Origin of the sequence: Streptomyces sp. NPDC006552, assembly GCF_040611655.1 — a bacterium.
GTDB lineage: Bacteria > Actinomycetota > Actinomycetes > Streptomycetales > Streptomycetaceae > Streptomyces.
The window spans coordinates 1-55334 of sequence record NZ_JBEXOS010000022.1; the positions used below are offsets into that span (position 1 = coordinate 1).

Genomic DNA, 55334 nt, shown 5'->3' on the forward strand with positions numbered 1-55334 from the left:
CGACGTGCGCCGGTTCTTCGACGGGCTCGACCTGATAGAGCCCGGCATCTGCTGCTGTCACCGCTGGCGCCCCGCCGACCCCGCCGACGCCGAGGCACGACCAGCCCCGACAACCGGTCGTTCTGGCTCAGGACGCGGACGAAGCAGCCCCTGAGCAACTTCCTCGGCTTCCCGATCGACAAGAACATCCCGCGCTACACGGGCATCCTCGACGCCGAGGAGTTCGCCGGCATCACCGTCTACCAGGGCCGCGGCGTCGGCGGCGGCTCGCTGGTCAACGGCGGCATGGCCGTCACGCCGAAGCGGGAGAACTTCGGTGCCGTCCTGCCCACGGTCGACGCCGGCGAGATGTACGGCACGTACTACCCGCGGGCCAACGCCGGACTCGGCGTCGCCACCGTCGACCCGGACTGGTTCGAGAGCGCCGAGTGCTACCAGTACGCGCGCGTCGGCCGCAAGCACGCGCAGCGCTCCGGCTTCCCCTTCGTGTTCGTGCCGGACGTGTACGACTGGGACTACATGGAGCAGGAGCTGGCGGGCACGGTCCCGAGGTCCGCGCTGGCGGGGGAGATCCTTTACGGCAACAACCACGGCAAGAAGTCGCTGCAGAAGACCTATCTGCCCCGGGCCCGGGCCACCGGCCGGGTCGCCGTCTCGCCCCTGCACAAGGTGACCTCGGTCGCCCCGGCCGCCGGCGGCGGCTACACCGTCCGCATCGACCAGCTCTCCACCACGGGCGCCGTCACGGCCACCAAGGAGATCACCGCGGATCGCGTCTTCTTCGCCGCGGGCAGCGTCGGCACGAGCAAGCTGCTCACCACGCTGAAGGCCACCGGCGCGCTGCCCGCGCTCAACGGCGAGATCGGCAAGGGCTGGGGCGACAACGGCAACGTCATGTGCGGCCGCGCCAACCACCTGTGGGACCCGACCGGTCCGCTCCAGGCGTCCATCCCGACCGGCGGCATCGACAACTGGGCCGCGGGCGGCGCCTTCGCCGAGGTCGCCCCGCTGCCGACCGGCATCGAGACGTTCGCCTCGTTCTACCTCTCCATCACCAAGAACCCCCACCGCGCCCGGTTCACCTACAACCCGGCGACGGGCGGCGTCGACCTGGACTGGCAGACCGCGTGGAAGCAGCCGGGGATCGACGCGGCCAGGACCATCTTCGACAAGATCAACGCCAAGGAGGGCACGATCTACCGCACCGATCTCTTCGGCACGTACAAGATCTGGGGCGACCACCTCACGTACCACCCGCTGGGCGGCGCCGTCCTCGGCAAGGCGACCGACAACTACGGGCGGCTGCACGGCTATCCGGGCCTCTATGTCATCGACGGCGCACTGATCCCGGGCAACACCAGCGTCAACCCGTTCGTGACCATCACCGCGCTCGCGGAGCGCAACATCGAGAAGATCGTCGCCACCGACCTGTGACGGCCGCGCCCGGCCCGGGCCGCGACCGCCACCGGGCGGTTCAGGGCCCGGGCAGGGCGCACACCGCGTCCAGCCCCAGCACGTGGTTGAGCCGGCCGAAGGCCAGCCACGAGCCGATGGCCATGCTCAGCTCCACGATCTCGGCCTGGCTGTAGTGGGCGGACATCCGCTCCCAGAACGCCTCGTCGAGCCCGTGGTGGTCGAGCGTGTAGCGCTCCGCGTACTCGGCGGCCAGCCGGGTCCGCTCGTCGAACGCGGCGGTGGACCGCCAGTCCTGCACCGCGTCCGCGAACGACTCCTCGACCCGCTCGCCGTCCCGCTCGGTGCGCCAGTCCAGGCAGAACAGACAGCCGTTGATCTGCGCCACCCGCAGCCGCGCCGCCTCGAACTCCCGCAGGCCGAGGGAGGAACGGTCGTACACCGCCATCGAGAACTGCGCCGCCACCGGCCCGATCCCGGGCACCATCTCGCCCCACACGTACGGGATCGGCTCCTCGCCGTCCGGTATGTCGATCCTCATGACCGCTTCCTCCCGAGTCGGCCGGTGGCGGGGAGCACGGGCACGTCGAGGGCGTCGTAGAGCCCGGGCGGGGCCGACAGCAGCCAGTCGATCGCGCCGACGAGCCGGCCCACGGCGGTCGCGTTGCCGCCCGCCGCGTGGTTGACGCCCTCGTCGGTCGCCTGCACGGTGACCTCGATGCGCGGCCTGCCCTCCACAATGACGCGGTGCGCACCGGCCCCGCCGCCGGGCGGGAGGGGCCAGTCGGGCGCGCACGAGGGGTGGATCCGGGTCACGTGCTCGACGACGATCCGGACCTCGCCGGCCACGACGCCCTGCACCTCGAAGCGGACCGCGCCCTGGGTGCCCGCCGCGAAGTCGCCCATGGCGGCCGTCGTCACATCGCTCTGAAGGGGGCGGCGCTCCAACACCTCGCGTATGTCGTCGAGTTCGACGCCGAGCGCGCGGGCCATCAGCCGCACCTGCCCGCCCCACACCATCGTGGGCACGGACGTGGCCAGCATCAGGGGCTCGTACGCCATGGGGTGCCCCATGCCGACGAGGTCGCGGACCGAATCCTCCTGGTCGTACGCCGAGTAGTCGAAGATCTCCTGGCAGCGCAGGACGTCCACGCGGGTGCCGAGACCGCTGACCAGCAGGGGCAGCACGTCGTTGGCCCAGCCCGGGTCGACGCCGGAGACGAACAGCCGCCCGCCGCCCGCCGCGACCGCCGCGCGCACCGGGTCGGTGAACTCCGGGGGGGCGCCGCGGTGGTCGTAGAGGGTATACAGCGCCGGGCTGACGACGACCGCGCCGGTGCGCAGGGCGCGGCAGATGTCGGCGAGGGCCTCGTCGGGGCGCAGGTCGCCGGAGGCGGCGTAGAAGAGGGCGCCCGGCCGGGCCGCGAGCACCGCGTCGACGTCCGTCGTCGCGGTGACACCGAGGGCGTGGTCGAGACCGGCCAGGGCGCCCGCGTCGCGGCCGTCCTTGGCGGGATCGTGCACGAGCACGCCGCAGAGTTCGAGCCCGGGGTGGGCGTCGACGGCTCGGATCGCCGCGCGGCCCACGTTCCCTGTGCCCCAGACCACCGTGGAAGTCATGCGCCGGAGGGTAACCTGACGCGCCGTCAGTTCATAGGGCTACCGCGCGAGTTGGCCGCGGGCGGCGGCCAGGGCCTGCTCGGCGTAGCCGCGGCCGAACAGCACCGTGTGCACCAGCAGCGGGAACAGCTGGTGCAGCGGGACGCGGCCCTGCCAGCCGTCCGCGAGCGGGTGCGCCTCCTGGTAGCCGTCGAGGATGTGGTTCAGGTGCGGGGCGCCGAAGAGGTGCAGCATCGCGAGATCCGTCTCACGGTGGCCGCCGTGGGCGGCCGGGTCGATCAGCCACGCGTCGCCGTCCTGGCCCCACAGCACGTTGCCGTTCCACAGGTCGCCGTGGAGCCGGGCGGGCGGCTCGGCCGGGCCGGCCAGGGCGGGCAGGAGGCCGGCGACCTTCTCCAGGGTCGCGGCCTCGGCGGCACGCAGGGTGCCGCTGTCCACGGCGAGCCGGACGTAGGGCAGCATCCGGTGCTCCGCGTACCAGCGCGGCCAGTCGCCGCCCGGCTCGTTGCGCATCGGTGCGCGGCCGATGAACGCGTCGGCCGGGCCGCCCGGTGGGGGCGCCCCGAACTCCGGCGCGCCCGTGGCGTGCAGCACGGCCAGCTCCCGGCCGAACCGCGTCGCGCCCGCGGCGCTCGCCCGCCCCTCGCTCACCCGGTCCGTCACCAGCCACGCGGCGTCGTGCCCGTGCACGGTGGGGACGGCGACGGCCCCCGCGGCGGCCAGCCAGCGCAGCCCGGCCGCCTCCGCCGCGAGCGCCTCGGGGGCGTCGGCGTGCTTGACCATCACCACCCGCCCGTCGTCGAGCACGGCCTCGGTCAGCCCGGAGGAACGGCGACGCGCCTCGACGACCCGACGCCCGGTGTGCCGCGCGGCGGCGACGGAAGGGTGGGACATGCGGGTCAGGGTAGCGGGGGTGCGGGTGGAAGGCGGGGTGTCCGGGTGCGGCCGGGTGGTTCCTGAGGGCTGGTCCGGTCCGGGGAGGTGCTGGGTCCGGGCAGCTCGGGTGGCTCGGGCGGTTGGTCCGGCGGGTTGGCGAGGCCGGGATGCGCGGCGGAGGCGGCACTCCCTTGCTGCCGACGCGGCACCCTCGCGCTGCCGACGTGCACTCCCGCGCTGCCGACGCGGCACCCTCGCGCTGCCGACGCACCCCCCTCGCGCTGCCGACGCGCACCCCTGTGCCGCCGACGTGCACCCTCGTGCCGAGGACGCGGCATCCTCGCGCTGCCGACGCACCCGCCCGCGCTGCCGACGCGGCATCCCTGCTCCGCCGACGCGCACCCTCGTGCCGAGGACGCGGCACCCTCGCGCTGCCGACGCACCCGCCCGCGCTGCCGACGCGGCGTCCCCGCTCCGCCGACGCGCACCCCCTCGTCGCCGACACGCGCCCGTACGCGGTCCGCGCAGGTCTGCCGGGCCCCGGAGGCAAGCCGGGGCCTCGTCCGGCGGGTCCGGATGGCGCAACCGCGAGGCGCGCCGGATGAAACACCGGTGCGGTCGCGAGGCGCGCCGGATGAAACACCCCCGCATCGCCCAGGGCGGCGCCCTACGCCCCGGTCCGCACCGGCGTGCCCGGCTCCGATGCGGGGCGGAGCCGCTTCCCGTGGCGGCCCAGGGTCGTCAGCGTGCTCGTGAGGGCGCCCGCGAGCAGGCCCCAGAAGGCCGGGCCGATGCCGAGCAGGGTCACGCCGGACGCCGTGGCGAGAAAGGTGACGGCCGCCGCCTCGCGGGAGCGCGGATCGCTCAGCGCCGAGGCCAGCGACGCCTCGATGGTGGCGAGCAGGCCGACCCCGGCGACGGCGAGCACCAGCGCGTGCGGCATCGCGACCAGCAGGGTGGCCACGGTCGCGCCGAGCAGTCCCACGCACAGGTAGAAGAACCCCGCCCAGACGGCCGCGAGGAAGCGCCGCTCGCGGTCCGGGTGGGCCTCCTCGCCGGTGCAGATCGCGGCGGTGATCGCCGCCAGGTTGATGCCGAACGCGCCGAACGGGGCCAGCGCCGCCTGGACCGCGCCGGTCCACGTCAGCAGCGGCGAGACGGGCACCTCGTACCCCGAGCCGCGCAGCACGGCCACACCCGGCAGGTTCTGCGAGGCCATCGTCACCACGAAGAGCGGCACGCCGACGCTGACGAGCACCTTCCAGTCGAACTGGGGGGCCGTGAACACGGGGTGCGCCAGGGAGAGTTGTACCCGCTCCAGGTGCCAGCCGCCGGTCAGGACGGAAGCCGCGACCCCGCCGCCCAGGGCGAGCAGCACCGCGTACCGCGGCAGGAACCGGCGCCCCAGCAGGTAGAGGACGAACATCGGGAACGCGAGGGCGAAGCTGCCGTCCATCTCGGCGAAGAGCCCGGTGCCGAACCGGAGCAGCACCCCGGCGAGGAGCGCCGCCGCGAGCGGCACCGGGATGCGGTCCATGACCCGGGCGAACCAGCCGGTCAGCCCGCTCAGCAGGATCAGTACGGCGCTGAAGACGAACGCCCCGACCGCCTGGCCCATCGACACGCCGCTGAGCCCGGTGGCCAGCAGCGCCGCGCCCGGCGTCGACCAGGCGGTGACCACCGGCGCCCGGAAGCGCAGCGAGAGCCCCGCGGACGTCACGGCGAGGCCGATGCCGAGGGCGAGCATCCACGACGAGATCTCCCGCGCGTCCGCCCCGGCGGCCTTCGCCGCGGTGAAGACCAGGGCGGCCGAACTGGTCACGCCGACCGTGACGGCGATGAGCCCGGCCACCACGGCCGAGGGGGGTGCGAGGACGCGGACGCGGGTGAAGGGAGACATGGCAGGTCACTTCCGGGGGCGGCAGGGGCGGACGTGTTCCATATACGGAACGTTCCGTATATGGAACACTAGGGACCGAGGCGGTGAACCGTCAACCAGCGCATGCCAGCGCACACCGGACGCGGACAGGAGCAGGGCCATGAGCCTCAACGACGAGGTGGGACGCAGGCTCAAAGGGCTGCGCGCGGAGCGCGGACTCTCCCTCTCGGAGCTGGCCCGCCGCTCAGGCGTCGGCAAGGGGACCCTCTCGGAGCTGGAGAGCGGCCTGCGCAACCCGACCCTGGAGACGCTCTACGCGCTGACCACCACCCTCGGCAGCCCCCTGAGCGCGGTCCTGGACGACCCGCCCGCCGCCGTCCGCGCCGGGGCGGGCGGGGTCTCCGGCAGCGCCGTCACCGCCGTACTCCTGGAGCGGTACGAGGACGCGGACGGTGCCACGGACGTCTTCCGCGTCACCATCGCCGACGGCGCCACCCAGGACTCGGCCGCGCACGCCCCGCGCACCACGGAGAGCCTCATGGTGCTCTCCGGTACCGCGGTCGTCGGCCTCCCCGAGGCGCCGCAGACGATCCGGCCCGGCGGCCACGCCCACTGGCGGGCCGACGCCCCGCACCGCTACGCCGCGCCGCACGGCGAGGTCCACGGGATCCTCTTCGTGCGGTACCCCGCGTAGCGCGGCCCGGCGCGGGGCGAGGTCAGTCGACCGCGCCGCACACCCGCAGGCCGACCGGCGTTCCGCACGGCAGATGACCGTGTGTGGCGACCACGCCCTTGCCCGTGCCGTTGTCGAGGGCGTACGCGAGGAAGCTGGACGCCAGGGAATCCGCGGGCGGGCGGCCGTACGTGTAGGCGTACTCGATCTCCCGGTACGGATACCCGCTGGATTCCAGCCGGTCCAGGTCGGGCGCGTGGCCGTCGAGGGTGACGCGGTGCAGTCCGCGCGGCGCCTCCGGCGGCGACGCGGCCCGCAGCTCGCTGTATCCGATGGCGCCCGGGGTCCGCGCGACCGTGTCGAGGACCTGCTCGGTCGAGTCGAGCTCGCACCGCAGTACGGGCGCGCCGCCGGGCGTGCGGTTGACGCAGTCGTCCGACGAGGCGGGCGGCTCGCCGGCGCCGCCGAGGACCCGGGCGCCGAGCGCGGAGCGGGTGCCGGAGCCCGAGGTGCGGCTGACGAGGACGACCGGCAGGTCGGGGCCGCCGATCCGCGACCAGTTGCGGACCTCGCCGCGGTAGAGACGGCGCACGTCGGCCACGGACAGGTCCGTGAGGCGGGTGTCGTCGTGGACGACCAGGGCGAACAGCGAGACGGCGACGCGGCTCTCGGCGAGCCGGTTGTAGCTCGCCGGGCGCGGCCCGTCCGAGAACGCGACGACGGCCGTGTCCTGCCCCGGATCGCCGCCGGTCAGGGCGAGTTCCCTGACCCCCGTGCGGCTGCCGTGCGCCGCGACCGTGATGTCGGGCCCGCCGCCGCAGTGGGCGCGGTACTTCTGCGCCAGCTCGGTCATGACCGGCGCGAACGCCGTCGAGCCGGTCAGCCGCAGCGAACCCGTCTCGCACTCCGGCGGCAACGGCCCCGGCAGGGCCGCCGGCAGCGTCGCCGCGGCGATCAGCGCCAGACCGAGGACGACCGTGGTCCAGCGGGCGTGCTTGCTGAAGACGGGCGGCTTCTCGTCCGGCGTGAGGCTGTGGTTCTCGTGGAGCGTGCCGTCCTTGAGGTCGCCGGTGACGGTGACCCGGTCGCCCTCCCGGCCGCCCGTGAGCAACACCAGGATCTTGTAGTGCGCGCCCGGCTTCAGCGGGACGCGGGGGATGCGCAGCGTACTCGGACCGGCCACGAGCAGCCCGGGCTGGTCGTCGAAGTAGCCCATCAGGTTGGCGTGTTCGTCCGGCAGCGTGACGTCCTGGGCCTCGATGCGCCGGCCCGGGAACTCGGCGGTGAGCCCGTACTGCGTCGACGGATCGATGTAGTCGGACTCCTCGACGTGCCGCGAACCGTCGTTCTCGATCCGCAGCAGGACCAGGGTGGCGTCGCGCATCGCGGGCAGGTCGTTGAAGAGACCGAGCCGCGGATCGTCCGCACTGGCCTGCCCGTTGTGCCCTATGGCGATGTCCATCTGCTTACGGAAGCCGATGCGCCTGCTGCGCCGGGCGCGCCGGTCCGCGACGAACGGCGTGACGACGGAGACGGCACCGAGCAGCAGGCCGGCGGCCGTCAAGGTGATCTCGAGCCAGCTCATGGGCCGACGGTACGGACCGGGCCGGCCGGGTGTCCGGCCCGGGTACGGAGCTTCGCCCGCCGTTCGTCAGGTGTTCAACCCCGCAGTGGACGCCGACGCCGTCACTCTCCGGTCGTGGAACCGGGACGAATGATCATCAGGACGGTGACCGTGGCCCAGAGGAGGTTGAACACGCCGGTGAGAGCGGCGAGTCGGCCCGCCGTGCGGGGGGAAGGCGGGGTGCCGGACCCCCGCACTGCGTCGAGCGCTGTCTCCTGCGCGGGCAGGATGAACACGGCCAGTACGGCGGCGGCAGCGGCGGTCAGCAGGATCGAGACGATGAGCCAGCCGCTGCCGAGGACTCCGAGGCTGCTCGCCGTCGCGAACCCGAACAGGGGCACGGAGACGCCGATGACCGCGTAGGCGCGGCAGATGCGGTGCAGGATGCCCAGGGTCGACGCCGGGGACTCCAGAGCCGGGGCCCCGGCCCCGGTGGTCGGTCCCGCGTCGGCGACGACGGGTGAACTGTTCGCCTGGCGCAGGTACTTGGGGAACATGCTCGCGGCGACGGTGACCGGCCCCACGGTCAGGACGGCGGCCAGGACATGCAGAATGAGCAGGAACTTCGTCATCGTCAGCGACCCGTCCCGGTGCCCGTACCGGTGGCTGTGGGGCGGCGTCTGCCGTGGACCTTGGAGGCGGGCAGGCGCCCGGCGCGGGAGGTGCCGTGCAGGGTGTCCCCGTCGGCCGTCACGTCGAACGACAGGTTCAGCCGCAGGGGCCGGGTGACGGACTGCTTCCAGGTGAGCCGGTCGCCCGCCAACACGACGTCCCTGAGGGGTACTTCCTCACCCGCGCCGTGCGCGACGCCGGAGTGGCCGGCGCCGTCCCGGCGGAGTTCGACGACGGCCTCGACCGTGCCGATGGGGGTGGCGACGGTCAGGTCCCAGATGCCTTCGACGGACATACGGTGGTTCTTCTCTCTCTTTTCGGAAGGGGGGCAGGGGGAGGGTCCTCGGGGTCAGAACGCGGTCGGCGCCGGGCCGACGGGGCGCCAGACCGTGCCGCGCCTCTCGTAGGCGAACATCCCCTCGACCGCGTGGGCGACTTGCGGCCCCACCTCGCGCTCCAGCAGGTACAGACCCAGGTCGAGACCCGAGGTGACACCGGCGCCGGTGACGAGGTCGCCGTCGTCGACGACCCGGGCGCGCACCGCGCGGGCACCGGTGGCGTCGAGCAGATCGAGTCCCAGGTGGTGGGTGGTGGCGGGCCGCCCTTCGAGCAACCCGGCCAGGGCCAGGACGAGCGAGCCGCCACAGACACAGGCGACGGTCGTCCCGGCGTCGGCCATCGCCGCCGCGAGCAGCGCGGGCAGCTTTGTGCTCAACGTGCGGCCCAGCAGAACGGGAATGGTGGCTTCCCCCTCCACCCCAGCGCCGGCCGCGCCCTCGCCCACACCGTTCGCCCCCGCCGTCTCCGGCGCCGCGCCGCCCTCGCCGGCCGCCGGCGTCTCGGGCGCCCTGCCGTCCACGCCGACCACCGCCGCCACACCCGGCGCCGCGCCGTCCTCGTCGGCTGCCTCCGCCGTACTCGGCGCCGCGCCGCCCACACCAACCGCCTCCGCCGCGCTCTCCGCCCCGACCGGCCCCGACGCCCCCGGGACCACGACGAGACCTCCGCGCGCCGGGTCGAGCGCGGCCGTGGCCCGCAGGGTGAGCCCACCGGTCCCGCTGACCACGTCGCGCGGCCCCTCGGCGGAGACAAGCGCCACCTCCACCCCGCCACCGGAGGCGGTGCCGCCCGCGTGGAACACCTCGAACGGCGCGATGACATCGAGGGGGTCGAAGCCGTCGAAGAGGACGATCTGGACGTGCATGGGGGTGGCTTCCTTCGGGTGCGACGGGCCCGTTCCGCGCCGGGCTCACCCTGACGCTAACCGGCCCCGCCACCCTCTCCCAGTGGCATTAGTGACGCCCACCAACGGGATACTGCCAGCCCCCACGAATCCCATCCGTTCCCCCACCGGACAGGCAGTACAAGCACTCCCTCCTACCAGGGCCCGGTGACCGTGACCCGGCGGCCCGGTACATTCTGGCCATGCACATCGTCGCCGTCCTCGCGCTGGACAAGGTCATCCCCTTCGACCTGTCCACGCCGATCGAGGTCTTCCAGCGCACCCGCCTCCCCGACGGGCGCCCGGGTTACCAGGTCCGGGTCTGCGCCGAGCGGGCCGAGGTGGACGCGGGCACGTTCACCATCCGGGCGCACCGGGGGCTCGACGGGCTCAAGGGCGCGGACACGATCATCGTGCCGGGCACGGCCGCGCCCACCGCGCCGCTGCCGGCCGCCGTCCGCGACGCGCTGCGCGAGGCCGCGGCGCGGGGCACCCGTATCGCATCGATCTGCTCGGGCACCTTCCCGCTGGCCGCCACCGGGCTCCTGGACGGGCTGCGCGCGACCACTCACTGGATCGCGGCGGACCTGCTCGCCGCCGCCTACCCCCGGATCGAGGTCGACCCCGACGTGCTGTACGTCGACAACGGGCAGTTCCTCACCTCGGCGGGTGCGGCCGCCGGGCTCGATCTGTGCCTGCACATGATCCGCCGCGACTATGGTTCGGCGGTCGCCGCCGACGCGGCCAGGCTCTCGGTGATGCCGCTCGAACGGGAGGGCGGGCAGGCACAGTTCATCGTCCACGACCACACCAGTGCCCCCGCGCCTCAGGGGTCCTCGTTCGAGCCGCTGCTCGGCTGGCTCCGGGACCACCTGGACAGCGACCTCACCCTGGCCGACATCGCCGCCCGGGCCGGCGTCAGCACCCGTACGCTCATGCGCCGCTTCCGGGAACAGACCGGTACCACCCCCTTGCAGTGGCTGCACCGCGCCCGCGTCCGCCAGGCCCAGCACCTGCTGGAGACCACGGCGCATCCGGTGGAACGGATCGCGGAGCAGGTCGGCTTCGGCTCGCCCACCGCGTTCCGCGACCGCTTCAAGCGCACCACGGGGGTCAGCCCGCAGGCGTACCGCCGTACGTTCAGCTAGTGCTCTGACCGCTCGGTGCGCTATGGGCGCGCGATGATGCTGCTGGCCTCGGCCGGCGGGAACCGTGTGCCGTGCAAACTCGCCGCCTACCTGCGGAAAGTCCACGGACGCTGCATCCGGATCGGCCGCGCGGCATCACGCTGTGCAGACCCGGGCCCGGCACGCCTCCCCGCGCCGGCGCAACGCCAACGCCCGCCACCGCGACGTCCCGGCCGCCGGACGCCGTGAACGCGCCCGCATCCGCAGCGAGAAAGGCATCCGCTGAGGCGGATGACAACTCACCTCACCCAGGCGGCGTGAGCATCCTCAGAGTTCTTGCTCCCCAGGGCGCCATACGTACCGGACGTCCGGCTCGCGTTCCTCGTTGCGGTGTCCGTCGGTGGACTCGGCGGCGATGAAGCCGTGCCGCTCGTAGAAGCGCCGCGCCGACTCGTTGACCTGGAACGTCCACAGTGCCAACCCGGCCGGGCGACTCTGCTTGGCCAGGTGCACGAGGCGGCCGCCGATGCCCCGGCCCTGCCAGGCCGGATCGAGATAGAGCTGTTCCAGGTCCTCGCCGTCCAGCACCATCATCCCGACCACCGAGCCGTCGACCGTCGCCACCCACGTCTCCTGGCCCGGCACGACCACCTCCCGGAACCAGGAGCGGACCTGATCGTCCGTATGCGCCCGGCGCACGCCCGGAAGCGCCGCCGCGAAGGAACGCAGCCACACATCGGCCACCGCGGCTGCGTCGGAGGCGACCGCGCGCCGGACGACAGAGTTGTCGATCTCCACAGCGACGCATGCTCGCAGACACACGACGCGCTCGCATCCGACTTCTCAGCGACGCTCGAACTGGAGCAACGACCCCGGTTGCAGTTTTGCGGCCAGAGCCCTAGCCGCGGGCCGGGGCCTGGGCGTCGAGCCACGCGCCGTACCAGGCGAGTGTCGTGTCCAGCGCCTCCGCGAGGGGCGTGGGGCGGACCCCGAAGTGCTCCTCGAAGGCGGCCGACGCCATGATCTGCGGTTCGGTGTGCTGGTAGAACATCTCGGCGTACTCGGCCATGAACTCCGCGTCGAACGGTCCGAACGGCCGCGGCTCGGTGATCGCGGTCAGCCGCATCGGCCGGCCCGTGCGCGCCGTCACCATCGCGAGGACCTCGCGCGTGGTCCGGGCCGGGGCGGTCGGCAGGTGCCAGACGCGGCCGTCGCCGTCGGGGCGTTCGCCGAGCGTGGCGAGGCCCGCCGCGACGTCGCCGATGTACGTGTAGCTGTGCGGCAGGTCGATGTCGCCGAAGGCCGGTATCTCGCCGCCGGTCAGCGCCGCCGGGAAGACGGCGCCGCCGAGCGTGGAGTTCACGACGCCGGGCCCGAAGAAGTCGGCGGACCGCGCCAGCACCACGCGGGCCCGCCCGGCACGGTGCGCGGCCAGGTACGTCTCGTCGAGGGCGGCCCGCATCCATCCCTTGCGGGACGTGGCCCGCCAGGGCGACTCCTCGGTCATCACCGCGCCGCCCGTCTCGCCGTACGGGTACAGGGTGTCCAGCACGACGAGGCGCGCCCCGCTCTCCTCCACCGCGCCCAGTACGGCCTCCTGGATGCCCGGCAGCACCGCGACCTGGAGGGGGTAGGCAACGTTGACGCAGTGGTGGACGACGGCGGCGTCCGCGACGGCGGCCCGTGCGCCGGCGGCGGTGCCGACGTCCGCGGCGAGGCGTTCGACGCCGGGGAGGGCGGGGCCCTCGCCCTTGCGGTCGACGAGGCGCACGCGGTGGCCGCGGCGCGCGAGTTCGGTGGCGAGCGCGGTTCCGGCGGGGCCAGAGCCGAGGACGGCGTGCGGGGTCTGCGTGCGGGCCATGACGGATCCCTTCGACAGCCGCAGGGCGGCGTGGACGATGCGGCGTGATGCCTCATCGCTTCTGTTAGAGACTCTAACTCCCGTGTATGGCTGTAGCAAGGGTGGCGTGTGCAGGGCGGAGGGTGGCGGGGCGGCTCAATCGGAGGCGGGCGCGGTCCCGGTGCGGCGCACCCACGCATACAGCGCCACCGAGCACACCGCCGCGCCGGCGCACCAGGTGGAGATGAACTCCCAGCGCCAGAGCGCCGCGCACCCCGCGGCGGCGGCCGCGACCAGGCAGCCGAGCAGGACCAAGCCCTTCTCGCCGGCCAGCAGGAGCGAGCCGATCGTCGCCGGCAGGTAGCCGGCGATCAGCCAGCCGGCGTGCGGCAGGCCGATCTCGTAGGCCATGGTGTGGCTGCGGACCGTGGCGGTGACGGTCCGCGTCGCCACCACGTACGCGAGGGCGGCGCTGGTCGCGACCCCGCATGCGAGCGGGAGCGCCAGCCGTCGGCGCGTCCGGGGCGGAGCCACGCACAGCACGCCCGCCGGAACACAGAGCGGCAGGAGCGGCAGCGCGATCACCGCCCACGCGACGACGGCGGGCCCCCGGCCGCCACCGGCGTGCCAGATCGCCGCCTCGATGATCTGGTGGGCGCCGAGCAGCAGGGGCAGCGCCGCCAGGGGCAGGGCCCGCGGCCGGGCGCGGGCCGCCCGTGCCACGCAGCCGACCCCCACCGCGGCGATCGCACTGCCGGCCACGAGGTCGGCGGTCGCGCTCCAGCACATGCGGCCACGCTACGTTCCCGGGGCGGGTGCGGCCCCTGCGGCGCGTCGGGGCGGGGCGGGGGAGCCGGAGAGCGCCGGCCGGCGGGGCCGGAGCGCGCGATTAGGTGTTTGTATGCGACATGTATATAGTTTCCATATGCATCTATCCCCGGAGGCCGTCGAACCCACCGGGGCCCCACCGGACGAAGCCGCACGCATCGAGGGTGCGGCGCGTGGTCTCCTGCGGGGGATCGGACAGCTGACCCAGGCCCTCTTCCGGGCCGGCGACTACGCGCTCACCCGCAGCCAGGTCGCTCTGCTGGACGCCCTCGAAGCGGGGCCGCGCCGGGTCACCGAACTCGCCGCCGCGACCGGCATGGCGCAGCCGCGGGTCACCGTGATCCTGCAGAAGCTCGAAGAGGCCGGACTCGTCCAGCGGCAGCGCTGCGCCAACGACCGGCGCGCCGTGCGCACGTCGCTCACGCCCGCCGGGCGCGACCTGCTCGAACGCGGCCGCCAGCGGATGGCCGGGGCCCTGCTCGCCGCCCTCGACGGCGGCATCGACGACTCGGAACGCGCGGTCAAAGCCGCCCGGGACGCCATCGCCGTACTCGTGCACGCCATGGAATCGGAGCCCAGTTGACCACCCCGGACACCCTGCCGGACACCGCCGCACCGCACCCGGCCGCCGCCGCGGACCTCGCCCCCCACCGGGTCGCGGGGCCGCGCAGATGGTGGGACTGGGTGCTCGCCGCCGACCCCGGACTCGGTCAGCTCCAGGCGGGCTGGCGGTCGCTGGTCGCCATGGTCACCTCTCTCGCCGTCGGCTACGGGATGGCCGAGGCGCTGAAGATCCCGGCCATGATCGGCATGATGGTCGCCGGGATGATGGGCCTGATGAGCGCCTTCGCGGTCGCCGAGAACACCTGGGACCGGCTCGCCCGCGCCATCTTGTGGATGCCGTTCCCCTACACGGCCGTGCTCTGGCTGTGCGCGACGCTGAACGGGCAGCGCGTCCCGCAGATGATCCTCATGATCAGCGCGCTCGCCCTGACCTTCTTCCTCGCCAGGTTCGGGCCGATGGCCCTGATCACCGGCATGATGCTCTTCAACGGCCTGATGGTCGGCATGCTCGCCGGCATCCCGGCCGCGCTCGTCGGCAAGGCGTTCGCCGTCGCCCTCGTCTCCGCCGCCGCCGTCCTCGCCACGCGCCTCCTGCTCTGCTACCCCATGCCCCGCGAGGATCTGCTGCGCACCCAGCGCGCCTTCGTCGTGGAGGCCCGCCGGGTGGCCGACGCCGCCGTCGACGCGCTCGACCCCGACGCCGACCCCGAACGCGCGGTACGCCGCACGGACCGCGCGCTGCGCCGCCTGAACATCACCACCGTCACCATCGACGGACGCCTCGCCCAGCCCGAGGTGGCCGCCGACCCGGCTACCGCCGAACTCCTCCACCGCCACCTCTTCGACGCCGAACTCGCCCTGCGCGGCATCGGCCAGGCCACCACGGAGCTGGCCCGGCGGCCCGTCCCCGCGCCGCTGCGCGAAGCCCTCGCTGTCGGCCTCGTCCTGGCCCGCGACACCCCGCTCGGCCAGGCGGACGGGCTGCGCCCGGTCGCCGCCCGCATCCAGGAGCAGGCCGAGACGGTTCTGCGCGACGCGGCCGCGGCCGCCGACGACGTCGAGGCCGCCGTGCTCGCCCGCCGCGTCGGCCACCTCCTGGACTCGCTCGCCGTGTCCCTGGCCAACTGGCTCGCCCTGGGCCGGACCACCGCGGCGAGCCCGGCCGACGTCCCCTTCCAGCCCACCGTCGCCCTGGAGAACAACCGGCTGCCCGGTTCGGCGGGGCCCGCCCGGCGCGTCCTCGCGGCCGGCTCGGAGTCCGGCTGGCGCCGCGCCATTCCCTTCGTCCGCGTCCCCGTGCACGCCGCCGTCGCGGCCGCCATCGTCTGCCCGATCGCCGACGCCATCGACCCGCACCGCTTCTACTGGGGCCTGGTCGGCGTCATGATCACGCTGTTCGGCACCAACACCACGCACGAACGGCTGCGCAAGTTCGGCCACCGCATGGTCGGCACCGCGATCGGGGCCGTGCTCGGCATCGTCGTCCTGCACCTCATCGGCCGCGACCACGTCTACGCGACACTCGCCGTCATCGTCGCCGGGCTCACCTTCGGCGCCTGGGGCATGCAGCGCGCCTACGCCTGCTGGGTCGTCGGCCTCGTCGTCGCCCTCACCCAGCTCTACGGCCTGACCACCCCCGACAGCGGCATGAACCACCTGTTGGGCGAGCGGCTCCTCGACAACGGCATCGGCGTCCTCGTCGCCACCGCCTGCGCCGCGCTGATCTTCCCGCTCTCCCGCCGCACCGTCGTCAAGGAGGCCGAGCGCGGCTACGTCGACGCGCTCGCCCAGGTCGTCCTCCAGGTGGAACAGCGCTGGTCCCGGCCGGAGGAACCCGTACGGCTGCGCGGCGCGGCCCGCGCCGTGGACGCCGCGCTGATCCAGGTGCAGAGCGTCGTCCGCCCCCTCGTGCGGATGCCGGTCGGCGTGCGCGGCCCCGCCGCCGAGCACCGCGTCGCCCTCCTCGCCACGGCGACGGGGCACGCCCGCACGCTCGCCGCGGCCGCCGACATCGACGTCGACCTGGCACCGCGCCTCGCGGAGCGCGCCCGTCTGATCACCACGACCCTCACCGCCTCCCTCAAGGAGCTGGACCGGTTCTTCGCGAGCGGCGAGCAGCCGGAGGAGGCCGGGGTCTGGCGGCGGATCGGCCCGCTCGTGCGCGAGCTGGAGGCCGAACTCGCCCCGGCCCCGCCCGGCCCGCGCGCCCGGCGCCTGGGGACCGCGCTGCGCGAACTCGACGCCCTGGACGAGACGCTCGCCGCCTACGCCGAACAGGCCGGTCTGCCGGTCGCGGCCGAGGGCCGCACGGCCGTGGCGCCCGCCTCGCCCATGCAGCGGCGCACCCGCTCCGTGACGGCTGCCTCGAACGCGCCCGCGCCCGCCGGAACCGCCCGGGTCGAGGGCCGCGTACACTGCGACGCGCATCCTGAGGGCTGCCCCGCCTGGGTCACGGTGATCAGCGCGCGCGGCAAGCGGCTCGCCAAGTCGCCGGCCACCGCGGGCCGTTACCGCGTCGAGGCGCTGCCCGCGGGCACCCACACGCTGGTGATCTCCGCCTCCCGGCACACCCCGCGAGCCGAGCTGGTCACCGTGGACACCGCGTCGGGGACCGTCCGGCACGACGTCGAGCTTCGCTCCTAGCGCGCCCCGGAACCCCCAGGACAGACGGGGAGCGTCAGGCAGCCCGTGGGGCGGGGCGGCAGGGCCGGCCGGCGGTGGCTCGGCGGGCCCTGGGCCGCCTTGCTCACCGTGAAGGACGGGCTGCGGCCGCGCTCCCCGCCGTCGCGGGCGACGAGCTCGATGGCGTAGCCCTTGTCCTCGCGCACGTCGGGCAGGACGGCCGCCTTCTCGCCCGACGCGGCGGCGCTCACTTTGGCGGCGAGCTGGGCCACCCGTACCCCGGTGCCGTGCACCAGCCACATGTCCACCTCGCGCCCGGTGCCGTTGTGCCAGGTCACCAGGGTCGTGGAGCCCGACGGGTGGACGGAGCCCGCGGTCGGGGCACTCACGGTCAGAGCCGGGCCGGACGCGGCGGCGGGGGCGAGGGCGAGGACCAGCGGGACGGTGGCCAGGGCCAGGAATCCGGTGCGGCGCATGCGACGACCTCGTTCCGGTAGGGGATGACGGGACAAGCCGACAGAGTCACCCCTCCCACCCGCGCAAGATCACGTAAGGGTTCGGCGGGCAGCGCCACCCCAAGAGGTACGCACCTGTCCCCGAAGCGGACCACTCGACTGGACAGCGCCGCCCGCGCCCCGCATCCTCCCGTGGTTCGCCGGGACCCGGGATCACCCCCGACATGAGCCTGTCAATGAGGAGGGCGTGAAAAGATCACCGGATGACGAGCGAATACGTGCGGTACCAGGCGGCCGCGCCCGACGAACACGGCCGGTTCAAGGGCCTGTTCGGGCTGGTGAACAACCTCGGCCGCGCCGGACGGCTCAGCCCGGAGCAGGAGCGGTTCCGGCGGGAGAACAACGCCTGGTACGACGGCGCGTACACCGACCCGTCCACCGTGGACCCGGCGGTCTACGATCCCGCGGTCCATCCGGGCGCGGCGGCCTGGTTCAAACCGTCCGCCACGCATCTGTTCGAGCGGATCCACGGCTACCTGGAGATCCTCGACGCGCACGGGGTCCGCTGGACGCGGGTGGCCTCGGCCGACCCGGGACGCGTGGTCTACGAGGACGACGTGCAGATCGTCGTCGTCCCGCACGGCAAGGACCTCTCGCCGGACGGGATTGCGCCCGCCGGAAACGGATAAGGGGCCGACATGCGTGACCTGCCGCAGGCTGGTTACGTGACGGGGGCGGGGGTCGTGTACGGACGGGGGAGAAGGAGACGAGGTGACGCGGGATGACCGACGGGACGGACGAGACGCTCATGGGCGACGAGGTCTACCAGCCGAGCGAGCCGCAGGCGCGTGACGACGAGGGCACGCTGGAGGCCGAGGACACCCTGAGCGACCGCGGTGTCGACCCGCACGACGAAGGGTGGTCGCCGCCCGAGCGCCCGCTCGGCGTCGAGCACACCGGCACCACCGCGGCGGAGCAGCGCGAGGGCGAGAGCCTCGACGAGCGGCTGGCCGAGGAGCGCCCGGACCCCGTCGTCGACGCGTACGAGGTACTGGAGTCGGGCGGCGAGGACGGCGACGGCGTCGGCGACCTGCGCGACGGCGAGGGCGAACCGCTCGACGACGAGGTGGGCGACGAGCGCGCGGGCCGGCTCCTGGCGCCGGACGAGGGCGCCCACGAGGACGCCGAGAAGGACATGCTGGCCGAGGACGTCGGCATCGACGGCGGCGCGGCGTCGGCCGAGGAGGCCGCCGTGCACGTGGTCGACGAGGTCGACGAGGTCAGCGAGGGGGACGACCTGCGCTGACGCAAGGCCGGGGCCCGCCGGGTCAGTGTCCCTGGGCCATGGCCGTCAGCAGCAGCGCGGCCGAGGCGAACGCCGCGAGCAGGGCGACCACAGGCGGCCCGGGCGCCACGTCGTCGGTCGCGCACTGGCGGGCGGTGATGCCGATGCAGAGCACGCTGAGTCCTCCCAGGACCATCGCGACGATGACGAGCACGGAGCCGACCTCCTCGTTGGCGGATTCCACCCCCGGCCGGTCCACATCCTCGCGTGCCCCGCGGTGCGGCGCGCGCGGACACCGGGCGGACGCGTGGCAGCGTCGGCACCCTGCCGAGAAAGGACACGGAACATGCGGATCGATCTGAGCGGGCGCACCGCGCTGGTCACCGGCTCCACCCAGGGCATCGGAGCGGCCATCGCGACGGGCCTCGCCCGGGCGGGGGCCCGCGTCGGCGTCAACGGACGCTCGGCCGAGCGGGTGGCGGAGAGCATCGCGGCCCTGCGGGCGCACACCCCCGGGGCCGACCTGGTGCCGGTGGTCGCGGACGTCGCCACCGAGGACGGCGCCCGCAGTGTGGCCGAGACGCTCCCGGAGACCGACATCCTCGTCAACAACCTCGGCATCTTCGGCTCCGCCGAACCGCTGGAGATCAGCGACGACGAATGGCGGCGCTACTTCGAGGTGAACGTCCTCGCCGGGGTCCGGCTCACCCGGCAGTTCCTGCCGGGCATGATGGAGCGCGGCTGGGGCCGGGTCCAGTTCATCGCCAGCGACTCGGCCGTCGTGGTGCCGGCGGAGATGATCCACTACGGCATGTCCAAGACGGCCCTGCTCTCGGTGGGCCGCGGCTTCGCCAAGCGGGCCGCGGGCACGGGCGTCACCGTGAACTCGGTGCTCGCCGGGCCCACCCACACCGGCGGCGTCGAGGACTTCGTGTACGAACTGGTGGACCGGGAACTGCCCTGGGACGAGGCGCAGCGCGCCTTCATGAAGGAGCACCGCCCCCAGTCGCTGCTCCAGCGCCTGATCGAGCCGGAGGAGATCGCCAACATGGTCGTCTATCTCAGCTCCGACCAGGCTTCGGCGACCACGGGAGGTGCGGTACGGGTCGACGGCGGGTACGTGGACTCCATCCTGCCGTGAGGGCGGGTGCCCGGAGCAGGACCGGACAGGGGTGGACAGGGGTGGACGACTGATGGATGAGCACACATGGTTCGTCCTGGCGGCGGTGGCGGCCGTCGTCATGCTGGTGGCCGCCGTGTACCTCCTCGTACGCGTCTTCCAGGCGCGCAAGCTGCTCGTCGACGCGGGCGTCCCGCTGCGCAGCAAGGCGCTGTTCTGGGTCGCCGTGATCTACACGATCTCGCCCGTCGACCTGCTGCCCGACCCGATCTACCTGGACGACATCGGGATCCTCCTGGTCGCCCTGAAGTCGCTGCACTCCGCGGCCCGCGCGGTGGCGCCCGCGCGCAGCGCCGCGAAGACGTCGTCCCCGGCCGACTGAGGCCGGGGAGGCGAGGGGGTCAGGGCCGCTTGCCGGCCTCGTGCGTCGCCCTGGTCCAGGCACGGGCCTGCTCGGTGAGCGTGACGCCGAGACCCGGCCGGGCCGGGACGTGCATCCGGCCGTCGCTGATCGTCAGCCGCTCCTCGAACAGCGGCTCCAGCCAGTCGAAGTGCTCCACCCACGGCTCGATGGGGTAGGCCGCCGCCAGGTGGAGGTGGATCTCCATGGCGAAGTGTGGGGCCAGCTGCAGATGGTGGTGGTCGGCGAGCGCGGCCAGCTTGAGGAACTGGGTGATGCCGCCGATGCGCGGGGCGTCGGGCTGGATGATGTCGGCGGCGCCCAGCCGGATCAGCTCGTGGTGCTCGGCGACGGAGGCCAGCATCTCGCCGGTGGCGACGGGCGTGTCCAGGGAGGCGGCGAGCGCCGCGTGGCCCTGCGCGTCGTACGCGTCGAGCGGCTCCTCGATCCAGCCGAGGCCGAACTCCTCCAGGGCGCGGCCCATCCGCTGGGCCGTGGGCCGGTCCCACTGCTGGTTGGCGTCGACCATCAACGGCACGTCGTCGCCGATGTGTTCGCGCACGGCGCTCAGGCGGCGCAGGTCCTGCCTGCCGTCCGGGTGGCCCACCTTGATCTTGATGCCGCCGATGCCGTGGGCGAGCGAGGCGGTCGCGTTGTCCAGGACCTGTTCGGTGGGGGTGTGCAGGAAACCGCCGGAGGTGTTGTAGCAGCGGACCGAGTCGCGGTGGGCGCCCAGGAGTTTGGCGAGCGGCAGGTCCGCCCGCTTGGCCTTCAGGTCCCACAGGGCGATGTCGAACGCGGCGATCGCCTGGGTGGCGACGCCGCTGCGGCCGACGGACGCGCCGGCCCACACCAGCTTGGTCCACAGCCGGCCGATGTCGCTGGGGTCCTCGCCGATCAGGTCGTCGGCTATCTCCCTGGCGTGGGCGAACTGGGCGGGGCCGCCGGCCCGCTTGGAGTAGCTGAACCCGATGCCCGTTCGCCCCTGCGCCGTCTCGATCTCCGCGAACAGGAAGGCGACCTCGGTCATCGGCTTCTGCCGCCCGGTGAGCACCTTGGCGTCGCTGACCGGCGTGGCCAGGGGCAGGGCGACCGAGGAGAGCCTGATCCAGGCGATCGAGTCGAGGGTGGCCTCGCCTCGGAGACCGGCGACGGGGGCGGCTGTGTGCTTCATGGTCACCACTTCGTGTTCCTGGCAGGTGCGGACGGCGGGCGGGGCCCCGCCGCTGAGCGGCGAGCCCGCCGTGGGTGGACTTGACGCTAAGGTCGGCCATTGATCCACGTCAAACACTGTTTTTGGATGCGCTGATACCCGGAGGGCATCGTTGTTCACGCTCGCTCAGCTCGTGAGTTTTGTGGCCGTCGCCGAGGAACTGCACTTCACCCGGGCGGCCGAGCGGCTGCGGATGACGCAGCCGCCGCTGAGCCGCCAGATCCAGCTCCTGGAGCACGAGTTGGGCGTCCAGCTCCTCGACCGCACCAACCGCACGGTCCGGCTCACCCCGGCCGGGCGGACCTTCCTGAGCGAGGCGCGCACCATCCTGCGCCAGACCGAGGCCGCCACCCTGGCCGCGCAGCAGGTCTCCGCGGGCGAGGCCGGGGCCATCGCCGTCGGCTACACCGCGGCCGGCGCCTACTCCGCGCTCGGCACCCTGCTGGACGTCGCCCGCTCCGTCATGCCCCGCACCGAAGTCGTACTGCGCGAGAAGGTCACCCGCGACCAGCTCGAAGCCATCGCCGACGGCTCCCTGGACCTCGGCATGATCCGCCCCTCCAGCACCGGCCCGGACCTCGTCACCCGGCCCGCCATCAAGGAAGGCCTGCTGGCCGCCGTACCGCTGGGCCATCCGCTGGCCGAGGGGGCGGGGCCGCTGCGGATGAGCGCGTTCGACGGGCAGGACGTGCTCATGTACTCGCCGGTCGAGGCCCGGTACTTCCACGAACTGCTGGTCAGCATCTTCCGCACAGCGCGGATCACCCCCCGCCTCACCCAGTACCTCAGCCAGGTGCACAGCCTGCTCGCCATGGTCAACGCGGGCTGGGGCATCGCCTTCGTGCCGGAGGCGGCCGCGCAGATGCGCTTCTCCGGCATCACCTTCCGCACGCTCGAACTGCCCGAGCCCACACCGGTGGAGCTGTATCTGGCGTGGCGCAGGACCAACGACAACCCCGCGCTGCACACCCTGCTCCAGCACCTGTGAGCGCGCGCGGGCCCGGCGCGGCGGCGGCCCCGCGCACTGCGATCGCGTAACGACATCGGGCCGACCCCATGAGGCCCCAAGAAAACACGCATACGCTCATGAACCGACGGACCGAACGGGTGAGACGTCCGAGCGGGGGGAGCGTATGAGCGGGACGACGAACCGTGACGGACGGGTTCTGCCCGTCCTGCCGTACGGCGTGATGGCGCTCGTGGTCGCCTGCGAACTGGCGACGCCCTCGGGGTTCGGCCTCATGCCCCTGATGTCGCTCGGTCCGGCCTTCGCCGGCCTCGTCGGCACCAAGCGGCGCACCGCGCGCATCGGCGCCGTCGCGGTGCTGCTCTGCGTCCTGCTCGCGGCCGCCGACGGCGCCCTGGGCACCCGCCGCGTCTACATCGCCGGCGCGAGCATCGCCGGCGTCACCGCGGCCGGACTGCTCGCCGTGGCCTCCCGGGAGCGCCGCGACGCCGAACTGGCCAGCGTCCGCTCGATCGCGGAGGTCGCGCAGCGGGTCCTGCTGCGGCCCGTACCGCGCGTCGCCGGCGAACTGCGCGTGGCCGTCTCCTACACCTCGGCCGTGGCGCAGGCGCGGATCGGCGGTGACCTCTACGAGGTGGTGGTGGCCGACGGCAGCACGCGGGCCCTCATCGGGGACGTGCAGGGCAAGGGCCTTGAGGCCGTGGAGACCGCGGCGCTCGTCCTCGGCGCCTTCCGCGAGGCCGCCCACGACGAACCCGAACTGGCCGGCCTCGGCCGCCGGCTGGCACGCGCCGTCGACCGGGAACTGGAGGGCGAGCGGTTCGTCAGCGCCCTGCTGGTCGAGGTGCCGGCGGGCGGCCGCGACGTCACCTTCCTGAACTTCGGGCACCCCGCGCCGCTGATCGTGCGCGCCGACGGCACCACCCTCTTCCCGGAGCCGCCCGTGTACGCGCTGCCGCTCGGACTGAGCATGTACGGCGGCGAGCAGCCGGTCCCGTACACCGTGCCCTTCGCGCCCGGCGACCAGATCCTGCTGTACACGGACGGGGTCAGCGAGGCACGGGACGGGGCCGGTGACTTCTACCCGCTGGGGCAGCGCGTGGCCCTGCTCAAGGACCCCGACGCCGAGGCGGCCATCGAGCGGCTCCGCACCGACCTGGTGGACCACGCCGCGGGTCCCCTCCACGACGACGCGGCGATGCTGCTCCTGCGTCACCGCGAGCCCTGAGCGGGCCCTACGCGCCGAACTGCTCAGCCACGCGCTGGAGCCGGTCGCGGTACTCCCGCCACCACGCCGGGTCGTGCGAGGGCAGGCTGTCGTTGTCCTCGCGCCAGCCCGCCGCGCCGTCCAGGCCCTCGCGCAGGATGTCGGCGTGGCCCGCGTGCCGCTGCGTGTCGCCGAGTACCCGCACCAGGACGTGGTGGAGCGTCACCGCGCCGCGCTCCGGCGGCCACCACGGCACCCTGCCGACCGTGTCCAGGGCGAGGTCCCGGACCGCTGCGTCGGCATGGGTCCACGCCCGCCGGTACCGCTCCACGATCAGCGCGCGCGTCTCGTCGGCGGTGGCGTACGAGTCCTCGTCCGGAGCGCCCTGCGGCACGTCGTGCGGCCGCCCGAAGGTGTCGCAGAGGTAGCCCAGCTCCACGGCCGTCACATGCTTGACCAACCCCAGCAGGTTCGTGCCGGTCGGCGTCAGCGGGCGGCGCACGTCGTACTCCGACAGCCCCTCCAGCTTCCACAGCAGGGCATCGCGGGCCTGTTGCAGGTGAAGGAGCAGATCCTGCTTCTGTTCACTCTCGCTCATGGCGGGAGTCTGCCCCGGGCGCTCCGCAGGACCAAGGGCCAGTGCCAGCGGGTGCACCCCGCCCCCCGATGGGTTTCGATGGCCGGGTGCGACACACGCAGCAAGGCGCCCCGGCCGATCCGCTCACCGCCCTCCTCGACGGGGTGCGCCTGCGGCTGCGCGGTCTCGACGACGGTGAGCCCGCCTCCTACATCCCCGAGCTGAGCCGGGTCGACCCCGCTCTCTTCGGACTCTCCCTGTGCGCCCTGGACGGGCAGGTCTACAGCAGCGGCGACACCACGACGCCGTTCACGGTGCAGTCCGTCTCCAAGCCGTTCGTCTTCGCCCTCGCGCTCGCCGACCGGGGCCTCACCGAGGTCCTCGCCCGGGTCGGCGCCGAACCGAGCGGCGAGGCCTTCAACTCCATCCGGCTGGAGCCCGGCACCGGCCGCCCGCCCAACCCGATGGTCAACGCCGGTGCCATCGTGACCAGTTCGCTCGTGGCGGGCGACACCCCGGACGACCGCTGCGCCCGTATCCTCGACGGCCTCGGGGCCTTCGCCGGGCGCCCCCTCGACATCGACGAAGCGGTCTACGCCTCCGAGTGCGCCACCGGCGACCGCAACCGCGCCCTCGCCTATCTGATGCACAACGCGGGCTCGCTCACCGGCGACGTGGAGGAACAGCTCGCCGTCTACTTCCGGCAGTGCTCCACCCTCGTCACCTGCGACGACCTCGCCGTGATGCACGCGACCCTCGCGGGCGGCGGCGTCAACCCGGTCACCGGCCGGCGCGTGGTCGCCCCGCGCCACGCCCAGCACGTCCTCGCCGTCATGGCGACCTGCGGCATGTACGACGCGTCGGGGCAGTGGATGCTCAAGGTCGGCATGCCCGCCAAGAGCGGGGTGTCCGGCGCGATCGGCGTCGCCCTGCCCGGCCAGTTCGGCATCGGCGTCTTCAGCCCGCCGCTGGAGGAGAAGGGCAACAGCGTGCGCGGCATCGCCGCCTGCCACCTGCTCTCCGACCAGTTCGGGCTGCACCTGATGCGCGCCGTCGACCCACAGCGCCGCCCGCTGCCCCCGCGCTCCCTGCACGGCACCCCGCTGCGGTCGCTGCGCCACCGCCCCCGCGCCCAGCGCGCCGCCCTGGAGGACCGTCCGGACCGCATCCGCGTCCACGTGCTCCAGGGCGACCTGGACTTCGCGACCGCCGAGCAGACCCTGCGCGTCGCCCTCGAACTGGCGCCGGAGACCGGCTGGTTCGTCCTCGACCTCACCCGGGTCGGCCGCGTGGAGCCCGTCGCCGCCGACCTGCTGCGGGCCCTCGGCGCGGAGTTGCGCGGGCGCGGCGCGCGCATGGTGCTCGCCGACCCGGACGCGCGGCAGGCGATGAGCCGCCCCGCCGACGAGTTCCCCGACCTCGGCCGCGCCCTGGAGGCGTGCGAGGACGACCTGCTCACCGCGGTCGGACTCGACCCCGACGCCCCGGTCCCGCTGGCCGCCTGCGACCTGTTCGGCCACGCCGACGAGGGGCTGCGGCCGGCCCTGGCCGAAACCTTCGGCACCCTGCGCCTGGCGGCGGGAGAGAGCGTGGCGCCCCCGGCCGCCCGGCCCGGCGACCGGATCGTCCTGTGGTACGTCGAGTCGGGCCGCCTCGCCGTCTGCGCCGACGCCGCCGGCACGGTCTCCCCGCTGCGGACCTGGTCGGCGGGGCCCGGCGCCGCTCTCACCCCCGCCGACTTCCCCGGCCGGCTCGCCCGCCAGGTCCTCGCCGAACGCGACACGGTCTGCCGCACGCTCACCGCGGCGGGCCTGCGGCGCATGCGGGCGCGCGTGCCGGACGCGGTGGCGTTCCTGGAGCGGGCACCCCTGGAGGGCGCGGAGACCGTCGACCGGCCCTGAGCGCCCCGGGCGATTGTCAGTGGCGGCTGCGAGGGTGGACGCCATGGACGAGCAGGAGTTCATGCGGGGAAGGGTGTACGGCGCGGACCACGACGACGCGGGTCCGCGGCCCGGCCGTCGCTACGCACAGCTGGTGGGCGGCCCCTTGGACGGGCTGCTCCTGGACGTCACGGACCGGCCCGCCGAGGAGACGCGCGCCGTCGTGGCGCTGCGCACCGAACTCGGCGCGTTCGGTCCGGGAGGCCGCGCGCTCTACGGACCGACGGACGCCGCGGGACGCCGTCTCGGCTGGCAGGGGGACACGCCGTGACGGCGGTGGAGGGGCTCCGCTGGGCCCTGGCCGGTTCTCGCGGCGCCGCACGGGATACGCCGTGACGGCGGTGGTGGGGCTCCGCCGGGCCCTGGCCGGTTCTCGCGGCGCCGCACGAGATACGCCGTGACCGCGACGGAGGGGCTCCTGCCGGGTCAAGGCCGGACCGTGCGGCGCCGCGCCACGGCCGGGAGGGCGGGCCGCGCATGACGAGCACGTGCCCTCGGGGCCGCGACCCGGCGCCGTCGGCCGGGCGGTGTTTCGGGTGGGACCGCTCGCCCTTCGAAAACTTTCGGACCGTCCCCCGCCCGGCCCGGCCCCGGCGGGGGGCGCCCTCGGCCCGCGCCGCGTCAGCCCCCGCCCGGGTCTGACGGGCCCCGGCCCGCGCCCGTCGGCCCGAGGCGGGGGTCGCCCCCAGCCCGCGTCCGCGCCAGACCCGGTCCGGGGCCCGTCAGACCCGGCCCGCGCCGCGTCAGCCCCCGGCCGCGCCGCGTCAGACCCGGCCCGCGCCCGTCAGCCCCCCGCGGGGGTCGCCCCCCAGCCCGCGCCGCGTCACCCCGGCCCCGTTCCGCGTCCCCCCGGCCCCAGGGCCCGTCACGCCCCGGAGGGCCCCCGCTCTGCCGTCAGCTCCGCGTGGAGCCGCCGCTCGTGATCGACCTCCCGTTCCGGCCCGGTCAGGGCGACGTGCGCGGTGAGCAGCGGGCGGGTGCTGGACGCGCTCAGGCGCAGCTCCAGTTCGCCGGGTTCGACGATCCGGCGGCCCGCGCGGCCGGTGAACGAGGCCAGGTCGGCGGGGACCCGGGCCCGGACCCGGACCGCCTCGCCCGGCGCCAGTTCGTCGAGGCGCAGGTAGCCGACGAGCCGCTGGACGGGCCGCACCACCGAGGCGACGGGGTCGTGCAGGTAGAGCTGGACGGTCTCGGTGCCGGGCCGCGACCCGGTGTTGCGGACCGTGCAGGCCAGCTCGAACTCGCCGTCGGTGGCGGCCACCGGGGCGGTCACCTCGAGACCGCTCCACTCGAACGTCGTGTACGCCAGACCGTGGCCGAAACCGAACGCCGGGCCGGGATCGAGGTTCGACACCTCGGAGGCGTGCCCGAGGCGCGGCGCGAGATACGTGGCCGGCTGCGCCCCCGCCTGCCGCGGCACCCCGATGGGCAGCCGCCCCGACGGCCGCACCCGGCCGCTGAGGATCCCGGCCACGGCCCGGGTGCCCTCCTCGCCGGGGAAGAACGTCTGCACGACGGCGGCGGCCTCCTGCGCGGCCCGGCCCAGGACGTAGGGGCGGCCCGCGAGGAGCGTCACCACGACCGGCGTGCCGGTGTCCAACAGCGCGTCCAGCAGCTCTTGCTGGGCGCCCGGAAGGTCGAGCGACGCGACGTCGCAGCCCTCGCCGCTGGTGCCGCGTCCGAACAGGCCGGCCCGGTCACCGAGCGCGGCGACGACCACGTCCGCGCCGCGGGCCAGCTCGACGGCCGCGGCGAACCCATCGCCGCGCTCCGCGTCCACCGCGTCGAGCCCGCGCGCGGTGACGACCTCGCCGCCGGTGAACTCGGCCGCCAACGCCTCGTGCAGCGTGGGCAGTTCGATGCCGAGCGGGGCCTCGGGCGTACGGCTGCCGACGTGCACGGGGAAGGAGTAGCAGCCCAGGACGGCCGTGGGGACGTCCGCGAGCGGGCCGATGACGGCGATGCGGGCGGGGGCGTCCGCTGCGAGGGGGAGCGTGCCGTCGTTGGTCAGTAGGACCACGGACTCCTCGGCGACGCGGCGGGCCAGCGCGCGGTTGCCCGCGGGGTCCAGGTCGACCGTACCCCGGGCCCGCTCGGTGTCGGTGCCCGCGAGGGCGGCCGGCACCGGGTCCCAGTCCGGGTCCAGCAGCCCGCACTCCGCCTTCTGGGCCAGGACCCGGCGGGCGGCGCGGTCCACCAGGTGCTCCGGCACGAGGCCGTCGGCGATCGCCTTGCGCAGCGGCTCGCCGAACGTCTTCACCGTCGGCAGCTCCACGTCGACACCGGCCGCGAGCGCGGCGCCCGCGGCCTGGCCGGGCGAGGCGGCCACCCCGTGCAGAATCTGGAGGAACGCGATGCCGAAGTAGTCGGCGACGACGGTGCCCGAAAAGCCCCAGGTGTCGCGGAGCAGCCCCGTCAGGAGCCGCTCGTCGACGGCGGACGGGATGCCGTCGGTGTCGGTGTAGGCGTGCATCACGGACCGTACGCCGCTCTCGCGCACCGCCATCTCGAACGGTGCGAGCACGACGTCCGCGAACTCGCGCGGTCCCATGGAGACCGGGGCGAGGTTGCGCCCCGCCCGGGACGCGGAGTACCCGGCGAAGTGCTTCAGCGTGGCGACGACCCCCGCGGACTCCAGGCCCTGGACGTAGGCGGTGGCGACGGTGCCGACGAGGTAGGGGTCCTCGCCGATCGTCTCCTCGACCCGGCCCCAGCGGGCGTCGCGGACGACGTCGAGGACCGGGGCGAGACCCTGGTGGACACCGACCGCGCGCAGGTCGCGGCCGATCGCCGCGGCCATCTCACGGACCAGGCCGGGGTCGAAGGTGGCGCCCCAGGCCAGCGGCACCGGATAGGCGGTGGCGCCCCAGGCGGCGAACCCGGCCAGGCACTCCTCGTGCGCGAGGGCGGGGATGCCGAACCGGCCCGCCGCCGCGATCCGCCGCTGGGTGCGCGCGAGGGAGAGCGCGCCGAGGGCGGGGTCGACGGGCGCGGTCCCGAAGGGGCGGGTCAGCTGGCCGAGCCCGTGCGGAAGCAGCTCGTCGAGGTCGACGGCCTCCTCCATGTCGTGCTGGTGCGGGGCGACGTCGCCGCCCTCGGCCGAGGCCCCGACCCAGACGCCGTAGAGCTGGGCGATCTTCTCGTCCAGGGTCATCGCGGCGAGCAGGGCGTCGGCCCGGTCCCCGGGGGCGGCATCCGGGTCGCGCCAGAGCGGGACGGGGGCCGGATCGGGCGCGCGGTCCGCTCGGATCATGTGGTCGGTCACTTTCCTCCGACTCCCATCAGCCCCTGGACCAGGGCACGACGGGCGAACAGGTAGACGATCAGGATGGGGAGCATGGACAGCACGACCGCGGAGAGCAGGCCCGGGATGTCGACGCCGTGTTCGGTCTGGAAGTCGTAGAGCCCCATGGTGATGACCTTGGAGTCCGCGGACTGGGTGAGGACCAGCGGGAAGAGGAAGCCGTTCCACGCCTGGAGCGCGGAGTACACGGTGATCGTGGAGATCCCGCTGCGGGAGAGCGGCAGCACCAGGCGGAAGAAGATCCGCCGGGGCGAGGCGCCGTCCATCGTCATCGCCTCGTACAGCTCGGGCGTGATGTCCCGCATGGCCCCGGTCAGGATGAGGGTGCACACGGGCATGGCGAACGCGGCCGTCGGCAGGATGACGCCGATCAGGTTGTCGTAGAGGCCCGCCTCGCTGATCACGTAGAACATCGGCACGATGACGGCCTGCGCGGGGATCGCGAGGCCCAGCAGGAACAGGCGGAACACGCCGCCGGTGAGCCGGCCGGTGCCGCGCACGATGGCGTACGCGAGCGGCGGAACGAGCAGCAGGACGATGCCGACCACGCAGACCGTGACGACCAGGGTGTTGAAGAAGTACCGGCCGAAGCCGCTGTTGAAGTTGTCGACGTAGTTGTCGAGCGTGAAGTGGTGCGGGAGCGACAGCGGGCCGTTGGCGCCGTAGTCGGAGCGCGACTGGAACGTGGCCACCAGCATCACGTACAGCGGCAGGCCGACCAGGAAGAGCCAGACCAGCGAGCCCAGGCCGGCGAAGTAGTTGGGGCGTTCGCGGCGGCGGCCCGCCGTCGCCCTGGGGGTCGTCACAGGCCCTCCATCTGGCTGTTCATCTTGCCGTAGCCGGACAGCCGCACCATGACGAGGGAGACGATCGTGGCGACCAGGACCAGGAGGAGTCCGACCGCCGAGGCCGATCCGTAGTCGAAGCTCTTGAACGCCTTTTGGTACATGTAGTACGCGCTGATGGTGGTGTCCGTGCCGGGCCCGCCCTGGGTCAGGATGAGCACCGTGTCGAACGTGGTGAGGCCGCCGACCACCATCAGGATCCCCGAGGTGATGATGCTGTTGCGCAGCTGCGGCAGCGTGATGTGGAAGAACTGGCGCACGGTGCCCGCCCCGTCGATCTGCGCCGCCTGGTAGAGGACCGGCGGCACGGCGCGGGCGGCGCCCTGGTAGATCAGCGTGTGCAGCGGTGTGAACTGCCAGGTGCTGACGAAGACCAGGACACCGATGGCCGTGGCCTGGTGGCCGAAGAGGTTGCCGTCGCCGAACAGCCAGGTGGCCTGGGCCGGTACGCCGAAGTTCGGGTCGAGGACGGCGCGCCACAGGACGGAGACGGCGGCCGCGGAGAGCAGCAGCGGCACGAAGTAGATGGCGGACAGGACGGCCCTGTTGCGCTGGTGCCCGGCGGCCCAGACCCCGAGGAGCAGGCTGAGCGGGGTCTGCACCGCGACGCCCAGCACGGTCAGCAGGACGCTCAGCCACAGGCTCTGGACCATCACGGGATCGGCGAAGATCCGCCGCCAGTTGTCGAGGCCGACGAACTCCGGGTCCGTCAGACCGTTCCAGCTGGCGAACGACAGCACGGCGACCAGGATCAGCGGGACGAGGGCGAAGAGGGCGAAGAAGAGGGCGGCGGGGACGGCCCAGCCGACGCCCGGGCGGCCCACCCCGGCGCCGGAGCCGCGGACGCGGCCGGGGTCGGGGACGGCGGAGGTGCGCGGGCGTCTGCCGGTCGTGCGCCGGCCGGTCATGAGGTCACCGGTCATGACGTGGGCAGGGCCTGCATCGCCTTGATGAAGCCGTCCTCGTCCAGCTGCCCGTTGAAGAACTGCTGGATCGCCTGGTACATCGAGGTCGCCGCGGACTGCGGGTAGGCCTGGTCCCACGACAGCTGGAACGACGGCGCCTTCTTCACCAGGTCGTACTGGAACTTGGCGTAGTCGGGGCTCGCGGCCTCGTCGAGGTGGTCGGCCGTGTTCGTCGTGGTCGGCAGGTTGCCGATGCCCAGGTGCGCCTTCACGAACGTGTCCGAGTACTGCATCTTGAGGAACTCCGCGACGGCGTCGGGGTACTTCGTCTTCTTCAGGACGGAGTAGAAGTTGTTGGTGTTGCCGACGAGATCGCCCGCCGCGCCCTTGCCGCCCGCGACCGTCGGGAAGGAGGTGTACCCGAAGTCCTTCTTGGCGAAGGCGGGATGCGCCTCCTGCTGCGTCGAGTACTCCCAGGAACCCATCAGCTCGAACCCGGCCTTGCCGGTGGCGAGCAGGGTGGGCGAGCCCTGGTCGGTGAATTTCACGGAGTCGTAGTTGGAGCCGAAGGCCCCCGCGTCGACCAGCTCCCGGATCATGCCGAGCGCCTTCTTGCTGTCGGCGCTCGCCCACACGTCCTTGTCGCCCTTGACGGCCTGCTGGAACAGGTCGGGGCCGGCGATCCGGTCGTAGAGGTACTCGAACCACATGAGGGTCGGCCACCGGTCGCCGCCGCCGAGCGCGATCGGCGTGACGCCCTCGGACTTGAGCTTCTTGACGGCGCTGAGCAGCCCGTCCCAGGTGGTCGGCGGCTCGACGCCGGCCGCGTCGAGGACCTTCTTGTTGTGGAAGAGGAGCACGGGCTGGGTGCCGCGCATCGGTATGCCGTACGGCTTGCCGTCCACCTCGGCGCTGTTGAAGACGGACGGCAGGAAGTTCGACTTCAGACCGGGGTCCTTGGCGATGAAATCGTCGAGGGGGAGCAGCAGACCCGCGTCGACGAACGGCTTGATGCTGCCGCCGCCCCAGTTGTAGAAGACGTCCGGGGCCTGCTTGCTGCTGATGATCGTCTGCAGCTTGGCCTGGTAGTCGGCGCCGGGGATGGTGTCCAGGACCGCCTTGACCTTGGACTTCTTGTTGAAGTCGGCGATCAGCTGCTTCTCCACCTTGTTCGCCGAGTCCCCGTAGACCAGGACGTGGATCTTCCCGTCGCCGCCCCCGGCCGAGTCGGAGCCACCGCAGCCGGCCAGGGTGAGCAGCAGGGCCAGCGCCGCCCCGCCGGCGGCGGCCGATCTCGGCAGCCGTGCGCGTAGAGTCATGGTGTCGCCTCTCGAAACTCTTTCGGTCCATGTACCGAAAGTTCACACAGCGGGACGCTAGGTGTCGGCCATGGAGGGGTCAACCCCGCGTCGCCGAGTTACCAAAGCGTTACGAGACGGCGGGAGTTGGCGGTGCCTTATGCTCCTCAACATGCGAGATGACGAGGAGCTGGGCCGGATCACCCTGGCGCAAGTGGCCCAGGAGGCGGGGGTCTCCATTTCGACAGTTTCGAAGGTGCTGAACGGGCGCCAGGACGTCGCCGGGCAGACCCGGGTGCGGGTGGAGCGTCTCCTGGAGGAGCACGCCTACCGGCGCACGACCCGGGCCGCCCGCGAGGCGCCCCTCATCGAGCTGGTCTTCCACGAACTGGAGAGCGTCTGGGCCCTGGAACTCATCCGGGGCGTGGAGAAGGTCGCCAAGGCCCACCAGGCCAGCGTGGTGCTGACCGAGAGCGGCACGCGCCAGGCGCCGGGGCCGGAGTGGATCGAGGGCGTGTTGCAGCGCAGGCCGCGCGGGGTGGTCCTGGTCTTCTCGGCGCTGCCCGCCGAGGTGAAGCAGCGGCTGCGGTCGCGGTCCATCCCCTTCGTCATCATCGACCCGGCCGGCGACCCCGACCCGGACGTGCCCTCGGTCGGCTCGGCCAACTGGAACGGCGGCCTGGTCGCCACCCGCCACCTGATCGACCTCGGACACCGGCGGATCGGCATCATCACGGGCCCCGGCGACATGCTCTGCTCGCTGGCCCGGCTCGACGGCTACCGCTCGGCGCTGAGCATGGCCGGGCTCCCCGCCGACCCGGACCTCGTGCGGTACGGCGACTTCCACGTCGAGGGCGGCCGCGAGCGCGCGGTGGACCTCCTCGACCTGCCCGAGCCGCCGACCGCGGTCTTCGCCGGCAGCGACCTGCAGGCCCTCGGCGTGCTGGAGGCGGCGCGGCTGCGCGGCCTGCGCGTCCCCGAGGACCTCTCGGTGGTCGGCTACGACGACGTGCCGCTCGCCCAGTGGTCCAGCCCCGCCCTGACGACGGTGCACCAGCCGCTGCGGCAGATGGCCGAGGAAGCGGTGCAGATGCTCATGCGGCTGCGGGTGCAGGACCCGGTGACGACCCGGCTGGAACTGGCGACGAGCCTGGTCGTCCGGCAGAGCACGGCGCCGCCGGCGGGGTAGGCGGGCGGCCTGGCGAGGTGGGGTGCCTCTGGCCGGGCCAGTGGGTTCGGCGGGGTCCGGCGGGGCGGGTGGGCCGGTTCGGCGCGGCCGGTGGGTCGCGTGGACGGTTCGGCGGGGCCCGCGGGCCGGGGGAGTGGAGCGGCGGGGGCGGGGGCCCCGCCCGGCCGGCCGGCCGGTCCGCACGGCCGACGGCCCGTCCAGCCGCGCACGGCCGCCGGATGAATTACGTGTACATGCCTTGACTGCCGGTCGCGCTCCCACGCACCGTTGCGGGGATCCGGCGGCCCGGACCCCGGCCGCCGTCCGTCGGCGGTGACCCGAGGGGGAGCATATGAACAGCAGACCGTCAGGCATGGGCGCGTACGACGCACTGGTGACCTCCCGGACCGCCGCCCCGCTCCGCCGTGCCAGAGGCATGCTGCTCGTCCTGGTCGCGCTGCTGTTCACCCTGGCACCGCACGCACCGGCCGCGGCGGCCGGTCCCCGCGGCGGCGCCGAGGTCGTCGCCACGACCCGGGTCGCGGACCGGCAGCTCGATCTGTCCGTCCGCTCGGCCGCGCTCGGCGGCCGCACGGTCCAGGTCCGGCTGCTCACCCCGGACGGCTGGAACCCCGCCGACCACCGCAGGCACTGGCCCACCCTCTGGCTCCTGCACGGCTGCTGCGGTGACTACACGTCATGGACGGACCAGACCGACGTCGCCGGTATCAAGAGCCTGCGCGACGTCCTCGTGGTCATGCCCGAAGCCGGCTGGAACGGCTGGTACAGCGACTGGTGGAACCACGGCAAGGGCGGCGACCCCGCCTGGGAGACCTTCCACACCCAGGAACTGCGCCGGGTTCTGGAACGCGACTGGGGAGCGGGCAGCCGGCGCGTCGTGGCGGGCCTGTCCATGGGCGGCCAGGGAGCACTGATGTACGCGGCCCGGCACCCGGGCATGTTCCGGGCCGCCGCGGCGTACTCCGGCTCCGTGCACCCGCTCCTGAACGAGGAGTCGACCGCGCGCATCCTGGGCTTCTTCGCGGGCCAGGGCGGTGACCCCCTGCGGGTCTGGGGCGACCCCGTCGCGCAGCGCCGCGTCTGGGCGGCCCACGACCCCTTCCACCTGGCCGGGCGCCTCACCTCGCTCCCCGTCTACCTCTCGTGCGGCGACGGCACCACAGGACCGCTGGACGCGCCGGGCGCCACCAGCGATCTCGAAGCGGACTTCGGCCGGCAGAACCAGGCCCTCGCCGACCGGCTCCACCGCCTCGGCGCCCGCCACCTGACGACCCACTTCTACGGTCCGGGCACCCACGCCTGGCCGTACTGGCAGCGGGAACTGCACGCCTCCCTGCCCATGCTGCTCAACGGGCTCGGCGTAGCACGCTGAGCGGACCAGTACGGTGAAGTCCGCCGCACACACGTACAGGCATGGCGCAGATCACAGGAACTCCGCCGGGACGGCGGAGAGGTCATGGATGTGAGGGACTCAGAAAACGATCTGCGCAGGCGCGTGCGCGCCGGTGAACGCGGTGCGTTCGCCGAGCTGTACGAGCTGTGCGCCGGCCCCGTCTACCGGCACGCCCTGTGGCTCACCGGCGACTGGTCGACAGCGGAAGACATCATGTCGGAGACGTTCCTGACCGCCTGGCGGGCACGGGAGCGGCTGCACCCAGAGGAAGGCTCTCTGCGCCCGTGGCTGCTGGGCATCGCCACGCACAAGGCGGAGAACGCCCGGCGCGGGCTGCGCCGCCGGGTGGCGTTCCTGGCCCGGCAGCGCCGGCCGCCCGTGGTCGCGGACTTCGCCCCCGAGGTCGAGGGACGGGTCGACGACGCGCGGCGCCTGGCCGCCGTCCAGGACTCCCTGGACCGGCTGCGCCGACCGGAGCGGGAGGTGCTGACCCTGTGCGTGTGGTCGGGCCTGGACTACCAGCAGACCGCCGAGGCGCTCGGCATCCCCGTCGGCACCGTGCGCTCGCGCCTGTCGCGGGCCCGCGCCAGGCTCGCCAGCCTCGCCGACGAGGCGCAGAAGAATCCGGAACCCCGCGCCGCCCGCGGAGAGATGACAGGTGACGCCGCACTCGCGGCCCTGCCCGTGAGGGAGGAAACGGCATGACCGACCAGCACGACAGCACCCCGGCCGCGGACACCGGGACGGCGGAGCGCGACGCCGACCTCGTGGAGCTCGCCCGGCTGCTGCCGGCCCCGGCCTCCCGGGACCTCCCGCGCGCGCAGCACCTCCAGCACAAGGAACGACTGATGCAGCGCATCGACCACGACCAGGCCGCCCCCCGGCCCCGCCCCGCCCGCCGCCTGCTGCGCCCCGCCCTCCTGGTGCCGGTCACGGCGCTGGTGCTGGGCGGCGTCCTCACCACGGGCGTCGTCCTCACCCACGACGACGCCCCGGCCACCACGGCGACCCGGCAGCAGGGTGCGTCGGGCGCCTCGTCCGCCGCGGTCCTGCTGGACCGGATCTCCCTCGCCGCGAGCAAGGGCGACGCCCTCCAGGTGGGCGACGACCAGTTCGTCTACACCCGCGAGAAGGGCAAGGGAGCCGACCTGACCAGCGGCAAGGCCGTCGTCGGCCCGCTGGAGGAGCGGGAGACGTGGAGCGCGCAGCGCCCGGGGCCGCTCCACAAGCTCGGTGTCGCCAGGACCGACGGCGGCAAACCGTACGCCCTCAACGCCGAGCTGGGCGACGACGACGGCACCCCCGCCGGTCTGAGCCGCCCCACCTACCGCTGGCTGGCGTCGCTGCCCACCGACCCCGACAAGCTCCTCGCCTACCTGTACGACAAGACACCGAAGTTCGACGGCGTCGAGCGCGACCAGGCTGTCTTCGAGGAGATCGGTTCCCTCGTCGGCGCGCTCATGCCGCCCAGGACGGGCGCCGCGCTCTACCGGGCGGCGGCCAGGATCCCCGGCGTCGAGCAGGCCCCCGCGGCCCACGACGCCCTCGGCCGGCACGGCGTCGGGATCTCCCGGGCCGACACCACCTTCGGCACCCGCACGGAGTGGGTCTTCGACAAGGAGGACCTCACCTTCCTCGGCTCCCGCAGCTACCTGATGCGGGACACCCGGTACGGCAAGGCCGGGACCCTCATGTCCAGCACCGCGGTGCTCGGCCACGCGGTGGTCGACAAGGCGGGGCAGGTACCCGCGACCACGCGGCAGAGCTGAGCCGCCGGGGTGCGGCGCCGGTGCTCAGCGCTCGCGCCGCACCTGCGCCGCCTTGCGCGCCTCGGCCAGCTTGCGGGCCTCGCCGGACTTGCGGGACTTGCCGCGCGCGGTGTCCTTGCTGGTGCCGAGCCCCCGGAACGGGGCGTTGGTGTTCTTGGGCTTCTCCGCGGCGGGCGCGCTGTCGAGGGGCTTGCCCGAGGGGGCCTTGGCGCCGGTGATGCGGCTCAGCTCCGCCTCGCCCGAGCGCACCTTGGAGACGGCCGCCTCGATGCCCGCCTCGGTCAGCACCTGGCCCAGGTCGCGGCGCTGACCCGACAGGACGAGCGTGACGACCCGGCCGGACTCCCCGGCCCGGGCGGTACGGCCCGCGCGGTGCAGATAGTCCTTGGCGTCGGTGGGCGGGTCGACGTTGACCACCAGGTCGAGGTCGTCGATGTGCAGGCCCCGGGCCGCCACGTTGGTCGCCACCAGCGCGGTGACCTGGCCGGCCTTGAACTGCGCGAGGGTACGGGAGCGCTGCGGCTGCGACTTGCCGCTGTGCAGGGCCGACGCGTGCACCCCGCTGGCCCGCAGGTGCCGGGTGAGCTGGTCGACGCCGTGCTTGGTGTCCAGGAACAGCAGGACGCGGCCGTCCCGGGCGGCGATCTCGGTGGTGACGGCGTACCGGTCGGGGCCGTGGACGACCAGGACGTGATGGTCCATCGTCGTGACCGCACTCGTCGCCGGATCGGCGCTGTGCTCGACGGGCGCGTGCAGATAACGGCCGACCAACTCCTCGACGTCGCGGTCCAGGGTGGCCGAGAACAGCATCCGCTGACCGTCGGCGTGCACCTGGTCGAGGGCGTCGGTGACCTGCGGCAGGAACCCCATGTCGCACATCTGGTCGGCCTCGTCGAGAACGGTGATCCGGACCCGGTGCAGGCGGCACGCCTTGCGGTCGATCAGGTCGTGCAGCCGGCCCGGGGTGGCGACGACGACCTCCGCACCGTCTCGCAGCGCGGCGACCTGCCGGCCGATGGAGATGCCGCCGACCACCGTGGCCATCCGCAGCCGCAGCGCCCGCGCGTACGGCGCGAGCGCCTCGCTCACCTGCTGCGCCAGTTCCCGGGTCGGTACGAGGACCAGCGCGAGAGGCTGCTTGGCCTCGGCGCGCCGCCCGGCCGTCCGCGCGAGCAACGGCAGCCCGAAGGCGAGGGTCTTGCCGGAGCCGGTGCGCCCGCGCCCCAGCACGTCGCGGCCGGCGAGAGCGTCGGGCACCGTCGCCGCCTGGATCGGGAAAGGCTCGTGCACCCCGTGCTCGGCGAGCGTGCGCAGCACCTCGGCCGGCAGGCCCAGATCCGCGAACGAGGTGACGGGGGAGCCGTCGCGATCCGGGTGGTTCATGAAGTGCCTTCCGTAAGGGGAACGTACCGGGGAAGGCCCGACAGGGGTGACTGACCGATGAACTGGGACCGCCCAAACGGCTCAGGCTACCACGCAGGGCAACCGCTCAGCGGCCCCGGAACGCGTCCAGGATGCGCTCCGCCGCCAGGGTCGCGGTGAGGTCACCGGCCCGGACCCGCTCCTCCAGGCCGGGTGCCAGGGCGCGGACCGACGGGTCGGCCCGCAGGCTGCCGAGCAGCTCGTCGCGGACCATGGTCCAGGTCCAGTCGACCTGCTGGTCGCGGCGGCGCGCGGCCAGGCGCCCGGTGGAGTCGAGCAGGCTCCGGTGCTGTTCGAGCCGCTCCCACACGGCGTCGAGGCCGGTCGACTCCCGCGCGCTGCAACTGAGCACCGGCGGCGTCCAGAAGGCGTCCTTGCCGTGCATCAGGCGCAGCGCGCCCGCCAGTTCGCGCGCGGCGGCCCGGGCGTCACGCTCGTGCGGGCCGTCGGCCTTGTTCACGCTGACCACGTCGGCCAGCTCCAGGACGCCCTTCTTGATGCCCTGCAACTGGTCGCCCGTGCGCGCCAGCGTCAGCAGCAGGAACGAGTCGACCATATTGGCGACCGCCGTCTCGGACTGGCCGACACCGACGGTCTCCACCAGCACCACGTCGTACCCCGCGGCCTCCATGACGACGATCGACTCGCGCGTGGCCTTGGCGACACCGCCCAGCGTGCCGGCGGTGGGGGAGGGGCGGACGAAGGCCGCCGGGTCGACGGCGAGCCGCTCCATGCGCGTCTTGTCACCGAGGATCGACCCACCGGTCCTGCTGGACGACGGGTCGACGGCGAGCACCGCCACCCGGTGCCCGAGCCCGGTCAGCATCGTGCCGAACGCGTCGATGAACGTCGACTTGCCCACCCCGGGCACCCCGCTGACGCCGATCCGCCGCGCCCGGCCGCTGTGCGGCAGCAGCTCGGTCAGCAACTGCTGCGCCAGCGCCCGGTGCTGGGGCCGGGTCGACTCGACGAGGGTGATCGCGCGGGCGACGAGCGCCCGCTTCCCGTCGAGCACACCTTTGACATACGTGTCGAGGTCGATGGCCATGGACTCACCGGCTCACAGGGCCGCGACGGGATCGTGGCCGAGGTCGGCCGCGAGGCGTTCCACCAGGTCACGCGCGGCGTCCGGGATCACCGTGCCGGGCGGGAAGACCGCCGCGGCGCCCATCTCCCGGAGCGTGGCGACGTCCTGCGGCGGGATGACACCCCCCACCACGATCATGATGTCGGCGCGCCCCTCCTCGGCGAGCGCCTCGTGCAGCGCCGGTACGAGGGTGAGGTGCCCGGCGGCCAGCGACGACACCCCGACGATGTGCACGTCCGCCTCGACGGCCTGCCGCGCCACCTCGCCCGGGGTCTGGAACAGCGGGCCCACGTCCACGTCGAAGCCCAGGTCGGCGAAGGCGGTCGCGATCACCTTCTGGCCGCGGTCATGACCGTCCTGGCCCATCTTGGCGACCAGGATGCGCGGCCGGCGCCCCTCGGCCTCGGCGAACGCGTCGACACGGGCGCGGGTGCGGTCCACGGACGGGGACTCGCCTGCTTCGTTGCGGTACACGCCGGAGATCGTACGGATCTGGCCCGCGTGGCGCCCGTAGACCTTCTCCAGGGCGTCGGAGATCTCCCCGACGGTCGCCTTCGCGCGCGCCGCGTCCACCGCGAGTTCGAGCAGGTTGCCCTCGCCGCCGGCCGCCCGGGTGAGGGCGGCGAGCGCGTCCTGGCAGGCGGCCTCGTCGCGCTCCTCGCGCAGCCTGCGCAACTTGGCGATCTGCTGGGCCCGCACGGAGGAGTTGTCGACGGCCCGGACGTCGATCTGCTCGTCGGAGTCCACCCGGTACTTGTTGACCCCGATCACCGGCTGGCGCCCGGAGTCGATCCGGGCCTGGGTGCGCGCCGCGGCCTCCTCGATGCGCAGCTTCGGGATGCCCGCGTCGATCGCCTTGGCCATCCCGCCGGCCGCCTCGACCTCCTGGATGTGGCCCCAGGCGCGCCGGGCGAGGTCGTACGTCAGCTTCTCCACGTACGCGCTGCCGCCCCACGGGTCGATCACCCGGGTCGTCCCCGACTCCTGCTGGAGCAGCAGCTGCGTGTTGCGGGCGATGCGCGCGGAGAAGTCGGTGGGCAGCGCGAGCGCCTCGTCGAGCGCGTTCGTGTGCAGCGACTGGGTGTGCCCCTGGGTCGCCGCCATCGCCTCCACACAGGTACGGGTGACGTTGTTGAACACGTCCTGCGCGGTCAGCGACCAGCCCGAGGTCTGCGAATGGGTGCGCAGGGAGAGGGACTTGGCGTTCTTCGGGTCGAACTGCCCGACCAGCTTCGCCCACAGCAGCCGCGCCGCGCGCAGCTTGGCGATCTCCATGAAGAAGTTCATGCCGATCGCCCAGAAGAACGAGAGCCGCGGCGCGAACGCGTCCACGTCCAGACCCGCCTCGCGCCCCGCCCGGATGTACTCCACCCCGTCGGCCAGGGTGTAGGCCAGCTCCAGGTCGGCCGTCGCGCCCGCCTCCTGGATGTGGTACCCGGAGATGGAGATCGAGTTGTAGCGGGGCATCCGCTGCGAGGTGTACGCGAAGATGTCGGAGATGATCCGCATCGACGGCTTCGGCGGGTAGATGTAGGTGTTGCGGACCATGAACTCCTTGAGGATGTCGTTCTGGATGGTCCCCGCCAGCTTCTCGGCCGGCACACCCTGCTCCTCCGCCGCGACGATGTACAGCGCGAGCACGGGCAGCACGGCGCCGTTCATCGTCATCGACACCGACATGCGGTCCAGCGGGATGCCGTCGAAGAGCTGGCGCATGTCGTAGATGGAGTCGATGGCGACACCCGCCATGCCGACGTCGCCCGTGACCCGCGGATGGTCGCTGTCGTAGCCCCGGTGCGTGGGCAGGTCGAAGGCGACGGACAGCCCCTTCTGGCCGGCCGCGAGGTTGCGCCGGTAGAAGGCGTTCGACTCCTCGGCCGTGGAGAAACCCGCGTACTGCCGGATCGTCCACGGCTGGTTCACGTACATCGTCGGGTACGGGCCGCGCAGGTACGGGGCCACGCCCGGCACCGTGTCCAGGAAGTCCAGGCCCGCCAGGTCCTGTTCGGTGTAGAGCGGCTTGACCGCGATGCCCTCCGGCGTCTCCCAGCCCAGGTCGTCGCCGTCGGCGGCCCGCTTCACCGCGGTGTGCCACTCGTCGGCGGCGGTGGCCGGCGCCGGGGTCCCCAGCTCGATCGCGGAGAAGTCGGGGATGCGGGGGGCGGTCATCGGGAGACTCCCATGCGGTCGAGCGTGGCGCCGAGCACGGCCACGGCGTCACAGCCGGCGAATACGTAGGTGTCGACGCCGGGACACGTGCCCGGGCGGCCGGCGAGGAACACGTGTCCGGCGCCCGCCGCGCGCAGCTCCCGCGCGCTCTGCGCGGCCTGCTCCGCGTAGACGGTGTCGCTGGAGCACAGGCACACCTCCCGCGCGCCGCTCTCCTCGAAGGTGCCCTCGGTGACGGTCTCGACGCCGCCGGCCTGGAAGAGGTTGGCCGCGAAGGAGAGGCGGGCGGTGTGGGCGGCGGCGGGGCCGAGGGCGGCCAGATACACGCGGGGCCGGGCGCCGGTCGCGGCGAGGTGGGCCTCGGCCCGGACCCGCAGCGCCTCGAACGCCTCGTCGCGGCGGACCCGGGGCAGCCCGCCGGAGGGCGGCGCCGGCACCGGCTCACGCACGACGGGCTTCTCCGCCAGGTGCGGGAACTCGCTGACGCCGGTGACCGGTTCGCGCCGCGTGGCGAGCCGCTCGCTCCGCGCGGACCACGTCTCGGCCAGCCGGTCCCGGACCAGACCGGAGCGCAGCGCCGCCGCCTGTCCGCCGTCCCGCTCGATCTGCTGGAAGAACTCCCAGCCGGCGTGGGCGAGTTCGTCGGTCAGGCGCTCCACATACCAGGAGCCGCCCGCCGGGTCGATCACCCGGGCGAGGTGCGACTCCTCGACGAGGATGGTGGAGGTGTTGCGGGCGATCCGCCGGGCGAACGCGTCCGGCAGCCCCAGCGCGTGGTCGAAGGGGAGCACCGTCACGGAGTCCGCGCCGCCCACTCCCGCGCCCAGCGCCGCGATCGTGGTCCGCAGCATGTTCACCCACGGGTCGCGCCGGGTCATCATCACCGGCGAGGTCACCGCGTGCTGGAGCTGCGCGCCCGAGCGCGGCGCCCCGCACGCCTCGGCGACCCGGGCCCAGAGCCGGCGCGCGGCCCGGAACTTGGCGATGGTGAGGAACTGGTCGGCGCCGGCCGCGTAGCGGAACTCCAGCTGCGCGAGCGCCTCTTCGACGCTCAGCCCGGCCTCGGTCAGTCCGCGCAGGTAGGCGACGCCGGTGGCGAGGGAGCAGCCCAGCTCCTGCGCGGCCGAACCGCCCGCCTCGTGGTACGGCAGCGCGTCCACGGTCAGCGCGCGCAGCCCCGGGTACCGTCCGGCGCACAGCCGCGCCAGTTCGGCGACGGGCGCGCTGTCGCAGGGCTGTCCGGTGCGGGCCTCGTGGCCGAGCGGGTCGGCGCCGAGGTTGCCCCGGGCCGCTTCGGGGGCGACGCCCTTCTCCTCGTACAGGCGCAGCAGTTGGCGCGCGGCGGCCTCGGTCCCGGCGCCCGCGTCGAGCACGACGGCGGCCAGGTCGAGGTAGACGCCGTCGAGCGCGGCGGCGAGGGCCGCGGCGGGGAAGCGGGTGTCGTCGCCGATGGCCAGCCACAGGGAGGTGACGCCGTTCTCCAGGTCGGCGAGGACCGAGGAGGAGTCGGCGACGGTGTGCCGCTGGCGTACGTCCCAGCCGCCCGCGGTGTTCCCCTCGGCGCGGCCGCCGCGCACGAAGGGGGCGAAGCCGGGCAGGCCGGCGGGGGGAGCGTCGTCGCGGGCTGTGTACAGGGGACGGGCGCGCAACCCGTCCTCCAGCGCGGTGGACAGGGCGTCTTCCGCTCCGTCGGCCGAGACTTCCTTGCCCGACTTGCGCAGCACACCCGCGACCAGGTGCTGCCACTGCTCGTGTGTCGCGTCAGGGAACTCGGCTGCCAGGGAGAGGCCGTCGTCAGGCAGGACCGTCATGCTCGGATGCTAGGCCAGATCCGTCGGTCCGCAGCAGACGGCGCGGGTGTGACCTTCTTTACCTTGCCTGGCGGGCGCCGAACCTCTAGGCACGGCCCGACCCCGTCGCGGCAGCAAAAGATGTCGCAACCGTTGACATGACTTACCCATACCTCGAATCTGTCCATCTAAAGTACGCAAAAAATTAACAGCGCAACTCAATACATGGATGGCGGGAGCGGTCATGACAGATATGTCAGGGGCACGTCATAGGTGGCGATGGCTTGCCGGGGCGGTGACGGCGGGGCTGCTGGCCCTCGGAACGGTGCCCGCGACGGCGCAGGCGGCGACGGAACAGAACGTGGCACTCGGCAGACCCGTCACGGCCGGCGGCACGCACGACGGCTACCCCGCGGGCAACGTCACCGACGGCAGCCAGGCCACCTACTGGGAGGGCCCGGCCGGCTCCTTCCCCCAGTGGGTCCAGATCGATCTGGGGCGGAGCGTCGACATCGACGGCGTGGTCCTGAAGCTTCCCGCCTCCTGGGAGGCCCGCACCGAGACCGTCGCCGTCCAGGGCAGCGCGGACGGGCGGGACTTCACCACGCTCGCCGCCGCGGCGCAGCGGTCCTTCACCCCGGGCTCCGGCAACAGCGTCACGGTCGGCGTCACGGCCGCGACCCGGTACGTACGGGTGCGGATCAGCGACAACAGCGGCTGGAACGCCGCCCAGTTGTCCGAGGTGGAGGTGCGCGGCGCGGCCGGGGACGGCGGTCCGCAGGACCCGCCGCCGGCCGGCACCGACCTCGCCCTGCGCAAGCCGATCGAGGCGACGTCGACGACGCAGAACTACGTCGCTCCCAACGCCAACGACGGCAACACGGGCACCTATTGGGAGGCGAGCGGCCAGTCGTCCGCGCTGACCGTCAAACTCGGGGCCGACGCCGACCTGAGCGGAGTCGTCCTCAAGCTCGACCCGGACGCGGCCTGGAGCACCCGCACCCAGACCCTCCAGGTCCTCGGCCGCAAGGCGGGCGGCACCGACTTCACCTCACTGAAGGACCGGGCCACGTACACCTTCGACCCGGCGGCGAACCGGAACACCGTGACGATCCCGGTCAGCGGCCGCTACGCGGACGTACGGCTGCAGTTCTCCGGCAACAGCGGAGCGGGCGGCGGCCAGATCGCCGAGTTCCAGGTCGTCGGCTCGGCGGCGCCCGCCCCCGACCTGACCGTCACCGATCTGACGTGGTCGCCCGCGGCCCCGTCCGAGGCGGACCAGGTCACGGTCGACGCGACGGTCCGCAACAGCGGCACCGCCGCCTCGCCCGCCACCACGGTGAACGTCAGCCTCGAAGGCGCGGTCGCCGGCAGCGCCTCCGTGGGCGCCCTCGCCGCCGGCGCGTCCGTCAAGGTGCCGGTCAAGGTCGGCACCCGCCCGATGGGCAGCTACGGTGTCTCCGCGGTCGTCGACCCGACGGACGCCGTGGCCGAACTGGACAACTCCAACAACAGTCGCAACGCCGACACGAAGCTGGTCGTCACCCAGGCGCCCGGGCCGGACCTCGCGATCACCGGGATCTCGACCACGCCCGGCAGCCCGGCCGTCGGCGCCAAGGTCACCTTCGCCGTCACCGTGCACAACCGCGGCACCAGCGCGGCGCCCGCCGGCACCGTCACCCAGCTCACCGTCGGCGGGTCCACCCTGACCGGTACGGCGGACGCCATCGCCGCCGGCGCCTCGGCGACCGTGCCGATCGGCGGCAGCTGGACCGCCACCGACGGCGGCGCCGCACTCACCGCCACTGCCGACGCCACGAACAAAGTCGCCGAGACCAACGAGAACAACAACACCTTCGCCCGGACATTGGTGGTCGGACGCGGCGCGGCCGTGCCCTACACCGAGTACGAGGCGGAGGACGGGCGGACCAACGGCACCCTGCTCACCTCCGACGCCCTGCGCACCTTCGGGCACACGAACTTCGCCACCGAGTCCTCGGGCCGCAAGTCGGTCCGCCTGAACTCCACCGGCCAGTACGTGGAGTTCACCTCCACCACGCCCTCGAACTCCATCGTCGTGCGCAACTCGATCCCCGACGCCGCCGCGGGCGGCGGCCAGGAGGCGACGCTCAGCCTCTACGCCGACGGCACGTTCGTGCGCAAGCTGACCCTCTCCTCGAAGCACAGCTGGCTCTACGGCACCACCGACGACCCGGAGGGTCTGACCAACCGGCCCGGCGGCGACGCCCGCCGACTCTTCGACGAGTCCCACGCCCTGCTCACCGACACCTACCCCGAGGGCACGACGTTCCGGCTCCAGCGCGACAGCGGCGACACCGCCGCCTTCTACGTCGTCGACCTGATCGACCTGGAGCAGGTCGCGGCGCCTGCCGCCAAGCCCGCCGAGTGCGTCTCCATCACCGAGTACGGAGCCGTGCCCAACGACGGCATCGACGACGCGGACGCCATCCAGCGCGCCGTGACGGCCGACCAGGCGGGGACGATCCCGTGCGTCTGGATCCCGGCCGGCCAGTGGCGCCAGGAGAAGAAGATCCTCACCGACGACCCGCTCAACCGCGGCCAGTACAACCAGGTCGGCATCCGCGACGTCACCCTCAAGGGCGCCGGCATGTGGCACTCCCAGCTCTCCTCCCTCATCGCGCCCCAGGACGCGGGCGGCATCAACCACCCGCACGAGGGCAACTTCGGCTTCGACATCGACGACAACACCAAGATCTCCGACATCGCGATCTTCGGCTCCGGCACCATCCGGGGCGGTGACGGCAACGCCGAGGGCGGCGTCGCGCTCAACGGCCGCTTCGGCAAGGACACCAAGATCACCAACGTCTGGATCGAGCACGCCAACGTGGGTGCCTGGGTCGGCCGCGACTACTCCAACATCCCCGAGCTGTGGGGCCCCGGCGACCGCGTCGAGTTCAACGGCGTCCGCATCCGCGACACCTACGCCGACGGCGTCAACTTCGCCAACGGCACCCGCAACTCCACCGTCCACAACTCCTCGTTCCGCACCACCGGCGACGACGCCATGGCCGTCTGGGCCAGCAAGTACGTCAAGGACACCTCGGTCGACGTCGGCCACGACAACCACTTCCGCAACAACACCGTCCAACTGCCCTGGCGCGCCAACGGCATCGCCGTCTATGGCGGCTACGGCAACACCATCGAGTCCAACCTGATCTCGGACACCATGAACTACCCCGGGATCATGCTCGCCACCGACCACGACCCGCTGCCGTTCTCCGGTACGACGCTCATCGCCGACAACGGGCTGTACCGCACCGGCGGCGCCTTCTGGAACGAGGACCAGGAGTTCGGCGCGATCACCCTGTTCGCGCAGGGACAGAACATCCCGGGCGTCACGATCCGCGACACCGACATCCGCGACTCCACCTACGACGGCATCCAGTTCAAGACGGGGGGTGGTGAGATGCCCGGTGTACGGATCAGCAACGTGAGCATCGACAAGTCGAACAACGGCTCCGGCATCCTCGCCATGTCCGGCGCTCGCGGCAGCGCCACGCTGACCGGGGTCACCATCACCAACTCGGCCCAGGGCGACATCCTGACCGAACCCGGCTCCCAGTTCGTCATCAAGCAGGGCTGATCCCCGGCCCTTGCCTACCTTCGCCGCCGGCGTGTCCGACGCCCCGCTGTTCCACGCCGGCGGCGAAGCCCCACCCAGGCCTATTTCCCGGGCAGCCGCACGGCCGTGAACGTGTGGGTCCCTGTACCGAGGGACGACACCTCGACGCGGCCGTCCGCGATCCGCACCCCGCTGCCCGAGGCGCGCCGGCCGTCCCACAGCGTCCTGCGGCCCTGGCGCACGCTCAGCCCCTCGGGCTCACCGGGCAGCGCCACCGCGCCCCGGGTCCCGTGCGGCACCCGCACCGTCAGGGAGAACACCGACCGGGAGTTCTGCCACGCGACGCTCAACGTGCCGTGCGGGGTGGGGAGTTGCCCCTGGGCCCAGTCGACGTCCCCGGGGTTCGGGCGGACCAGCCAGGTGGCGTAGCCGGGCGAGAGCGGCCGGGCGCCGAGGAGCTGATGGGTGAGCGCGGGCAGCACCCCCGTCGACCAGCCGTGCGCCATGCTCGTGTACGCGCCCTCGTACAGCGAGCCGTCCGGGCCGATGCCCTCCCAGTGGGTGATGCCGGGGTCGTGGCGGTCCATCCAGCCGTACGTGCGGCGGATCTGGTCCAGCGCGGAGTCCGCCCGGCCCGTCTCGAACCTGGCGACGATCTCCGGGTAGGACGTGAACGCGTACACGCGCTGCGAGGCGCCGGAGAAGAGCGTGTCGTTGTCCATGAAGGCGTTGCCGTACGGCCGCCGGGTCGTGGCGTCGAGATGGGCGAGGGCCGAGGCGGCCCGCGCGGCGTCGGCGACCCCCGCGGTGACGGCGATGGCGTTGCCGTCCTGGGCGTGGCGCACCGGGCCCGTCCCGGAGTCGAGGTAGGCGCCCGCCTCCTCGTCCCACAGGTGGGTATTGACCGCGGCGGCGACCTTCCCGGCCCGCTCCTGCCAGCGTGCCGCGTCGTCGGCGTGGCCCAGGAAGCGGGCCAGCCGGGCGCCGTCGCGGAGCGCCTGGACGTAGTTGGCGTTGTAGTACGTGATCCGTCCCGTGCGGTCGAGGAAGGCGTAGTCCCCGTACCCGCCCGTGCCGCCCAGGCCCTTGCTGAGCAGCCCGGCGTCGTCGGTGACGCTCGGGTACCAGGTGTCGAGCACCCGCACGAGGTTCGGGTGGTACCGCGCGGCGTACGCCCGGTCGCCGGTGTAGAGCACGTAGTCCCAGCTGCACGTCACCCACCACAGCGGATAGTCGAAGAGCGGCAGCGTGTAGCCGTTGATCGAGGCCGGCGGTATCCAGCCGTCGGCCCGCTGGTGGTCGGCGAGGTCGGCCAGGACGTTACGGGCGGCGGTCGCCGCGTCGTCATGGGTGAGGTAGAGGGTGCGCGCCGAGACGGCCAGGTCTCCGACGTAGGGGTCGCGGTCGCGCTTCGGCCCGTCGTGCAGGACAAGACGGCCTTCCAGGGAGGCGCTCCAGGCATCGCGCGGGTCGACGTCGTCGCGCCGGAAGACGTCGGTGACCAGCTCGTTCGTGTACGAGGCGCCGTACCAGTACCGGTTCAGGTCGTCGTCCGAGCACAGGAACCAGCCGCGGTACGTGCCCGGGGTGCCGAGGTAGGCGGTGAACTCCAGGCTCACGGCGTCGATCTCGACCGTGCCCCAGGGCTGAGCGGCCGGGGCGTCCGAGGCCAGTGCGTCCAGCGTGATCTTGAGGTAACGGAAGCCGTGCAGCCCGTCGGCGAAGACCTTCTCCCCGGCCTGGAAACCCTTCTGGTCCAGCCAGTCGGCGCCCTTGGCCGGCACGGCGAACTGGTCGGTGCCCCGGCCCGCCCCGCCCGCCTGGTCGGAGCGGGTGAAGTCGCTGCGGTCGGTGAGGAACTGGAGGGTCTCGGAGAACGCGACGCGCACGCCGGGCGAGTTGTCCGAGGCGGCGGCGAACCGGATGCGCGGGAAGCCGACGACGACCTTGCCGAAGTCCACGGTCACGCTGGGCGGTTCCACCGCGTCGACGGCCTCGGGCCACACCTCGTTGATCCGGGTGAACGCACCCTGCGGAGTGTCCTGGACGCCCGTGACCGTGAGGCGGACCCGGGAGGCGCGCAGCGGCGCGGAGAAGGGCACGGCACGCTGGCTGACATCGTTGTCGGAACAGCTGGCGGCCCGGTGCCAGGCCGCGTCGTGCCAGACGTCGACGGTGAAGTCGGTCGGGACGCCGTCGCTGTTGGAGAGCACGGTGATACCCGACAACTCTCGTTCGGCGGGCAGGGTCACGGTCAGGGTGTCCGGGAAGGCGCCCTGAGTGTCGTCGTTCCAGAACGTGTCGGGGTCGCCGTCCACGGCGTGGGAGGCGTCGTAGGTGCGGGGCTGCCCGTCGCCCCCGCTGTTGCCCGCATGGGTGGAGGAGGCCTCCGCCGTCGTCCCCTCGGGCCAGCGCGGGGCCGGGGCCGGGCGCTGGCGGCGTAGTACCGTCACCGGCCCGCCCGCCTTGAGCAGGGCCTCCGGCCGGGTCACGTCGCCGCGCGAGGTGACGGTGCGGACCGGGCGCACGGTGCGGGAGGACGGGGCCTGGACGTACCGCTGCCAGCCGGAGCCCGGACGCGGCGGTGCGGCGGCGGACGGGGTGGCGGGCCGGGGCGCGGCCGCGGCGGACGCCGGCTGCGCGGACCGGGCTCCGGCCGCGGTGAGGGCCGCCGCTCCCGCCCCCGCGGCGAGGACGGCGCGTCGGGCGGGGCCGGCTGCGGAGGTGTTCCCGGTGGTCCCGGTCGGACGGCTCGCTGTCATGGCGCCTCGCTTTTCAATGACGTGAGGGGAGTGCGGCGGCGGTACGGGCAAGAGCTGCGGCGCACGGTTATGAAACGATTCATTCCAGGTGGCCGAGGCGACGCTATCCCAGGAGCCGTGCTCCGTACAGAGGTCGCGCGGGCGGCGAGGGCGGCCGCGGTCAGGACCGGCCGCGCGTCACCAGGTGACGGCGATCCCGATGTTCGGCTTCTTCGGCAGACGCAGCAGCCGGGCGAACGCGTTGCCGACGCGGGACAGCACGTACCTGCGGCCCACGGCGGCCTGGGCGGCCTCGGTCCCGGCGGCGTCGAGCAGGCGGGCGGTCCCGCGCAGGGTGGCGGCGCCCGGAGCGGTGCGGCCCCGGAGGTCGCAGGCGGTGACCGTGACGGCGCTGTTGTTCCGGATCCGCCGGACCTTCCAGGAGTCCGCGGCGGTGATCACGAGCAGTTCATGGTCGTCGCGCACGACGTGCCAGACCGGAGTGGGGACCGGTGTCCCGTCCTTGCGGTACGTCGTGAGGCTGATGTACTTGCTGCGGCGGATCTCGTCCAGTGCTGACACGCCTGGAGTCTAGGGCCTGTCCGGCGCCTCGCTGCCGGGCACGAGCGGCTCGCACCGAAACCCGCCGACACCCGGCCTCCGCGATACGTTTCGGCCGCGCCGACCCCGGTACCCAGAGCGCGTCCGCGACCGTACCCGGTGCGCGCTCGCCCCTGCGCGCGCGAGGCCGTGCCGGGTGGCGAAAAATGGAGGCTGTTGTGACGGAGTACCGAAGCGAGAACCCGGACGAGCGCGAGGCTCCCGTCCCCCGGGACCTGCCCGATCAGCAGGCCGGGCCGGAGGAGCCGGACGGCGGGGCCGCCGAGGGAGCCGGCTCCGCCGCCGACGTGCCCGACACGGACGAGGCGGGAACGCAGCGGCGCGGCGCCGAGAGTTCGGACACCGTGCACCCCGAACACCCCGACCCCGACGAGTCGCCGGCCTGATCCCGCTCCGGCCCCGTTGCTGCCAGGAGTCCCCGGTCCCCGGCCGGGGACCGGGGACACACCGCGGGCCCGTCGCGCGCTCGGGTGGAGCGGCGGCGGGCCCGGGGGCGGCGGTCGTCAGCGCGGTGTGAGGGTGAACTCGCTGTCGAGTTCCTGGTCGCCGGAGCTCGAACCGGCGTCCTCGACGCCGTAGACACGGGCCAGCGACTTGCGGACCGCGGCGACCTCGTGCGGCGCGCCCTGGACGTTCACGGTGACGGTGCCCTCGATGGCGCCGTCGCCGTCGCCGTCACCGCCGGCGCCCGGCGAACCGGCGCTCACGTCCAGCTCCGCGGTCCACACCGTGGGCTGCTCACCGGAGGCGTCGGCGCCGTTCTTGGTGGGGCCCTGGTCGGGGAACTCGGCCGTCAGGTGGGCCAGGACCCGCTCGGCGTCCGCGGCGGCGCAGTTGCTCACGGTGACGGAGACGAGGGTGTGGTTGTCGTCGGCGGTGCTGCTCATGGAAGGTCTCCCGGATGGGGTCGGAACTGATCTGACGGTGGCTGGCGGGTAAGGGGGGTTACAGCGCCTCACGGAGAGCGGGCAGCAGCTCGTTCTCCGCCCAGGTGAAGAAGGCGTCCTGGTGGTCGCCGCCGATCTGCACGAGCGCCACCTCGGTGAACCCGGCGTCGGCGAAGGGGCGTACGGCCTCGACGAACTCGGCGACGTCGCTGCCGCACGGGACGGACTTCGCGACGTCCTCGGGCGTCACCAGGTCGGTCGCGCCGGCGAACGAGACGGGGTGCGGGAGCTCCGCGTTGACCCGCCAGCCGCCCGCGAACCAGCGGAACTGCTCGTGGGCCCGCTTGACCGCGGCCGACCGGTCGGGGTCGTAGCAGACCGGGAGCTGGCCCACGCGCGGTTTGCCCGCGCCGCCCGCGCGGCCGAAGGCGTCGAGCAGTTCGGCGCGCGGCTCGGTGGCGATGACCAGGTCCGCGACGCGGCCCGCGAGCGCGCAGGAGGCCGGGCCCGACACGGCGACGCCGATCGGGGGCGGGGTGTCCGGCCGGTCCCACAGCCGGGCCCGGTCGACCTCGAAGTGGCGGCCGTGGTGCGTGAGTTCCTCGCCGTCCAAAAGGGCGCGGATGATCGTGACGGCCTCCTCGAACTTCTCCAGGCGGACCGCCGGCGCCGGCCAGCCGCCGCCCACCACATGCTCGTTGAGGTTCTCGCCGGAACCGAGGCCGAGGCGGAAGCGGCCCTCGGAGAGCAGCTGGAGGGTCGCCGCCTTCTGCGCGACGACCGCGGGGTGGTACCGCGTCGTCGGGCAGGTCACGTACGTCATCAGCGGAATGTGCGAGGTCGCCTGCGCGGCGGCGCCGAGCACGGCCCAGGCGTAGGGGGAGTGGCCCTGTTCGGCCAGCCAGGGCGAGTAGTGGTCGGATGTGACGGAGAAGTCGAAGCCCGCCTGTTCCGCGGCCACGACGTGCCGTACGAGCTCCCGGGGTCCGGCTTGCTCGGTCATCATCGTGTAGCCGATCTGCACCATGGGTCGTCGCCTCCTTGTCGAGGGAAGTGGGCGGTGGGTGAGTGGTCCGTGGGGCACGGTCAGTGCGGCGCCTCGGGCCCGTCGCCGCGGTCGTCTCTCCTGTCGTTCCCGTCGGGGTGGTAGCTCTCGTCGGGCGCCGTCGGTGTCTCCTCGGACTGGTGCCGGCGGGCCCAGAACGGCAGGACGAACCAGCACAACAGGTACCAGGCGAGGACGGCCGCGACGAGGACCGGCGCCAGCGGGTCGCGCGTCGCCACGCGCAGGATCAGGAGCAGCGCCGAGGTCAGCGTGGCCAGCAGCAGGACCAGGCCCACGAAGGTGAGCCGGGAGGCCCAGAGCACCGCCTGCGGCTTGATGCGCCGTCCCGAGACCTGCCGGTGGATGGCGACCGGCCCGATCAGGGCGCCCGTCGCCGCCGAGCCGAGGAGGACCGTGACGATATAGATGACGCGGTTGGTGTCGGACAGCTCCGTGAACCGCGGCGTGAACACGACGGTGAGCAGGAACCCGAAGAGGATCTGCACGCCGGTCAGGGCGACGCGCAGCTCCTGTATGAGTTCCACCCACTGCCGATCGGCCTTCTCCTCGACCGTCTCCGAACGGCCGCGCCGGGGAGCGGTGCGGCCGTTGTCGTCTATGCCGGCCACTGCCACTCCACGATCTCGGGCATGTCCGTGCCGTGCTCACGGATCCAGCGGTGGTGGCGGGTCCGGGCGTCGGCCATCCGCTGCCGGGTGGCGGCGGCCCGCACCGCGAGTCCGGGGACGCGGTCGATGACGTCCATGACCAGCCGGAACCGGTCGAGGTCGTTGCGCACGACCATGTCGAACGGCGTGGTCGTGGTGCCGGACTCCTTGTAGCCGCGGACGTGGAGATTGTCGTGGCCGGCCCGCTTGTAGGTGAGGCGGTGGATGAGCCAGGGGTAGCCGTGGTAGCCGAAGATGACCGGCTTGTCCGCGGTGAACAGGCCTTCGTACTCGGCGTCGCGCATGCCGTTGGGGTGCTCCCCGTCGGGCAGGAGCGTGGTCATGTCGACGACGTTCACGACCCGTACGGCCAGTTCGGGCAGGTACCGGCGGAGCAGCGCCGCCGCGGCGAGGATCTCCTGCGTGGGCACGTCACCGGCGCAGGCGAGCACCACGTCGGGTCCCTCGCCGTTCTCCGTGCCCGCCCAGTCCCAGACGCCGGCGCCGCGCGCGCAGTGGGCGCGGGCCTCGTCGAGCGAGAGCCAGTCGGGGCCCGGGTTCTTGCCCGCGACGATGACGTTCACGTGGTCGCGGCTGCGCAGCGCGTTGTCGGCCACGGTCAGCAGCGTGTTGGCGTCGGGCGGCAGGAAGACCCGGACGATGTGCGGGCTCTTGTTGAGCACATGGTCGATGAAGCCGGGGTCCTGGTGCGAGAAGCCGTTGTGGTCCTGGCGCCACACGTGCGAGCTGAGCAGGTAGTTGAGCGAGGCCACCGGGGCGCGCCAGGGCAGCTCACCGGCGGTCTTCAGCCACTTGATGTGCTGGTTGACCATCGAGTCGACAATGTGGACGAAGGCTTCGTAGCAGGAGAAGAGACCGTGCCGGCCGGTGAGCAGGTACCCCTCCAGCCAGCCCTGGCACAGATGCTCGGAGAGCACTTCCATGACCCGGCCGTGCCGGTCGAGGTCCTCGTCGACGGGGAGGAGACCTTCCTGCCAGGCCTTGCCGGTGGCTCCGTAGACCGCCTGGAGCCGGTTGGAGGCGGTCTCGTCCGGACCGACGAGCCGGAAGTTGCGCTCCCGTGCCGTGTCAGTCATGAGCCGTTCGAGGTACGTGCCGAGGAGCCCGGTGGGGGAGTGCGCGGTGGCGCCGGGCTTGTCGGCCGCGACGGCGAAGTCCTCCAGCGGAGGCAGCGGCAGGGCCCGCAGGCGCACTCCACCGTTGGCGTACGGCGTGGAGCCCAGTCGCCGGTCGCCGTCCGGCACGCAGGCCAGCACCGGTTCGGCGGGGCGGCCCTCGGCGTCGAACAGCTCCTCGGGCCGGTACGAGCGCAACCACCGCTCCAGCTGGGCGAGGTGCTCGGGGTTCTCCCGGACCTCCGGCAGGGGGACCTGGTGGGCGCGCCAGGTGTTCTCCACCGGCACCCCGTCCACCTCCTCGGGACCGGTCCAGCCCTTCGGGGTACGCAGCACGATCATGGGCCAGCGCACGGGCGCGGTCGCCTCGCCGGTCCTGGCCGCCCGCTGGTGGTCGGTGATGAGGTCGAGCGCCTCGTCCAGGGCCCGGGCCAGGTCCTGGTGCACCTGGGCCGGGTCGTCGCCCTCCACGTAGAGCGGGAGGTGGCCGTAGCCGCGCAGGAGGGAGTCGAGTTCGTCGCGCGGCATCCGGGCGAGCACGGTCGGGTTGGCGATCTTGTAGCCGTTCAGGTGCAGGATCGGCAGGACGGCGCCGTCGTGCACCGGGTCCAGGAAGCGGCCCGAGTGCCAGGACGCGGCGAGCGGACCCGTCTCCGCCTCGCCGTCACCGACGACGCAGGCGACCAGGAGGTCCGGGTGGTCGAAGGCCGCGCCGTAGGCATGGGCCAGGGAGTAGCCCAGCTCGCCGCCCTCGTGGATGGAGCCCGGCACCTCGGGCGCCACGTGGCTCGGCACGCCACCGGGGAACGAGAACTGTTTGAACAGCCGGGTCATACCCCGCTCGTCGCGGCTCACGTCCGGGTAGATCTCGCTGTAGCTGCCCTCCAGCCAGGCGTTGGCGAGGACCGCCGGGCCGCCGTGGCCGGGGCCCCAGATGCACAGGGCCTCCAGCTCCCGCTTCTTGATCACCCGGTTCAGGTGGGTGTGGACGAGGTTCAGGCCGGGGGAGGTGCCCCAGTGCCCGAGCAGGCGCGGCTTCACGTGTTCCGGGCGCAGCGGCTCGCGCAGCAAGGGGTTGGCCAGCAGGTAGATCTGGCCGACGGCCAGGAAGTTGGCCGCGCGCCAGTGCGCGTCCACCTCGCGCAGTTCGTCGGCGCTCAGTACCGGGGCGTCGCGGTCTGCCGTAGTCATCTCATGCTCCAGAACCGTGTCGGCGGGCGTCATCGGGCGGATGCGGCTGCGGGCGGGTCCCGCGCCGACGCCACATCGGCGGGAGCCCGACCCTCCCCGCGTTCCCACACAAACGGTCCGCACTCACCCTGCTTCCAGGTCTCTCCCATCGTGACCTGGGCGGATGCGCGACGCATGTGCTGCGCGCCCGCACGTATCGCCCGGGC

48 protein-coding genes and 1 pseudogene are annotated in these 55334 nt (G+C 73.3%); 20 read left to right on the plus strand and 29 right to left on the minus strand.

Annotated features, from left to right (window positions below):
- Window positions 1-4: 4 nt before the first annotated feature.
- A complete protein-coding gene (locus tag ABZY33_RS15455; RefSeq protein WP_356492148.1) occupies window positions 5-154 on the plus strand; it encodes an SAM-dependent methyltransferase in 150 nt (49 codons plus the stop codon).
- A pseudogene (locus tag ABZY33_RS15460) lies at window positions 97-1434 on the plus strand (GMC oxidoreductase); the annotation flags it as partial. The gene ABZY33_RS15455 and the pseudogene ABZY33_RS15460, both read left to right, overlap by 58 nt.
- Window positions 1435-1474: 40 nt before the next feature.
- Here the strand turns inward: ABZY33_RS15460 and ABZY33_RS15465 are convergent.
- The 4 genes from ABZY33_RS15465 to ABZY33_RS15480 all read right to left on the minus strand — a co-directional run bounded on the left by ABZY33_RS15465 (window position 1475) and on the right by ABZY33_RS15480 (window position 5809).
- A complete protein-coding gene (locus tag ABZY33_RS15465) occupies window positions 1475-1954 on the minus strand; it encodes a carboxymuconolactone decarboxylase family protein (RefSeq protein ID WP_356492065.1) in 480 nt (159 codons plus the stop codon).
- Window positions 1951-3033 (minus strand): dihydrodipicolinate reductase, encoded by a 1083-nt coding sequence (locus tag ABZY33_RS15470; protein ID WP_356492066.1) that lies wholly within the window; start codon window positions 3031-3033, stop codon window positions 1951-1953. Before ABZY33_RS15470 ends, ABZY33_RS15465 begins: the two co-directional genes overlap by 4 nt.
- Window positions 3034-3072: 39 nt before the next feature.
- Complete coding sequence (locus ABZY33_RS15475) at window positions 3073-3927, minus strand: fructosamine kinase family protein (RefSeq protein WP_356492067.1); 855 nt, start codon at window positions 3925-3927, stop codon at window positions 3073-3075.
- Between the two features lie 649 nt (window positions 3928-4576).
- Window positions 4577-5809, minus strand: coding sequence for a benzoate/H(+) symporter BenE family transporter (locus tag ABZY33_RS15480; RefSeq protein WP_356492068.1), 1233 nt, complete (start codon window positions 5807-5809; stop codon window positions 4577-4579).
- A gap of 139 nt (window positions 5810-5948) precedes the next feature.
- Between ABZY33_RS15480 and ABZY33_RS15485 the strand changes: the two genes are divergently transcribed.
- Window positions 5949-6482, plus strand: coding sequence for an XRE family transcriptional regulator (locus ABZY33_RS15485; protein WP_356492069.1), 534 nt, complete (start codon window positions 5949-5951; stop codon window positions 6480-6482).
- Between the two features lie 22 nt (window positions 6483-6504).
- On the opposite strand, the gene ABZY33_RS15490 is transcribed toward ABZY33_RS15485, so the two are convergent.
- The 4 genes from ABZY33_RS15490 to ABZY33_RS15505 form a co-directional block, all read right to left on the minus strand.
- Window positions 6505-8046, minus strand: coding sequence for a substrate-binding domain-containing protein (locus ABZY33_RS15490; protein ID WP_356492070.1), 1542 nt, complete (start codon window positions 8044-8046; stop codon window positions 6505-6507).
- 101 nt (window positions 8047-8147) lie between these two features.
- Entirely contained in the window at window positions 8148-8657 is a 510-nt protein-coding gene (locus ABZY33_RS15495) for a hypothetical protein (protein ID WP_356492071.1), read from the minus strand.
- Between the two features lie 2 nt (window positions 8658-8659).
- Window positions 8660-8992 (minus strand): hypothetical protein, encoded by a 333-nt coding sequence (locus tag ABZY33_RS15500; protein ID WP_356492072.1) that lies wholly within the window; start codon window positions 8990-8992, stop codon window positions 8660-8662.
- A gap of 54 nt (window positions 8993-9046) precedes the next feature.
- Window positions 9047-9901: a DJ-1/PfpI family protein gene (locus ABZY33_RS15505; RefSeq protein WP_356492073.1), complete on the minus strand. Its 855-nt coding sequence runs from the start codon at window positions 9899-9901 to the stop codon at window positions 9047-9049.
- 221 nt (window positions 9902-10122) lie between these two features.
- On the opposite strand from ABZY33_RS15505, the gene ABZY33_RS15510 reads away from it, so the two are divergent.
- A complete protein-coding gene (locus tag ABZY33_RS15510) occupies window positions 10123-11067 on the plus strand; it encodes a helix-turn-helix domain-containing protein (RefSeq protein WP_356492074.1) in 945 nt (314 codons plus the stop codon).
- A 306-nt stretch (window positions 11068-11373) separates the two neighbouring features.
- Here ABZY33_RS15510 and ABZY33_RS15515 read toward each other — a convergent pair whose 3' ends face one another.
- The 3 genes from ABZY33_RS15515 to ABZY33_RS15525 form a co-directional block, all read right to left on the minus strand.
- Window positions 11374-11844 (minus strand): GNAT family N-acetyltransferase, encoded by a 471-nt coding sequence (locus ABZY33_RS15515; RefSeq protein ID WP_356492075.1) that lies wholly within the window; start codon window positions 11842-11844, stop codon window positions 11374-11376.
- 100 nt (window positions 11845-11944) lie between these two features.
- A complete protein-coding gene (locus tag ABZY33_RS15520) occupies window positions 11945-12907 on the minus strand; it encodes an NAD-dependent epimerase/dehydratase family protein (RefSeq protein ID WP_356492076.1) in 963 nt (320 codons plus the stop codon).
- A gap of 135 nt (window positions 12908-13042) precedes the next feature.
- Complete coding sequence (locus ABZY33_RS15525) at window positions 13043-13675, minus strand: DUF6629 family protein (RefSeq protein WP_356492077.1); 633 nt, start codon at window positions 13673-13675, stop codon at window positions 13043-13045.
- Window positions 13676-13811: 136 nt separating this feature from the next.
- Between ABZY33_RS15525 and ABZY33_RS15530 the strand changes: the two genes are divergently transcribed.
- Together ABZY33_RS15530 and ABZY33_RS15535 are read left to right on the plus strand one after the other, a co-directional pair.
- Window positions 13812-14297, plus strand: a complete 486-nt coding sequence (locus tag ABZY33_RS15530; RefSeq protein WP_356492078.1) for a MarR family transcriptional regulator — start codon at window positions 13812-13814, stop codon at window positions 14295-14297.
- Entirely contained in the window at window positions 14294-16921 is a 2628-nt protein-coding gene (locus ABZY33_RS15535; protein WP_356492079.1) for an FUSC family protein, read from the plus strand. The genes ABZY33_RS15530 and ABZY33_RS15535 overlap by 4 nt, the downstream gene beginning before the upstream one ends.
- On the opposite strand, the gene ABZY33_RS15540 is transcribed toward ABZY33_RS15535, so the two are convergent.
- Window positions 16918-17376, minus strand: coding sequence for a Ser-Thr-rich GPI-anchored membrane family protein (locus ABZY33_RS15540; RefSeq protein ID WP_356492080.1), 459 nt, complete (start codon window positions 17374-17376; stop codon window positions 16918-16920). The two genes, ABZY33_RS15535 and ABZY33_RS15540, sit on opposite strands and share 4 nt — an antisense overlap.
- A gap of 242 nt (window positions 17377-17618) precedes the next feature.
- Here ABZY33_RS15540 and ABZY33_RS15545 point away from each other — a divergent pair, with 242 nt between their 5' ends.
- Both ABZY33_RS15545 and ABZY33_RS15550 read left to right on the plus strand, forming a co-directional pair.
- Window positions 17619-18044 (plus strand): hypothetical protein, encoded by a 426-nt coding sequence (locus tag ABZY33_RS15545; RefSeq protein WP_356492081.1) that lies wholly within the window; start codon window positions 17619-17621, stop codon window positions 18042-18044.
- Window positions 18045-18136: 92 nt separating this feature from the next.
- Complete coding sequence (locus ABZY33_RS15550; RefSeq protein ID WP_356492082.1) at window positions 18137-18661, plus strand: DUF5709 domain-containing protein; 525 nt, start codon at window positions 18137-18139, stop codon at window positions 18659-18661.
- Window positions 18662-18683: 22 nt separating this feature from the next.
- Here the strand turns inward: ABZY33_RS15550 and ABZY33_RS15555 are convergent, their stop codons facing one another.
- On the minus strand, window positions 18684-18884 hold the full coding sequence (locus tag ABZY33_RS15555) for a hypothetical protein (protein WP_356492083.1): 201 nt from the start codon (window positions 18882-18884) through the stop codon (window positions 18684-18686).
- Window positions 18885-18986: 102 nt separating this feature from the next.
- Here ABZY33_RS15555 and ABZY33_RS15560 point away from each other — a divergent pair, with 102 nt between their 5' ends.
- Window positions 18987-19781 carry an SDR family oxidoreductase gene (locus ABZY33_RS15560; protein WP_356492084.1) on the plus strand — a complete coding sequence of 265 codons (795 nt, stop codon included), beginning with the start codon at window positions 18987-18989 and terminating at the stop codon, window positions 19779-19781.
- Window positions 19782-19833: 52 nt separating this feature from the next.
- A complete protein-coding gene (locus tag ABZY33_RS15565; RefSeq protein WP_356492085.1) occupies window positions 19834-20142 on the plus strand; it encodes a YkvA family protein in 309 nt (102 codons plus the stop codon).
- Between the two features lie 19 nt (window positions 20143-20161).
- Here ABZY33_RS15565 and ABZY33_RS15570 read toward each other — a convergent pair whose 3' ends face one another.
- The gene (locus tag ABZY33_RS15570) at window positions 20162-21334 is read right to left on the minus strand and encodes a mandelate racemase/muconate lactonizing enzyme family protein (RefSeq protein WP_356492086.1); all 1173 of its coding nucleotides are present in this window, start codon (window positions 21332-21334) and stop codon (window positions 20162-20164) included.
- A 151-nt stretch (window positions 21335-21485) separates the two neighbouring features.
- On the opposite strand from ABZY33_RS15570, the gene ABZY33_RS15575 reads away from it, so the two are divergent.
- Together ABZY33_RS15575 and ABZY33_RS15580 are read left to right on the plus strand one after the other, a co-directional pair.
- On the plus strand, window positions 21486-22361 hold the full coding sequence (locus ABZY33_RS15575; RefSeq protein WP_356492087.1) for a LysR substrate-binding domain-containing protein: 876 nt from the start codon (window positions 21486-21488) through the stop codon (window positions 22359-22361).
- Window positions 22362-22506: 145 nt separating this feature from the next.
- Complete coding sequence (locus ABZY33_RS15580; RefSeq protein ID WP_356492088.1) at window positions 22507-23568, plus strand: PP2C family protein-serine/threonine phosphatase; 1062 nt, start codon at window positions 22507-22509, stop codon at window positions 23566-23568.
- 7 nt (window positions 23569-23575) lie between these two features.
- Here the strand turns inward: ABZY33_RS15580 and ABZY33_RS15585 are convergent, their stop codons facing one another.
- Window positions 23576-24145 carry a DinB family protein gene (locus tag ABZY33_RS15585; protein WP_356492089.1) on the minus strand — a complete coding sequence of 190 codons (570 nt, stop codon included), beginning with the start codon at window positions 24143-24145 and terminating at the stop codon, window positions 23576-23578.
- 86 nt (window positions 24146-24231) lie between these two features.
- Here ABZY33_RS15585 and glsA point away from each other — a divergent pair, with 86 nt between their 5' ends.
- Entirely contained in the window at window positions 24232-26025 is a 1794-nt protein-coding gene (gene glsA / locus ABZY33_RS15590) for a glutaminase A (protein ID WP_356492090.1), read from the plus strand.
- A gap of 43 nt (window positions 26026-26068) precedes the next feature.
- A complete protein-coding gene (locus tag ABZY33_RS15595; protein ID WP_356492091.1) occupies window positions 26069-26335 on the plus strand; it encodes a hypothetical protein in 267 nt (88 codons plus the stop codon).
- Between the two features lie 594 nt (window positions 26336-26929).
- Here the strand turns inward: ABZY33_RS15595 and ABZY33_RS15600 are convergent.
- From ABZY33_RS15600 to ABZY33_RS15615, 4 genes are read right to left on the minus strand one after another with little or no spacing between them, the layout of a single operon-like run.
- Window positions 26930-29317 (minus strand): glycoside hydrolase family 3 N-terminal domain-containing protein, encoded by a 2388-nt coding sequence (locus tag ABZY33_RS15600; protein WP_356492092.1) that lies wholly within the window; start codon window positions 29315-29317, stop codon window positions 26930-26932.
- Between the two features lie 8 nt (window positions 29318-29325).
- Window positions 29326-30174 carry a carbohydrate ABC transporter permease gene (locus tag ABZY33_RS15605; RefSeq protein WP_356492093.1) on the minus strand — a complete coding sequence of 283 codons (849 nt, stop codon included), beginning with the start codon at window positions 30172-30174 and terminating at the stop codon, window positions 29326-29328.
- Window positions 30171-31136 (minus strand): sugar ABC transporter permease, encoded by a 966-nt coding sequence (locus tag ABZY33_RS15610; protein ID WP_356492094.1) that lies wholly within the window; start codon window positions 31134-31136, stop codon window positions 30171-30173. The genes ABZY33_RS15605 and ABZY33_RS15610 overlap by 4 nt, the downstream gene beginning before the upstream one ends.
- The gene (locus ABZY33_RS15615; RefSeq protein ID WP_356492095.1) at window positions 31133-32437 is read right to left on the minus strand and encodes an extracellular solute-binding protein; all 1305 of its coding nucleotides are present in this window, start codon (window positions 32435-32437) and stop codon (window positions 31133-31135) included. Before ABZY33_RS15615 ends, ABZY33_RS15610 begins: the two co-directional genes overlap by 4 nt.
- Window positions 32438-32576: 139 nt before the next feature.
- Here ABZY33_RS15615 and ABZY33_RS15620 point away from each other — a divergent pair, with 139 nt between their 5' ends.
- The 4 genes from ABZY33_RS15620 (at window position 32577) to ABZY33_RS15635 (ending at window position 36767) form a co-directional block, all read left to right on the plus strand.
- Window positions 32577-33605, plus strand: a complete 1029-nt coding sequence (locus tag ABZY33_RS15620; protein ID WP_356492096.1) for a LacI family DNA-binding transcriptional regulator — start codon at window positions 32577-32579, stop codon at window positions 33603-33605.
- A 415-nt stretch (window positions 33606-34020) separates the two neighbouring features.
- A complete protein-coding gene (locus tag ABZY33_RS15625) occupies window positions 34021-34977 on the plus strand; it encodes an alpha/beta hydrolase family protein (RefSeq protein ID WP_356492149.1) in 957 nt (318 codons plus the stop codon).
- A gap of 90 nt (window positions 34978-35067) precedes the next feature.
- On the plus strand, window positions 35068-35703 hold the full coding sequence (locus tag ABZY33_RS15630; RefSeq protein ID WP_356492097.1) for an RNA polymerase sigma factor: 636 nt from the start codon (window positions 35068-35070) through the stop codon (window positions 35701-35703).
- A complete protein-coding gene (locus ABZY33_RS15635) occupies window positions 35700-36767 on the plus strand; it encodes a CU044_5270 family protein (protein WP_356492098.1) in 1068 nt (355 codons plus the stop codon). The genes ABZY33_RS15630 and ABZY33_RS15635 overlap by 4 nt, the downstream gene beginning before the upstream one ends.
- Window positions 36768-36791: 24 nt before the next feature.
- Here ABZY33_RS15635 and ABZY33_RS15640 read toward each other — a convergent pair whose 3' ends face one another.
- The 4 genes from ABZY33_RS15640 to ABZY33_RS15655 all read right to left on the minus strand — a co-directional run bounded on the left by ABZY33_RS15640 (window position 36792) and on the right by ABZY33_RS15655 (window position 43256).
- Complete coding sequence (locus ABZY33_RS15640; protein ID WP_356492099.1) at window positions 36792-38150, minus strand: DEAD/DEAH box helicase; 1359 nt, start codon at window positions 38148-38150, stop codon at window positions 36792-36794.
- Between the two features lie 106 nt (window positions 38151-38256).
- Complete coding sequence (gene meaB, locus ABZY33_RS15645; RefSeq protein ID WP_356492100.1) at window positions 38257-39237, minus strand: methylmalonyl Co-A mutase-associated GTPase MeaB; 981 nt, start codon at window positions 39235-39237, stop codon at window positions 38257-38259.
- A gap of 12 nt (window positions 39238-39249) precedes the next feature.
- Window positions 39250-41445, minus strand: a complete 2196-nt coding sequence (scpA, locus tag ABZY33_RS15650) for a methylmalonyl-CoA mutase (RefSeq protein ID WP_356492101.1) — start codon at window positions 41443-41445, stop codon at window positions 39250-39252.
- Entirely contained in the window at window positions 41442-43256 is a 1815-nt protein-coding gene (locus tag ABZY33_RS15655) for a methylmalonyl-CoA mutase family protein (protein ID WP_356492102.1), read from the minus strand. The genes scpA and ABZY33_RS15655 overlap by 4 nt, the downstream gene beginning before the upstream one ends.
- Before the next feature lie 232 nt (window positions 43257-43488).
- Here ABZY33_RS15655 and ABZY33_RS15660 point away from each other — a divergent pair, with 232 nt between their 5' ends.
- Complete coding sequence (locus tag ABZY33_RS15660; protein ID WP_356492150.1) at window positions 43489-46860, plus strand: CARDB domain-containing protein; 3372 nt, start codon at window positions 43489-43491, stop codon at window positions 46858-46860.
- An 80-nt stretch (window positions 46861-46940) separates the two neighbouring features.
- Here ABZY33_RS15660 and ABZY33_RS15665 read toward each other — a convergent pair whose 3' ends face one another.
- Together ABZY33_RS15665 and ABZY33_RS15670 are read right to left on the minus strand one after the other, a co-directional pair.
- Window positions 46941-49601: an alpha-L-rhamnosidase C-terminal domain-containing protein gene (locus tag ABZY33_RS15665; protein ID WP_356492103.1), complete on the minus strand. Its 2661-nt coding sequence runs from the start codon at window positions 49599-49601 to the stop codon at window positions 46941-46943.
- Between the two features lie 177 nt (window positions 49602-49778).
- Complete coding sequence (locus tag ABZY33_RS15670) at window positions 49779-50162, minus strand: PPOX class F420-dependent oxidoreductase (protein WP_356492104.1); 384 nt, start codon at window positions 50160-50162, stop codon at window positions 49779-49781.
- Between the two features lie 197 nt (window positions 50163-50359).
- Between ABZY33_RS15670 and ABZY33_RS15675 the strand changes: the two genes are divergently transcribed.
- Window positions 50360-50587 (plus strand): hypothetical protein, encoded by a 228-nt coding sequence (locus ABZY33_RS15675; protein WP_356492105.1) that lies wholly within the window; start codon window positions 50360-50362, stop codon window positions 50585-50587.
- Window positions 50588-50704: 117 nt separating this feature from the next.
- Here ABZY33_RS15675 and ABZY33_RS15680 read toward each other — a convergent pair whose 3' ends face one another.
- From ABZY33_RS15680 to ABZY33_RS15695, 4 genes are read right to left on the minus strand one after another with little or no spacing between them, the layout of a single operon-like run.
- Complete coding sequence (locus ABZY33_RS15680) at window positions 50705-51088, minus strand: hypothetical protein (RefSeq protein ID WP_356492106.1); 384 nt, start codon at window positions 51086-51088, stop codon at window positions 50705-50707.
- Between the two features lie 58 nt (window positions 51089-51146).
- The gene (locus ABZY33_RS15685) at window positions 51147-52115 is read right to left on the minus strand and encodes an LLM class F420-dependent oxidoreductase (protein WP_356492107.1); all 969 of its coding nucleotides are present in this window, start codon (window positions 52113-52115) and stop codon (window positions 51147-51149) included.
- A 59-nt stretch (window positions 52116-52174) separates the two neighbouring features.
- Window positions 52175-52762: a DUF6328 family protein gene (locus tag ABZY33_RS15690; RefSeq protein WP_356492108.1), complete on the minus strand. Its 588-nt coding sequence runs from the start codon at window positions 52760-52762 to the stop codon at window positions 52175-52177.
- A complete protein-coding gene (locus tag ABZY33_RS15695; protein ID WP_356492109.1) occupies window positions 52750-55128 on the minus strand; it encodes a phosphoketolase family protein in 2379 nt (792 codons plus the stop codon). The genes ABZY33_RS15690 and ABZY33_RS15695 overlap by 13 nt, the downstream gene beginning before the upstream one ends.
- Between the last annotated feature and the right edge of the window lie 206 nt (window positions 55129-55334).

What these genes read in the sequence shown, in the direction of transcription:
- ABZY33_RS15610 (WP_356492094.1), bottom strand. Translation starts at nt 31,136, where the DNA reads ATGACCGGTGACCTCATGACCGGCCGGCGCACGACCGGCAGACGCCCG.
- ABZY33_RS15530 (WP_356492078.1), top strand. Translation starts at nt 13,812, where the DNA reads ATGCATCTATCCCCGGAGGCCGTCGAACCCACCGGGGCCCCACCGGAC.
- scpA (WP_356492101.1), bottom strand. Translation starts at nt 41,445, where the DNA reads ATGACCGCCCCCCGCATCCCCGACTTCTCCGCGATCGAGCTGGGGACC.
- ABZY33_RS15540 (WP_356492080.1), bottom strand. Translation starts at nt 17,376, where the DNA reads ATGCGCCGCACCGGATTCCTGGCCCTGGCCACCGTCCCGCTGGTCCTC.
- ABZY33_RS15500 (WP_356492072.1), bottom strand. Translation starts at nt 8,992, where the DNA reads ATGTCCGTCGAAGGCATCTGGGACCTGACCGTCGCCACCCCCATCGGC.
- ABZY33_RS15655 (WP_356492102.1), bottom strand. Translation starts at nt 43,256, where the DNA reads ATGACGGTCCTGCCTGACGACGGCCTCTCCCTGGCAGCCGAGTTCCCT.
- ABZY33_RS15505 (WP_356492073.1), bottom strand. Translation starts at nt 9,901, where the DNA reads ATGCACGTCCAGATCGTCCTCTTCGACGGCTTCGACCCCCTCGATGTC.
- ABZY33_RS15625 (WP_356492149.1), top strand. Translation starts at nt 34,021, where the DNA reads ATGCTGCTCGTCCTGGTCGCGCTGCTGTTCACCCTGGCACCGCACGCA.
- ABZY33_RS15665 (WP_356492103.1), bottom strand. Translation starts at nt 49,601, where the DNA reads ATGACAGCGAGCCGTCCGACCGGGACCACCGGGAACACCTCCGCAGCC.
- meaB (WP_356492100.1), bottom strand. Translation starts at nt 39,237, where the DNA reads ATGGCCATCGACCTCGACACGTATGTCAAAGGTGTGCTCGACGGGAAG.
- ABZY33_RS15600 (WP_356492092.1), bottom strand. Translation starts at nt 29,317, where the DNA reads ATGATCCGAGCGGACCGCGCGCCCGATCCGGCCCCCGTCCCGCTCTGG.
- ABZY33_RS15685 (WP_356492107.1), bottom strand. Translation starts at nt 52,115, where the DNA reads ATGGTGCAGATCGGCTACACGATGATGACCGAGCAAGCCGGACCCCGG.
- ABZY33_RS15565 (WP_356492085.1), top strand. Translation starts at nt 19,834, where the DNA reads ATGGATGAGCACACATGGTTCGTCCTGGCGGCGGTGGCGGCCGTCGTC.
- ABZY33_RS15695 (WP_356492109.1), bottom strand. Translation starts at nt 55,128, where the DNA reads ATGACTACGGCAGACCGCGACGCCCCGGTACTGAGCGCCGACGAACTG.
- ABZY33_RS15490 (WP_356492070.1), bottom strand. Translation starts at nt 8,046, where the DNA reads ATGAGCTGGCTCGAGATCACCTTGACGGCCGCCGGCCTGCTGCTCGGT.
- ABZY33_RS15525 (WP_356492077.1), bottom strand. Translation starts at nt 13,675, where the DNA reads ATGTGCTGGAGCGCGACCGCCGACCTCGTGGCCGGCAGTGCGATCGCC.
- ABZY33_RS15560 (WP_356492084.1), top strand. Translation starts at nt 18,987, where the DNA reads ATGCGGATCGATCTGAGCGGGCGCACCGCGCTGGTCACCGGCTCCACC.
- ABZY33_RS15615 (WP_356492095.1), bottom strand. Translation starts at nt 32,437, where the DNA reads ATGACTCTACGCGCACGGCTGCCGAGATCGGCCGCCGCCGGCGGGGCG.
- ABZY33_RS15495 (WP_356492071.1), bottom strand. Translation starts at nt 8,657, where the DNA reads ATGACGAAGTTCCTGCTCATTCTGCATGTCCTGGCCGCCGTCCTGACC.
- ABZY33_RS15485 (WP_356492069.1), top strand. Translation starts at nt 5,949, where the DNA reads ATGAGCCTCAACGACGAGGTGGGACGCAGGCTCAAAGGGCTGCGCGCG.
- ABZY33_RS15475 (WP_356492067.1), bottom strand. Translation starts at nt 3,927, where the DNA reads ATGTCCCACCCTTCCGTCGCCGCCGCGCGGCACACCGGGCGTCGGGTC.
- ABZY33_RS15465 (WP_356492065.1), bottom strand. Translation starts at nt 1,954, where the DNA reads ATGAGGATCGACATACCGGACGGCGAGGAGCCGATCCCGTACGTGTGG.
- ABZY33_RS15570 (WP_356492086.1), bottom strand. Translation starts at nt 21,334, where the DNA reads ATGAAGCACACAGCCGCCCCCGTCGCCGGTCTCCGAGGCGAGGCCACC.
- ABZY33_RS15480 (WP_356492068.1), bottom strand. Translation starts at nt 5,809, where the DNA reads ATGTCTCCCTTCACCCGCGTCCGCGTCCTCGCACCCCCCTCGGCCGTG.
- ABZY33_RS15550 (WP_356492082.1), top strand. Translation starts at nt 18,137, where the DNA reads ATGACCGACGGGACGGACGAGACGCTCATGGGCGACGAGGTCTACCAG.
- ABZY33_RS15660 (WP_356492150.1), top strand. Translation starts at nt 43,489, where the DNA reads ATGTCAGGGGCACGTCATAGGTGGCGATGGCTTGCCGGGGCGGTGACG.
- ABZY33_RS15580 (WP_356492088.1), top strand. Translation starts at nt 22,507, where the DNA reads ATGAGCGGGACGACGAACCGTGACGGACGGGTTCTGCCCGTCCTGCCG.
- ABZY33_RS15680 (WP_356492106.1), bottom strand. Translation starts at nt 51,088, where the DNA reads ATGAGCAGCACCGCCGACGACAACCACACCCTCGTCTCCGTCACCGTG.
- ABZY33_RS15510 (WP_356492074.1), top strand. Translation starts at nt 10,123, where the DNA reads ATGCACATCGTCGCCGTCCTCGCGCTGGACAAGGTCATCCCCTTCGAC.
- ABZY33_RS15635 (WP_356492098.1), top strand. Translation starts at nt 35,700, where the DNA reads ATGACCGACCAGCACGACAGCACCCCGGCCGCGGACACCGGGACGGCG.
- ABZY33_RS15585 (WP_356492089.1), bottom strand. Translation starts at nt 24,145, where the DNA reads ATGAGCGAGAGTGAACAGAAGCAGGATCTGCTCCTTCACCTGCAACAG.
- ABZY33_RS15520 (WP_356492076.1), bottom strand. Translation starts at nt 12,907, where the DNA reads ATGGCCCGCACGCAGACCCCGCACGCCGTCCTCGGCTCTGGCCCCGCC.
- ABZY33_RS15545 (WP_356492081.1), top strand. Translation starts at nt 17,619, where the DNA reads ATGACGAGCGAATACGTGCGGTACCAGGCGGCCGCGCCCGACGAACAC.
- ABZY33_RS15595 (WP_356492091.1), top strand. Translation starts at nt 26,069, where the DNA reads ATGGACGAGCAGGAGTTCATGCGGGGAAGGGTGTACGGCGCGGACCAC.
- ABZY33_RS15620 (WP_356492096.1), top strand. Translation starts at nt 32,577, where the DNA reads ATGCTCCTCAACATGCGAGATGACGAGGAGCTGGGCCGGATCACCCTG.
- ABZY33_RS15470 (WP_356492066.1), bottom strand. Translation starts at nt 3,033, where the DNA reads ATGACTTCCACGGTGGTCTGGGGCACAGGGAACGTGGGCCGCGCGGCG.
- ABZY33_RS15640 (WP_356492099.1), bottom strand. Translation starts at nt 38,150, where the DNA reads ATGAACCACCCGGATCGCGACGGCTCCCCCGTCACCTCGTTCGCGGAT.